This is a genomic window from Kordia sp., from assembly GCF_022447245.1.
In the GTDB taxonomy this organism is placed as follows: domain Bacteria; phylum Bacteroidota; class Bacteroidia; order Flavobacteriales; family Flavobacteriaceae; genus Kordia.
Map to the genome: position 1 here is coordinate 57,672 of NZ_JAKVBC010000011.1, position 57,671 is coordinate 115,342.

General features: G+C 32.1%; 62 protein-coding genes and 1 other RNA gene (2 of these 63 cut by a window edge). 28 read left to right on the forward strand and 35 right to left on the reverse strand.

Annotated features, from left to right (window positions below; genetic code table 11):
- On the reverse strand, window positions 1-533 hold the start of the coding sequence (locus MK119_RS09360) for an alpha-1,4-glucan--maltose-1-phosphate maltosyltransferase (RefSeq protein ID WP_290677451.1). It extends 1,405 nt beyond the left edge of the window; the window shows 533 of its 1,938 coding nt (coding positions 1-533); it begins with the start codon at window positions 531-533; its stop codon lies off the left edge, out of view.
- A 303-nt stretch (window positions 534-836) separates the two neighbouring features.
- On the opposite strand from MK119_RS09360, the gene MK119_RS09365 reads away from it, so the two are divergent.
- The gene (locus MK119_RS09365; protein WP_290677453.1) at window positions 837-1,253 is read left to right on the forward strand and encodes a hypothetical protein; all 417 of its coding nucleotides are present in this window, start codon (window positions 837-839) and stop codon (window positions 1,251-1,253) included.
- Between the two features lie 49 nt (window positions 1,254-1,302).
- Here the strand turns inward: MK119_RS09365 and MK119_RS09370 are convergent, their stop codons facing one another.
- Complete coding sequence (locus tag MK119_RS09370) at window positions 1,303-4,512, reverse strand: T9SS type A sorting domain-containing protein (protein WP_290677457.1); 3,210 nt, start codon at window positions 4,510-4,512, stop codon at window positions 1,303-1,305.
- A 108-nt stretch (window positions 4,513-4,620) separates the two neighbouring features.
- Window positions 4,621-7,125, reverse strand: a complete 2,505-nt coding sequence (locus MK119_RS09375; RefSeq protein ID WP_290677460.1) for a two-component regulator propeller domain-containing protein — start codon at window positions 7,123-7,125, stop codon at window positions 4,621-4,623.
- A gap of 504 nt (window positions 7,126-7,629) precedes the next feature.
- Here MK119_RS09375 and MK119_RS09380 point away from each other — a divergent pair.
- The 8 genes from MK119_RS09380 to MK119_RS09415 all read left to right on the forward strand — a co-directional run bounded on the left by MK119_RS09380 (window position 7,630) and on the right by MK119_RS09415 (window position 13,312).
- Window positions 7,630-8,427, forward strand: a complete 798-nt coding sequence (locus tag MK119_RS09380) for a LamG-like jellyroll fold domain-containing protein (protein ID WP_290677463.1) — start codon at window positions 7,630-7,632, stop codon at window positions 8,425-8,427.
- Window positions 8,428-8,785: 358 nt separating this feature from the next.
- Window positions 8,786-8,944 (forward strand): hypothetical protein, encoded by a 159-nt coding sequence (locus MK119_RS09385; protein WP_290677465.1) that lies wholly within the window; start codon window positions 8,786-8,788, stop codon window positions 8,942-8,944.
- A gap of 183 nt (window positions 8,945-9,127) precedes the next feature.
- Entirely contained in the window at window positions 9,128-9,331 is a 204-nt protein-coding gene (locus MK119_RS09390; protein WP_290677468.1) for a hypothetical protein, read from the forward strand.
- A gap of 458 nt (window positions 9,332-9,789) precedes the next feature.
- Window positions 9,790-9,996 (forward strand): hypothetical protein, encoded by a 207-nt coding sequence (locus MK119_RS09395; RefSeq protein ID WP_290677471.1) that lies wholly within the window; start codon window positions 9,790-9,792, stop codon window positions 9,994-9,996.
- A 3-nt stretch (window positions 9,997-9,999) separates the two neighbouring features.
- On the forward strand, window positions 10,000-10,383 hold the full coding sequence (locus tag MK119_RS09400) for a hypothetical protein (RefSeq protein WP_290677474.1): 384 nt from the start codon (window positions 10,000-10,002) through the stop codon (window positions 10,381-10,383).
- A gap of 233 nt (window positions 10,384-10,616) precedes the next feature.
- On the forward strand, window positions 10,617-11,030 hold the full coding sequence (locus MK119_RS09405) for a hypothetical protein (protein ID WP_290677477.1): 414 nt from the start codon (window positions 10,617-10,619) through the stop codon (window positions 11,028-11,030).
- 167 nt (window positions 11,031-11,197) lie between these two features.
- Window positions 11,198-11,758: a Crp/Fnr family transcriptional regulator gene (locus MK119_RS09410; protein WP_290677480.1), complete on the forward strand. Its 561-nt coding sequence runs from the start codon at window positions 11,198-11,200 to the stop codon at window positions 11,756-11,758.
- A 69-nt stretch (window positions 11,759-11,827) separates the two neighbouring features.
- A complete protein-coding gene (locus tag MK119_RS09415) occupies window positions 11,828-13,312 on the forward strand; it encodes an alpha/beta hydrolase (protein ID WP_290677483.1) in 1,485 nt (494 codons plus the stop codon).
- Window positions 13,313-13,505: 193 nt separating this feature from the next.
- Here MK119_RS09415 and MK119_RS09420 read toward each other — a convergent pair whose 3' ends face one another.
- Together MK119_RS09420 and glgA are read right to left on the reverse strand one after the other, a co-directional pair.
- Window positions 13,506-14,774: a glucose-1-phosphate adenylyltransferase gene (locus MK119_RS09420; RefSeq protein WP_290677486.1), complete on the reverse strand. Its 1,269-nt coding sequence runs from the start codon at window positions 14,772-14,774 to the stop codon at window positions 13,506-13,508.
- Window positions 14,775-14,782: 8 nt separating this feature from the next.
- On the reverse strand, window positions 14,783-15,985 hold the full coding sequence (gene glgA, locus MK119_RS09425) for a glycogen synthase (protein WP_290677489.1): 1,203 nt from the start codon (window positions 15,983-15,985) through the stop codon (window positions 14,783-14,785).
- Window positions 15,986-16,201: 216 nt separating this feature from the next.
- On the opposite strand from glgA, the gene msrB reads away from it, so the two are divergent.
- The 5 genes from msrB to MK119_RS09450 all read left to right on the forward strand — a co-directional run bounded on the left by msrB (window position 16,202) and on the right by MK119_RS09450 (window position 18,527).
- Complete coding sequence (gene msrB / locus MK119_RS09430; RefSeq protein WP_290677492.1) at window positions 16,202-16,690, forward strand: peptide-methionine (R)-S-oxide reductase MsrB; 489 nt, start codon at window positions 16,202-16,204, stop codon at window positions 16,688-16,690.
- 38 nt (window positions 16,691-16,728) lie between these two features.
- Window positions 16,729-16,857 carry a hypothetical protein gene (locus tag MK119_RS09435; protein ID WP_290677495.1) on the forward strand — a complete coding sequence of 43 codons (129 nt, stop codon included), beginning with the start codon at window positions 16,729-16,731 and terminating at the stop codon, window positions 16,855-16,857.
- A 3-nt stretch (window positions 16,858-16,860) separates the two neighbouring features.
- Entirely contained in the window at window positions 16,861-17,304 is a 444-nt protein-coding gene (locus tag MK119_RS09440) for a uracil-DNA glycosylase family protein (protein ID WP_290677498.1), read from the forward strand.
- A 192-nt stretch (window positions 17,305-17,496) separates the two neighbouring features.
- Window positions 17,497-17,967 (forward strand): hypothetical protein, encoded by a 471-nt coding sequence (locus MK119_RS09445; protein ID WP_290677501.1) that lies wholly within the window; start codon window positions 17,497-17,499, stop codon window positions 17,965-17,967.
- The gene (locus tag MK119_RS09450; protein WP_290677504.1) at window positions 17,964-18,527 is read left to right on the forward strand and encodes a DUF1572 domain-containing protein; all 564 of its coding nucleotides are present in this window, start codon (window positions 17,964-17,966) and stop codon (window positions 18,525-18,527) included. Before MK119_RS09445 ends, MK119_RS09450 begins: the two co-directional genes overlap by 4 nt.
- Before the next feature lie 4 nt (window positions 18,528-18,531).
- Here MK119_RS09450 and MK119_RS09455 read toward each other — a convergent pair whose 3' ends face one another.
- The 12 genes from MK119_RS09455 to MK119_RS09510 form a co-directional block, all read right to left on the reverse strand.
- Window positions 18,532-19,491 carry a hypothetical protein gene (locus tag MK119_RS09455; protein WP_290677507.1) on the reverse strand — a complete coding sequence of 320 codons (960 nt, stop codon included), beginning with the start codon at window positions 19,489-19,491 and terminating at the stop codon, window positions 18,532-18,534.
- Between the two features lie 106 nt (window positions 19,492-19,597).
- Complete coding sequence (locus MK119_RS09460; protein ID WP_290677510.1) at window positions 19,598-21,244, reverse strand: serine hydrolase domain-containing protein; 1,647 nt, start codon at window positions 21,242-21,244, stop codon at window positions 19,598-19,600.
- Window positions 21,245-21,331: 87 nt separating this feature from the next.
- Window positions 21,332-22,453 carry a helix-turn-helix domain-containing protein gene (locus tag MK119_RS09465; protein WP_290677513.1) on the reverse strand — a complete coding sequence of 374 codons (1,122 nt, stop codon included), beginning with the start codon at window positions 22,451-22,453 and terminating at the stop codon, window positions 21,332-21,334.
- Between the two features lie 103 nt (window positions 22,454-22,556).
- Entirely contained in the window at window positions 22,557-23,054 is a 498-nt protein-coding gene (locus MK119_RS09470; protein ID WP_290677515.1) for a hypothetical protein, read from the reverse strand.
- A 34-nt stretch (window positions 23,055-23,088) separates the two neighbouring features.
- Window positions 23,089-23,844 carry a hypothetical protein gene (locus tag MK119_RS09475; protein WP_290677518.1) on the reverse strand — a complete coding sequence of 252 codons (756 nt, stop codon included), beginning with the start codon at window positions 23,842-23,844 and terminating at the stop codon, window positions 23,089-23,091.
- Window positions 23,845-24,242: 398 nt separating this feature from the next.
- Window positions 24,243-24,494 carry a hypothetical protein gene (locus MK119_RS09480; RefSeq protein ID WP_290677521.1) on the reverse strand — a complete coding sequence of 84 codons (252 nt, stop codon included), beginning with the start codon at window positions 24,492-24,494 and terminating at the stop codon, window positions 24,243-24,245.
- A 33-nt stretch (window positions 24,495-24,527) separates the two neighbouring features.
- Window positions 24,528-24,770, reverse strand: coding sequence for a hypothetical protein (locus MK119_RS09485; RefSeq protein WP_290677524.1), 243 nt, complete (start codon window positions 24,768-24,770; stop codon window positions 24,528-24,530).
- Between the two features lie 108 nt (window positions 24,771-24,878).
- Entirely contained in the window at window positions 24,879-25,355 is a 477-nt protein-coding gene (locus MK119_RS09490; RefSeq protein ID WP_290677527.1) for a hypothetical protein, read from the reverse strand.
- A 17-nt stretch (window positions 25,356-25,372) separates the two neighbouring features.
- A complete protein-coding gene (locus MK119_RS09495; RefSeq protein WP_290677530.1) occupies window positions 25,373-25,690 on the reverse strand; it encodes a hypothetical protein in 318 nt (105 codons plus the stop codon).
- Between the two features lie 89 nt (window positions 25,691-25,779).
- Window positions 25,780-26,364, reverse strand: coding sequence for a hypothetical protein (locus MK119_RS09500; protein WP_290677533.1), 585 nt, complete (start codon window positions 26,362-26,364; stop codon window positions 25,780-25,782).
- 78 nt (window positions 26,365-26,442) lie between these two features.
- On the reverse strand, window positions 26,443-27,471 hold the full coding sequence (locus tag MK119_RS09505) for a hypothetical protein (protein WP_290677536.1): 1,029 nt from the start codon (window positions 27,469-27,471) through the stop codon (window positions 26,443-26,445).
- A complete protein-coding gene (locus MK119_RS09510) occupies window positions 27,468-28,052 on the reverse strand; it encodes a hypothetical protein (protein WP_290677539.1) in 585 nt (194 codons plus the stop codon). The genes MK119_RS09505 and MK119_RS09510 overlap by 4 nt, the downstream gene beginning before the upstream one ends.
- 402 nt (window positions 28,053-28,454) lie before the next feature.
- On the opposite strand from MK119_RS09510, the gene lpdA reads away from it, so the two are divergent.
- The 5 genes from lpdA (at window position 28,455) to MK119_RS09535 (ending at window position 32,329) form a co-directional block, all read left to right on the forward strand.
- Window positions 28,455-29,846 carry a dihydrolipoyl dehydrogenase gene (gene lpdA, locus MK119_RS09515; protein ID WP_290677542.1) on the forward strand — a complete coding sequence of 464 codons (1,392 nt, stop codon included), beginning with the start codon at window positions 28,455-28,457 and terminating at the stop codon, window positions 29,844-29,846.
- A gap of 53 nt (window positions 29,847-29,899) precedes the next feature.
- On the forward strand, window positions 29,900-30,523 hold the full coding sequence (locus MK119_RS09520; protein ID WP_290677545.1) for a hypothetical protein: 624 nt from the start codon (window positions 29,900-29,902) through the stop codon (window positions 30,521-30,523).
- A gap of 2 nt (window positions 30,524-30,525) precedes the next feature.
- Window positions 30,526-30,831 carry a DUF3817 domain-containing protein gene (locus MK119_RS09525; protein ID WP_290677548.1) on the forward strand — a complete coding sequence of 102 codons (306 nt, stop codon included), beginning with the start codon at window positions 30,526-30,528 and terminating at the stop codon, window positions 30,829-30,831.
- Window positions 30,832-31,921: 1,090 nt separating this feature from the next.
- Window positions 31,922-32,107 (forward strand): hypothetical protein, encoded by a 186-nt coding sequence (locus tag MK119_RS09530; RefSeq protein WP_290677552.1) that lies wholly within the window; start codon window positions 31,922-31,924, stop codon window positions 32,105-32,107.
- Window positions 32,108-32,197: 90 nt separating this feature from the next.
- Window positions 32,198-32,329 (forward strand): hypothetical protein, encoded by a 132-nt coding sequence (locus MK119_RS09535; RefSeq protein ID WP_290677555.1) that lies wholly within the window; start codon window positions 32,198-32,200, stop codon window positions 32,327-32,329.
- A gap of 207 nt (window positions 32,330-32,536) precedes the next feature.
- Here the strand turns inward: MK119_RS09535 and MK119_RS09540 are convergent, their stop codons facing one another.
- The 5 genes from MK119_RS09540 to MK119_RS09560 all read right to left on the reverse strand — a co-directional run bounded on the left by MK119_RS09540 (window position 32,537) and on the right by MK119_RS09560 (window position 35,777).
- The gene (locus MK119_RS09540) at window positions 32,537-33,070 is read right to left on the reverse strand and encodes a porin family protein (RefSeq protein ID WP_290677558.1); all 534 of its coding nucleotides are present in this window, start codon (window positions 33,068-33,070) and stop codon (window positions 32,537-32,539) included.
- A 121-nt stretch (window positions 33,071-33,191) separates the two neighbouring features.
- Window positions 33,192-33,914, reverse strand: coding sequence for a diphthine--ammonia ligase (locus tag MK119_RS09545; protein WP_290677561.1), 723 nt, complete (start codon window positions 33,912-33,914; stop codon window positions 33,192-33,194).
- Window positions 33,915-34,007: 93 nt separating this feature from the next.
- Complete coding sequence (gene aroQ / locus MK119_RS09550) at window positions 34,008-34,424, reverse strand: type II 3-dehydroquinate dehydratase (protein WP_290677563.1); 417 nt, start codon at window positions 34,422-34,424, stop codon at window positions 34,008-34,010.
- An 85-nt stretch (window positions 34,425-34,509) separates the two neighbouring features.
- Complete coding sequence (locus tag MK119_RS09555; RefSeq protein WP_290677565.1) at window positions 34,510-34,836, reverse strand: outer membrane beta-barrel protein; 327 nt, start codon at window positions 34,834-34,836, stop codon at window positions 34,510-34,512.
- 401 nt (window positions 34,837-35,237) lie between these two features.
- Window positions 35,238-35,777, reverse strand: a complete 540-nt coding sequence (locus MK119_RS09560) for a hypothetical protein (RefSeq protein ID WP_290677567.1) — start codon at window positions 35,775-35,777, stop codon at window positions 35,238-35,240.
- 279 nt (window positions 35,778-36,056) lie between these two features.
- Between MK119_RS09560 and xerD the strand changes: the two genes are divergently transcribed.
- Window positions 36,057-36,953, forward strand: coding sequence for a site-specific tyrosine recombinase XerD (gene xerD, locus MK119_RS09565; protein ID WP_290677571.1), 897 nt, complete (start codon window positions 36,057-36,059; stop codon window positions 36,951-36,953).
- A gap of 61 nt (window positions 36,954-37,014) precedes the next feature.
- On the opposite strand, the gene MK119_RS09570 is transcribed toward xerD, so the two are convergent.
- From MK119_RS09570 to MK119_RS09590, 5 genes are all read right to left on the reverse strand, one after another.
- Window positions 37,015-37,185, reverse strand: a complete 171-nt coding sequence (locus MK119_RS09570; protein WP_290677574.1) for a hypothetical protein — start codon at window positions 37,183-37,185, stop codon at window positions 37,015-37,017.
- Window positions 37,186-37,333: 148 nt separating this feature from the next.
- Window positions 37,334-38,905 (reverse strand): ribonuclease Y, encoded by a 1,572-nt coding sequence (rny, locus tag MK119_RS09575; protein ID WP_290677733.1) that lies wholly within the window; start codon window positions 38,903-38,905, stop codon window positions 37,334-37,336.
- Window positions 38,906-39,135: 230 nt separating this feature from the next.
- Window positions 39,136-39,263: non-coding RNA, 6S RNA (gene ssrS / locus MK119_RS09580), on the reverse strand.
- A 53-nt stretch (window positions 39,264-39,316) separates the two neighbouring features.
- Window positions 39,317-39,610 carry a cell division protein ZapA gene (locus MK119_RS09585; protein ID WP_290677577.1) on the reverse strand — a complete coding sequence of 98 codons (294 nt, stop codon included), beginning with the start codon at window positions 39,608-39,610 and terminating at the stop codon, window positions 39,317-39,319.
- A gap of 21 nt (window positions 39,611-39,631) precedes the next feature.
- Window positions 39,632-39,922 (reverse strand): hypothetical protein, encoded by a 291-nt coding sequence (locus MK119_RS09590; RefSeq protein ID WP_290677736.1) that lies wholly within the window; start codon window positions 39,920-39,922, stop codon window positions 39,632-39,634.
- Between the two features lie 186 nt (window positions 39,923-40,108).
- Between MK119_RS09590 and MK119_RS09595 the strand changes: the two genes are divergently transcribed.
- From MK119_RS09595 to MK119_RS09615, 5 genes are all read left to right on the forward strand, one after another.
- On the forward strand, window positions 40,109-40,444 hold the full coding sequence (locus tag MK119_RS09595; RefSeq protein ID WP_290677580.1) for a peptidoglycan DD-metalloendopeptidase family protein: 336 nt from the start codon (window positions 40,109-40,111) through the stop codon (window positions 40,442-40,444).
- A complete protein-coding gene (locus MK119_RS09600; RefSeq protein WP_290677583.1) occupies window positions 40,417-41,808 on the forward strand; it encodes a peptidoglycan DD-metalloendopeptidase family protein in 1,392 nt (463 codons plus the stop codon). The genes MK119_RS09595 and MK119_RS09600 overlap by 28 nt, the downstream gene beginning before the upstream one ends.
- A gap of 59 nt (window positions 41,809-41,867) precedes the next feature.
- Window positions 41,868-44,285: a TonB-dependent receptor gene (locus MK119_RS09605; protein ID WP_290677739.1), complete on the forward strand. Its 2,418-nt coding sequence runs from the start codon at window positions 41,868-41,870 to the stop codon at window positions 44,283-44,285.
- 89 nt (window positions 44,286-44,374) lie between these two features.
- Window positions 44,375-45,022, forward strand: a complete 648-nt coding sequence (locus MK119_RS09610) for a hypothetical protein (protein ID WP_290677586.1) — start codon at window positions 44,375-44,377, stop codon at window positions 45,020-45,022.
- A gap of 206 nt (window positions 45,023-45,228) precedes the next feature.
- The gene (locus tag MK119_RS09615) at window positions 45,229-45,894 is read left to right on the forward strand and encodes a helix-turn-helix domain-containing protein (protein WP_290677589.1); all 666 of its coding nucleotides are present in this window, start codon (window positions 45,229-45,231) and stop codon (window positions 45,892-45,894) included.
- Between the two features lie 22 nt (window positions 45,895-45,916).
- On the opposite strand, the gene MK119_RS09620 is transcribed toward MK119_RS09615, so the two are convergent.
- The 3 genes from MK119_RS09620 to MK119_RS09630 form a co-directional block, all read right to left on the reverse strand.
- Window positions 45,917-46,642, reverse strand: coding sequence for a glycosyltransferase family 2 protein (locus MK119_RS09620; protein WP_290677592.1), 726 nt, complete (start codon window positions 46,640-46,642; stop codon window positions 45,917-45,919).
- The gene (locus MK119_RS09625) at window positions 46,629-48,461 is read right to left on the reverse strand and encodes a glycosyltransferase family 39 protein (RefSeq protein WP_290677595.1); all 1,833 of its coding nucleotides are present in this window, start codon (window positions 48,459-48,461) and stop codon (window positions 46,629-46,631) included. Before MK119_RS09625 ends, MK119_RS09620 begins: the two co-directional genes overlap by 14 nt.
- Before the next feature lie 181 nt (window positions 48,462-48,642).
- Window positions 48,643-49,791: a cysteine desulfurase family protein gene (locus MK119_RS09630; RefSeq protein WP_290677598.1), complete on the reverse strand. Its 1,149-nt coding sequence runs from the start codon at window positions 49,789-49,791 to the stop codon at window positions 48,643-48,645.
- A gap of 148 nt (window positions 49,792-49,939) precedes the next feature.
- Here MK119_RS09630 and MK119_RS09635 point away from each other — a divergent pair, with 148 nt between their 5' ends.
- Window positions 49,940-50,461, forward strand: a complete 522-nt coding sequence (locus MK119_RS09635; protein WP_290677601.1) for a hypothetical protein — start codon at window positions 49,940-49,942, stop codon at window positions 50,459-50,461.
- Window positions 50,462-50,881: 420 nt separating this feature from the next.
- Here MK119_RS09635 and MK119_RS09640 read toward each other — a convergent pair whose 3' ends face one another.
- The 3 genes from MK119_RS09640 to MK119_RS09650 form a co-directional block, all read right to left on the reverse strand.
- Window positions 50,882-51,268: a hypothetical protein gene (locus tag MK119_RS09640; protein WP_290677604.1), complete on the reverse strand. Its 387-nt coding sequence runs from the start codon at window positions 51,266-51,268 to the stop codon at window positions 50,882-50,884.
- A 23-nt stretch (window positions 51,269-51,291) separates the two neighbouring features.
- Window positions 51,292-51,846 carry a Smr/MutS family protein gene (locus tag MK119_RS09645; RefSeq protein WP_290677607.1) on the reverse strand — a complete coding sequence of 185 codons (555 nt, stop codon included), beginning with the start codon at window positions 51,844-51,846 and terminating at the stop codon, window positions 51,292-51,294.
- A 68-nt stretch (window positions 51,847-51,914) separates the two neighbouring features.
- Window positions 51,915-52,922, reverse strand: a complete 1,008-nt coding sequence (locus tag MK119_RS09650) for an AraC family transcriptional regulator (RefSeq protein ID WP_290677610.1) — start codon at window positions 52,920-52,922, stop codon at window positions 51,915-51,917.
- Between the two features lie 329 nt (window positions 52,923-53,251).
- Between MK119_RS09650 and MK119_RS09655 the strand changes: the two genes are divergently transcribed.
- Both MK119_RS09655 and MK119_RS09660 read left to right on the forward strand, forming a co-directional pair.
- Complete coding sequence (locus MK119_RS09655; protein WP_290677613.1) at window positions 53,252-55,252, forward strand: tail fiber domain-containing protein; 2,001 nt, start codon at window positions 53,252-53,254, stop codon at window positions 55,250-55,252.
- 18 nt (window positions 55,253-55,270) lie between these two features.
- Complete coding sequence (locus MK119_RS09660; RefSeq protein WP_290677616.1) at window positions 55,271-57,004, forward strand: T9SS type A sorting domain-containing protein; 1,734 nt, start codon at window positions 55,271-55,273, stop codon at window positions 57,002-57,004.
- A 22-nt stretch (window positions 57,005-57,026) separates the two neighbouring features.
- On the opposite strand, the gene MK119_RS09665 is transcribed toward MK119_RS09660, so the two are convergent.
- Together MK119_RS09665 and MK119_RS09670 are read right to left on the reverse strand one after the other, a co-directional pair.
- Complete coding sequence (locus MK119_RS09665) at window positions 57,027-57,239, reverse strand: hypothetical protein (RefSeq protein WP_290677619.1); 213 nt, start codon at window positions 57,237-57,239, stop codon at window positions 57,027-57,029.
- 126 nt (window positions 57,240-57,365) lie between these two features.
- Window positions 57,366-57,671: the 3' portion of a DUF5362 family protein gene (locus tag MK119_RS09670; RefSeq protein ID WP_290677622.1), read on the reverse strand. Its footprint extends 150 nt past the window's final position; only the last 306 of its 456 coding nucleotides appear in the window; the start codon falls outside the window, past its right edge; its stop codon occupies window positions 57,366-57,368.

A 57,671-nucleotide genomic window follows, 5' to 3' on the forward strand; every position in this document is an offset into this window, starting at 1 on the left:
GTATTGACTAAATGCTTTTCAGGATATCTTAAGAAGATTTCGCACAAGCGTACACTTTTGGCTTCTACAATCGCTTTTTCATATTGTGATGCATCTTGAAATGCTTCTATACATTCACTTAAATACTCTTTTTCCGTTTTGGTTACTTTTTTAAGTAATGGTTTTAATAAATCGGCTCCTTCTAACAATTCTGAACTAATATACTGATTGTCATCAATTTTTCGTTCTGCACCATGTTGCCAATTCAATGCATCATCAACCCAACCTTGAACTTTATAGGTATAGAAACCTTGCTTTTCTACAACAAAAGAAGCTTTCCACTCGTCATTTCCTGTATCTTCCATGCGTACCTCCTTCCAAGTACGTTCCTTTTCATGTTTGTAAACTACAGAAGCCGCAATCACATCATGTCCATCTACTAAGACATGCGCATTGACAGTTACGATTTCGTTTACGATTCGTTTTATAAAAAATTCACCGCCATTTAGTTGTGGAGAAATATGATCAATAACGACACGTTTTTGGTTTTGCATTTTTCGAAATAATTAGCGTTTTAGATTTCGAAATTAGTAAATTTAAAAGCAATTTCCCTACTTCAAAAGCGATTATCTTACTGATTATTAAACTACAACGATTGCGTAACAATTAATAAATGAAACAATAACATTAATTTGGCTTTTTTTGATAGAAATCACCGTTTTCATCAACTTTACTTTAAGTTTCTTTTTAGGCTAAATTGATAATAAATAATCTGCTTTTATCGCTAATAATTTTAAAAAAAGTTTGTGCTGTAATTACTTTTCTATGCCTTAAAGTTCGTATACAAAAACTGAATCATGAAACTTTCCAGAAAACAATTCCAAAAAGCCAGAGATTTTATATTGATGAATGCCCGAATGATTGAACGTCGCTTGTTTGATTTTTATTTTGGCAACGGAAATGCAGAAGGTGTATATCATGCTGTATATGCTTATAGAAATACAGATGGAGGATTTGGTCACGGAATGGAACCTGATACTGCTTCTCCTGAAAGTCAACCGTTGTTTAGTATTATGGCATTGGAAACTTTGGACGAAGTCGGTTATCTTACTCCTGAATTAATTCTAAACGACTTAATGCCATATTTTGAAAGTATTACTACGGACAATGGTGGTATTCCTTGGATGTTTCAACCTAAAGGTGATTATCCTTGTGAAGATCATTTTAAAACTGTAAAAGAATGGGCTGCTTTGAGTACTACAGCCCCTTTGTAATCTATTTTGTTTAATTTAGAACTGTCCGAAAAAGGGTAAGTCTTCTTAATCAATTAATCAATAATTTAAATGTTTCTTGTTTATTTTTAGTTACTATTTTTATATAGTAAATTCCTTTTTTATAATCACTTAAACTTAACTCTATTGTGCTCACATTATAATAATTAGATGTAAAAACTTGCTTTCCTAAAGCATCATACATGTACACTCCTACTTTTTCATGATTCTCAAAAAAATTGATATTTGTAAAAGTATTACTAGGATTTGGGAACAAAGTCAATTGATTAGACATTTCGGTATTTTCTACACTTAGTAAATTACACTCCATTTGATTATTTACATATGTAGCCGTTGCATCTTTGTCTGGCCAGTTAGCATTGCTCCAATTGGCATCATCTACTAAAATACAGTTTGGATTCGAGTTGTTTAATACATTAAAAAATGTCATATTTGTATTGTTGCCATTTTGAATGTTAAGTTCACTCAAATTATTATTTGCTGCACTAAATTGAACTAAATTTTGATTGTTTGAAACATCTAGCGTTGCTATTTGATTGTCATGCACATCTAAAACCCATAAGTTTGGCATATTTGCTGTGTTCAGGGTTGTAAGCATATTTTCTCCTAGATATAAGAAATTAAGTGCTGTAGCCGCATTTAAATCTATAGTAGTTAAGGAATTACTCGTTCCAATAAGTATACGTAAAGATGTTAAACCATTCAAGTTAATTGTATTTACCAAATTATTTCTAAAATCGACATGGAATATGTTAGAATTTGCAAAAAAATCTATTTCTGTAATCAAATTATCTCTGCATTCAAAGTGATATAACAACACATTTTCTCCTAAATAAAAACTATTCAATTGGTTGTTGTTACAATAAAAATGTGTGAGCTGTAAGTTGTTATTTGTGTTTATATTGGTAAGTACATTGTTACTCACATCAAGCGTATTCAAAAATACCAATCCATCAACATCTAAAGTAGCGAGTTGATTGTTATTTGCATAGACCCTTTCTAACATGATATTATTATCTAAATTTACTGTAACAACACTATTATTGTGAAAGTCCAAAATTTCAAGCATCCCAAAATCTTCTATTCCCGTAAGGTCTGTTATATTGTGACCTGAAACATCTAAATATATAAGAAATTCTATTGCTTCTTTGTATACATAATCATCTAGAGGACCATAATCGTACCCTAAATTAATAAGTGCCTGCTCAAAATTATCATCTGGAGCATAAGTAAGTTCTGGAGTAGCACAACTAGTATTAAAATTAGAAGCAGGATCAATATTTGTCCAATTTGTATTACTCCAACTAGGATCATCTACTTGAATGCATGTTAGATTTGGATTAGAACCTGCAAAGAAAAACTGAAAATTTATATTATTTCCATTTTGCACATTGAGCCCTGCTAAATTGTTATTACTACAATATAATTGGTCGAGCAAGATATTATTACTTAAATCTAAGTATATTACATTGTTAGAATGTATAGACAACACTGTTAATTGTGTATTGTTTGATAGATTTAATCCTGCTAATGAATTACTTGGAACCGCGATTCGATAAAGCAAGGTATTTGAAGTAAAATCTAAGTTTGTTATTTGATTATAACCTGCTTCAAACCTTTCTAAAAGAATATTAGTGCTTGTATTTACGGTATTTAATTGATTATAACTTGCATAGAATTCTTTTAGTAAAGTATTGTTTGAAATATCGATCGTTGTTAAAAGATTATCTCCAATTGATAAAATTTCTAAACCTGTATTTGTACTTACGTCAATACTTGATAATTGATTTTCATACGTTACTAAAGTAGTAAGATTTGTAAGGTTACTTGTGTTTATACTAGAGATTTGATTGAACGCGCCTTGAAGTATTTGAAGTTGTGTATTAGCACTGACATCTAAACTTGTCAATTGGTTATAATTACAATATAATTCAGTCAAAAGTGTATTGGCACTCACATCAAGTACTGTCAAATTATTTTCATCAATATCTAAGTAAGTTAGATTGGTATTAGCACTTAAATCCACAGTGTTTAATGAATTTTGCCAGAGGATTAAAGTTTCTAGCTGAGTATTCATACTTACATCTACCGTTGCAATTTGATTGTTTTGACAATTTAAACTTGTCAACATGGCAAAGTCTTCAATTCCTGTTATGTCTTCAATTCCTTTATTACTGATATCTAAGTTGGTAATTCCACTTATATTTGATGTCAGCACATAATCATCTAAAACTCCTGAATCGTAGCCTAAATCAATTAATGCTTGTTCAAAATTATTATCAGGTACATATGTGTATGGATAACTACAATCTGTGTTAAAACTTACAGTTGCATCTACTGCAGTCCAATTAGTTGTGCTATATGTTGCATCATCTACTTCAATACAACTAAGATTTGGAGTTCCAGTTACAAAAAATGTGGTAATGGCGTTATTGTTTCCATTTTTTAGATTCAAGGTTTTTAAATTTGTAACATTCTGGGCATATAACCTTTCTAAGAGTGTATTATTACTTAAATCTAAATGTTCTATTGTGGTAAGATTAGATACATTTAAATTTAGATATAATGTCTCTAACATTAGATTATTACTCAAGTCTAATCCTTCTATTGGATTTCCAATTACATTTAAAAAGAAAAGGGCAGAATTGTTACTTAAATCAATTTCAGCAAGTTGATTTCCATTAATTTGTAATATTTGTAATGCCGTTGCAGTCGATACATCTAGTGTTGTTAAATTATTTCCAGAGCAAGCTAGCTCCAGTAATGCGTTATTATTTACATTAAGACTGGTAATATCATTTGAAAAACAATGTAATTTTGTGAGTGATGTATTTGTACTTACATCTAAACTCAACAAATCATTAAACGTAAGATATACTTCTTCTAAATTTGTCAATCCTGTTATATCAACACTTTCCAAATCACAAAAATCAGCATACAAAAACAATAAATTACTATTACTTGTAAAATCAACTGTTGTTATGGGGTTTCCTGAAATGGTTACAGTTTCTAGTGCTATAAAATCGGCAATACCTGTTAAGTCACTTATATTTTTATTACTTACATCTAAATCAGTAATACCATTTATATTTACAGTGGGGACATTATTATCCAACGTTCCTGAATCATAGCCTAAATCAATTAGGGCTTGTTCAAAATTATCATCAGGGACAAACGTATTTTGGGAAAAAAGTAGGGTTGGTAAAACTGTAATAGCTAAAAGTATTTTTTTTATCATCATGCAAAGTTTAGTAAATTGTGATGCTCAAAAATATTCAGCAACAATGCAAAAACTCAGTTATTCATTGGGTTTGTGACAAAGGATATCAAAATAGTGACGAAAGGAAGTTTACAATTTTATGTTCTTAAGCTCTGCTAAGTACGTTTTTCCTACTCCAATATTTTCTTCATTGATTACTACCCAATTTCTTCCTTTTGCTGACACTTGATCTATTCTAATAATATAAGATTTGTGAATTCTCAAATACTCTAACGGGTCAGGAGTTTTATTTACAAAATCACTTATCTTACAGCGTATAGTAAATGTTTGATCTTTTGTTACGATATCTAAATAATTACCTTGTGATTTTACATATAGTATTTTGTGGGTACCTATTTTAATATCCTGACCATTAGAGCGTACTAAGAGATTTTTTTCATTGCGTTTTAGATATTTTATCATCAAACGAATTAGTTCTCTTGTAACATCTTTATTGTAGGTTAAAACTCTTATTTTAAAGAAAATATATACCAAACCAATACACAACAAAACACAAATAAGATAAAACCAACTTGTTTGCCAAAATGGAGGAATAATGATAAATTCTTTTGTTATAACTTTATCATTACAATTATTAAATAAACAAGCTTTAGCTTCAAAAGTGTATCGTCCTGGTTCTAAAGAAGGAAATGTAATGGTTCTATTTTTAGTTTCTTTCCAACTTTGATCAATCTCTTTCAATCGATATTTATACACTACATCTTCAGAATGTTTAAAGGATATAGCTTGCAAACGAAAGCTAATATCATTTTCCCCATAGGAAAGCCTTAATCGATTGTTGCTATCTTTTCGTTTTCCTTTCACGCTTAATGAGTTTAAACTTATATAGTCTACTCCCATTACTTCTTTTTGTTCAACTATTCTGCTTGGAAAAAAGCAGAGTCCTTTAGCTGTTCCTATCCAAATAGTATCGGACACTATTTCGACATCTTCTATTTCATTACTTACTAAACCATCATCCTTTGTAAGTGTTATAATAGAGCTTGTAGCATCTTTATGAAATATTATTTTGTTTAATCCTGAATTGGTACAAGCCCAAACTACAGAATCATTTTCCACATATACTTCGTTAATTGAATTCGATGTAAGTCCATTCTTTTTTGAAATATTAAAAATCGTATCGCTGTACACTATCACTCCTAAACCTTGTGAAGCTATATAGGCTGTGTTAGTTTTTTCATTAACAGCGATATTGTCTAATCGAACATTAAGCTTTTCTGATTCACTTTTAATTTTGAGTATTGAATCTTGTTTTTTTACAAATAAACCTTCAGAAGTGGCCAATAACATTTTATCTTTAAACCAGACTAAATCTTGAATAGAAGGAACAATATTTACTGGTATTTCAGTACTATCATGAATATTGAATATTACTGATCGATTAAACGCAAATGCCCTTTTGTGTTTAGTAAAAGATAAATTATTAGCATATAATGCTACAAAAACCTCTTTTGTTAATACATCCATTATTTTATTATCCGAGAGTCCATAAACTCTATCTGTATTCATATCATATTCTACCGCAGTAGATGGGAACTTTAATTTTGAGGTGTATAAGTTTTCAATTATATGATGTTTTTTTCTTGCGATATTTCCATTATAAAAACCAATAAATAAGTCGTTATCCTTATTCTTTGTCAATGAAGTTATTTTTGAAGTTGTATAATTTTTAATTCCAATATTCTTAACATAAAATACCCCTGAATTGATCGTCGTAAACCAATAGCCACCTTCATGGTCTATTAAAAAATTTGAAACAGATTTATTGGGTAAGAACGTATTTAACAAGTTGCCTTGAAAATCATATAATTTAGCTCCCCCATGTCGATAGCCAACAAATAAACTCCCTTGCTTTGTTTGTTTAATACCAATGGGACTTTTCTTTGTTTTTATCAAATAATTAGTTTGATTATTCTGTATATAAACTTCATGATTTGCCATGAATACATGTATATGATCATTGACTAAAAAACCATGTATATTATGGGCTGGTAATATTCTTTTTATAGAATGTAAATCTGTGTCCGTAAGAAGGTATTGTGTACTAAAAAAGGTGCCTTTTTCTATACCGAATGTTTTGATGGGTTTTACATCTGTTCCTACATACTTACTATTTAAATTACCATTTTTATCAATAACAATTAACCCATTTACTCTATATCCACCTATATGTAGTTTGCCTTCTGTGATCCTAACACTTTTGATAATACTTGACTTGTAAAGTTGTTTTTTTAAAATATCATTATGTTCATAAGAATAAAACCCATCAAATATTTCATTAAAATAAAACAACTTTTGTGAGTGAAAATCATAACACCAAACCTGTCCATTCTTCTGAGGATAGAATTTCAATATTGTATTTCCAGGTAAGCCATCTTCCACGGTATAATTTTTAAACTCATATCCATTGTAACGTGAAAGACCTTTGTCCGTGGCAAACCATACATATCCTAATTTATCTTGATATACGTCGTATACTTCAGAACTAGGCAATCCATCATCTATAGAAAAATTTTGGTATACATACGATTGTGCTTTGCTTAAAAAACAGTAAAAAATTAGTAGCAATACCAAACAAAAATTTTTGTGAAACAACATATATAAAAATTATATAACAAAAGTATTATTATTAAGAACAACATAAAATAATATAACACTCAAGCTTTTTCCGTTCGTCACTATTTTAAATACGTTTATCACTTTTAGCCGTATTAACTGCGATTGAAGACAAATCAAAACAAGAAATTATACAATATTTGAATTTTATTATCCTTATTATTTTTTCGCATTATTCTTTAAAAAATAATATCATATACTATAAAACACCTCAAACTTCACAATTGTTTCTTTAAAGAAAATTTTTGAGGTGACAAAAATACCTTTTCATCACTAAAATTAATACGTTCATCACATCGCGTTGCGCTTTTATAAAAGGTCATTCATAGTATTTTATTTTTTGTGAGTTATTAGATTTCTTTGAACCATCATTTTGTCTAAAAGTTACAAATCAACCAAACCAAAAAAGCATTCACTTTTAGAAATCATATCATTCACAAAATCAAAACTAAAACTGTAATTATGAAATTGTTCTTTTTTAAAATTTTAATCATAATCATCTTCTATACATTATCGAGTTTTTCTTGCGATGACAATACTGAGAATTCACAAAATGAAATGTTAAATACGATACCACCTGAAGGGCTTTTATTTTCGTTTGAATTCAATGGAAATCTATTTAGTAATCACGGAGAAAATATAAATCATACTAGTCAAGGCGGTATTATGTATACAACTGATAGGTTTGTAAGTAATCATGCAATTATGCTTGATGGAACTGAAGACACGATGCTAATCTTTGAAAATTCAGACGCAATAAATATCGGTTTTAATAATATGTCCTATTCTATTGTCATTTGTTATAAAACGACGACTCCTTTTAGTATATTTACCTCTGCACAACTTATTGAAAAGAGGAATGGAATTGGTAGTGAAGCATATCCATTTTCTTTAATTGTACAAGATTCAAATATTGTTGGTGTTGTTTATGATGGCACTACGAATAATAGTATTGAAACTTCTTTAAACTCAAATGATTCTTGGACACAAGTTCCCTTTCTTTACAATGCTGATACTCAAAAAACATTACTTTACACCAATGCTTCACTGACATCAGAGTTAGATGTAAGAACTTTAAGAAGTATTCACAACAATGCTAATTTTTATATTGGGAACTCAAAAAATGGTATACGTCCCTTCTCAGGAGGAATAGATGATATTTATATCTATGAAAAAGCATTATCTACAGAAGAAATCAGTCAAATTTTTTCACCTACAAATTATGACTATACAAATGTTACTAGTTTATCAATAATTTAATTGCGAAACAGGTATTTCTTCAATTTTACTTTTTAAAAAAACACATACTAGCTTTACATCAGTATTTTGATTCCTATGTCCTTACACTTTATATCAACATCTGTGCTTGTATAACAACAAGTACAAATTCAATTTTCTATTATTAATTTAAAACCAAAAAGTTATGAAACTTAAAACATTGAAAGTATTCCAAATGAACCATCATTTAGAAAGAAAACTATTAGGAGGTACTACAAAAACAGAAAGGAAAACCACTTGAGAAACTCCAATTACAGATCCTTATGTAGGTTCTAAAAATCTTGAAGAAGAAAACATGAATTCAAGTAATTATTAATATTAACTAAAAAAATATAAGAAAATGAAATTCAAAACATTAAAGTTAACTAAAATAGATAACAATTTACAAGAAAGAATCTGTGGAGGAACTACATCTACAGAAAATGAAGCCAATAGAGAAACTCCAATTACTGACCCAAATGAAGAAGCTAGTTTTTTAGAAGAGTTGTATAGCAAATAGATTGAAAAATGAAGTGTGTTAAATTTTCATATTGCTCTCATATATAATCACAGTAATATCTGAAAAGAAACTTTATTTTCATTTCTTCTCTAAGATTATATAGCAAGCTAGAAAGTAATACATTTAAAAATCAGTCTTTGATAAGATTACCTCAAATTCAAATTAATTATCAAATCATAAATTATGAAAAAACAAATTTTAAAATCATTAACATTAAAAAAGAAAACAATTTCAAACTTTGAAATTACTGAAATCAATGGAGGAATTTCTGGTGGACCATGTGGTTCTCACGGTAATTCAATGTGTTGTGCAAAAACATACAACCAAAATTGTAGATATACAGACCGTAGAACATGTACAGGCTCAGTTATACATTGCGCAGAATAAGCTTTAAATACCAATTTTTAATTAATCATGGTTGGAAGAAATTTCAATCATGATTAATATTAAGTTCTGTATCAAACCCTTCGTAACGATATGCATTCCCTTTCCGCATTTGGACAAATGAACGAAACTATCAAGTTGGTTTAATGGATGTTTCAGAATGTCAATGGTCTGACGCTGAAATATTGGACGTTATGCTAGATCGAAAAGACAGCTTGAATCATCCATGGATAAAAGAAGTATTTCATATAACAGATCATATCGTTGCAGAAGACCAAACGGTTATTTAATATTTACATAATTCTTGCTAAATTATTAAAACTCTTTCTTTTTTTCGGAAAACCGCATTGTATGTTTATAATCTTTGTTTTACTTTTAAAAATAAACGGAAATCTTTGAGAATACACATTGCCATTTTTGTTGAAATGTATGCTGAGTAAAAATATAAAATGTAAAAAATCATGAATCTACAAACGAAACAATTATTGCTATATGGTGTGATTTCTGGAATTATTTTCGCCGTAATGATGGCTGGATTCGATTATTTTAATGGAGAAGAATTCAGTGGATTGAAATTTATAATACACGCTTCACTTTTTGGTTTTTTTATGGCTATCACAGATAAATATATATTGAACAAAAAAAAGAAAGGTGTCGAAAAAGAATAACGCATGAATTCAAACTGCACACCTGCACCACAAAATAAGAAAGAATTTATTACTGATGTTGGAAAAATTCTTGTAGCGGAACATGGAAAACAAAAATATTACAAGCCTGAAGAAGTAAAAAAAGCTTCTAAAAAGTCGAAATACTACGATGCTATGCATTGCTGGGCAATGTGTATCTTTTCTTCACATTCTGACTTTGACAGCTGTCATCAAGCTAGAAGAAAAGTGTGCGATTATGTAGCTATGAAAACAGAAATGTTAGATGGGTTGACCACAAGTGCCGCTAATGTTGATTGGTTAGAAATTCCAAACTTAGACATAGACGCTTCTTGGCTAGACTTAGGAGATATTTTTGGAGGAATTCTTGAAGGTATTGGAGACTTTTAGGCGGTATTTTTGATGGGTTTTAAAACAACTATACAAGTTCTCAATACAGAAATATATGTTTTTGAAAACGTATAAAATCATTCGCATTTTTTAGTTTTAAAATGCAAGAAACCTCTTTTTTTATGTTTAAGATTATTCTATATTTATAAAGAATAACGAAGACGTTGCTATAAAAATCAGCTTTTCCTATTTGTATTTTACAAATAACTGACCTAAACCTTAGAGACTAACCTATGAAAACGCATGCTAAAAAAACACCAAAGAATAAAAGCCAATCGGCTGCAAACACAACTTCTCAAAAGCAAAAAGAAAGTAAACCTACTTTTCAGTTTGTTGACAATCGACCTGAGGCAATTACACAAAGAAAACTACAAGACAACATAACTAAAAACTCTTCACAACAACCTGTCCTTCAAATGGCTGGTGGCGGAAATGCGTTTCTAGCTGGACAAGGAGCTTACTGGCATGTACATTACGATCATGTTAAATTTGGCACAAATAACCAAACCCGAGTAGATTTTGGTGGTCGTACAAGAAAACAGATTCGTAAAAAATTAAAAGAAGTAAAAGGTTTGGCTGCTATTTCACCACAAGGAAGACTTACCTATCATCAGTGTATCAACTATATTGATAAACATATTCAATAAAAAGAACATAGGTTTTAGAAGCTTTCTCTTTTTTAGTTGTCTTTAAAAGCTTTTGAATACACTCCTAGTCAATTCATTGGATATTATCTGAGTAATGGAAAAGAAAATCACTAACTTTAAACCTGCCTACCATAGACAATTAAAACAAGCTTTTCGCATAGAAAAAAATGAAAGAAATAATTCAGTCGCACATAGCGTTTTCAGATGAAAGTTATAACCTCTTGATAAACATTGCAACTGAAAGAGAAGTAAGAAAGAATCGATTAATATTCCATCCAAGTAAACCGACAAATAAGATTTTGTTCTTAAAAAAAGGACTTCTTCGGGGATATAAAATTATCGATGGCAAAGAACATACCCATCATTTCTATTTTGCCGATTGGTTTGCAACAGACTTCAACAGTTTTTTAACAAAAGAACCAAGCCAAATCTATATTAAGACAATAGAGGATACTGTTTATCTTGAATTTCAAAAGAAAGACCTTTTGAACCTTTACTACAAATCACATCAATTAGAAGCATTAGGCAGAATCATTGCAGAGAAAGCTTATCTAGCTACTGTAGAGAAGTTAGCGAATATGCAATTATACAACTTGGCTGAAAAATATCAACTATTGATGAAAACAAGTCCTAGTATTATTCAAAGAGTACCCCAAAAGTACATTGCCTCATACTTGGGAGTTTCAGAGCAAAGTTTAAGTAGAATCAAAAAACAAGTCATTTCTTAACAAATGTGAATGTTTAAATCATTTATCAGTATTTACTTTGTAAAGTAGTTCAACCTAATAAAGTTTTGTATGCAGCATATAATCACAACCTTTTTTATTTATAGTTATTTTTTTTCTCTTTCGAATACTATTCCTAAAACAGATTTCACACCAACTTTTACAGAGTCTAAAGAGACTACTCATAACATTCCGAAGGATCAGGACTATGTTTTTGGATATTTAGAAGTGCTTGAGAATAGAGACAAACCTAATGGTAATAAAATAAAATTACCTGTATATATATTTAAAAGTCGAAGTAAAAATCCAAAACCTGACCCGATTTTATATACTGTTGGCGGTCCTGGTTATACTTCTATGCGCGCATCAAAGTATATGAAATACTACAAATACCTTGATGATAGAGATTTTATTTTATTTGAGCAAAGAGGAACACAATATGCTAAGCCAAGTTTAGATTGTCCTGAATGGGCAAAAGCCGTTTACCAATCCAATCTTCCGAATTTTGACGTAACCAAAACCGATAGCCTTTTTCAAAATGCGGTTACAACTTGTAAAGAAAAATTAGAAAAAAGCGGAATTGACTTAAATAGTTACACAACAAACCAAATTGCAGCTGATATCAACGACTTAATAAATGTATTAGGAATTGAAAAGTATAATTTACTTACGCTATCTTACAGTACTAAAATCGGGCAGGTTTTAATGCGCGATTATCCTAATAAAATCAGAAGTGTAGTAATGGATTCTCCACTTCCACTAGAAGTTAATTATGATGAAGAAAGTGTGAACAACCTTTTAGTGTCTTTAGACAAACTACTTGTCGATTGCGAAATCGATCCTGATTGTAATAATGCCTTTCCAAATATTAAAAGCCGCTTCCTCTCATATTTGGAAGAGAAAACAACCAATCCAATTAAAGTAAAAGTGGAAAACCCAGAAAATGGGAAATTAGAAACTTTTTATCTTAAAGGAAAAGACTTGATAAATGTATTCTCTTCAGCTTCTACGGGAAGTGTACCTAATATCCCTTTTGAAATACATAAAATACTCAATAATGATTTGTCATCAGTAAAAAAACAATTACAATATTTATTCCAAAAACCTGGAGATGGAATTGGGAAAGGGATGCGTCTATCGGTATGGTGTGCAGAAGAAAACCCATTTAATTCTCAAGAAAAAATCGCTACAGAAACAAATAAGTATAGAACAGTCAAGGGATTATCTCCAGCGGTTTTTGACAAAGAAATTTGTGAAATTTGGAGCGTTAAAAAGGTAACTGAAGTTGAGAATCAGGCTGTAAGAAGCGATATACCTGTTCTTTTAATAAGTGGAGAGTATGATGAATTAACACCTGTCAAATGGGCTGATTCAATGACTAATAATCTGACAAATTCCTACCATCTGATTTTTAAAGGTTGGAAACACGGCCCAACTACTAATTGGAGTAATCCGTGTGCTATGCAAGCTGCTAATGATTTCTTTAACAATCCAACCAAGAAACCTAATCCAAACTGTTTTGAGCAAATTAAAAGACCACAATTTAAAACGGAATAAATAACTGCTCACAATAACGTTTATTAGCTATACCATAGAAAACAAAAAAATCCCACTCTACAAAGCAGGATTTTAATACTATTTTATAAATGATGTCAAACTGAACTTGATTTAGAATCTCATTAAAATGATTTTTACTTGTGATAAGAAACAGAATCAAGTTCAGAATGACGTTTGTATCAACTTCTGGATTCTATTGAATAATAGTCCCTTTTGGAATCACCGCATCTTTTTTAATCACCACAATGCCATCTTTGATAAAATAGGTATCTGTTTCTTCATCGGCTAAATCAGGCCCACCGTGAATTTTGACATCATCGCCTATGCGACAGTTTTTATCAATGATTGCATTTTTAATATAGCAACGCTCTCCTACACCTACAAGAATATCAATTTTCTTTTCTTCAATTTCTTCCAAGGATTCATAGGTATCGCTTCCCATCATATATGTGTTTACAATAACAGTATCGTTACCAATACGCGAACGAATTCCAATCACAGAACGTTCTATTTTGGATGCCTGAATGATACAACCATCAGAAATAACGGTATTATTCAGCGTAGTTCCTGAGATTTTGGAAGTCGCCAAGATACGTGCGTTGGTATAGATACGCTGCTTTTGATCGTATAAGTTAAATTTCGGAATATCATCTGTCAAACCTAAATTTGCTTCAAAGAACGAATCAATATTTCCAATGTCTGTCCAATAACCTTCGTATTGATAACTTACCGTTTTATGCTTGTCAATGCTTTGCGGAATAATTTCTTTTCCAAAATCGACTGTATCTGGATTGTCCATGAGTTTGATTAACAAGTCTCTGTTAAAAATATAAATTCCCATCGACGCCAAATACAAACGTTTTTCCTTCTTCATTTCCTTACTTACATCCGATTTCCATTCTGGCAATACATCTGCCGCTGGTTTTTCAATAAACGATGTAATCACGTTTTCTTCATTTGTTTTCATGATTCCAAACGAAGTAGCATCTTTTGCATTTACAGGATAGGTTGCAATGGAAATTTCTGCACCCGATTGTTCATGCTTTTTGATCATTTCATTAAAATCCATCTGATATAATTGATCTCCCGAAAGGATGAGCGCATATTCAAAATCATTTTTTAGAAAGTGATGCATGCTTTGTCGTACCGCGTCTGCTGTTCCCTGAAACCATTTGTCACTCGAAATCGTTTGTTCTGCTGCTAGGACATCCACAAAAGCTGAGCTAAAGAAACTAAAGTGGTAGGTATTAGATATGTGCTTATTCAAGGAAGCCGAATTGAACTGCGTCAATACATACATACGTTTGATATCCGAATTGATACAATTGGAAATTGGAATATCAACCAATCTATATTTTCCAGCAATCGGAACTGCTGGTTTTGAACGTGCTTCTGTTAATGGATAGAGTCTTGAACCTTGTCCGCCTCCGAGAATGATACTTAGTACTTTATTGTTAATCATGGTGGTAATTATATGATAGATTTATATAGGTTTTCAGTTTGTTTTGCAATGGCTTTCCAGTCAAAAAAGTCTTCTACGCGTTTTCTGCCTGCGATTTCCATCTGTGCTCGTAATGCTTCGTCATTGACAACTTTGTTGATACCATCAGCTAAATCTTTGGCAAATCTTTCAGGATCTACAGGTTCAAAAGGTGCTGCATTTTGTTGCTCCACTTCTATTAAAATTCCTGTTTCGTTTGGAATCACAACTTCTTTGATTCCACCAACTGCACTGGCTACAACGGCTGTTTTGCAAGCCATCGCTTCTATATTTATGATTCCGAAAGGTTCATAGATAGATGGACAACAGAAAACCGTTGCGTGTGAATACAATTCAATAATTTCTTCTTTCGGCAACATTTCTTCAATCCAAAATACATTGTTGCGTGTTTCTTTCACTGCTGCCACACTTTCTTGCATTTCTTTGGCAATTTCTTCGGTATCTGGCGCACCAGCACACAGCACAATTTGCGTATTTGTATCAATATGTTTGATGGCATTGACCAAATGAATGATTCCTTTTTGACGTGTAATACGTCCCACAAATAACACATACGGTTTTGAAGGATCAATATTGAATTTTTCTAGTGTTGCTGTCGTTTCCGTATATTGATACTGCTGTAGATTGATTCCGTTGTAAATCACCTTTATTTTGTGTTCATTTACATTGAAGTGCGTTTGCACATCTACTTTGGTTTCCTCTGAAACGGCAATAATGGCATCTGCCATTTCGATGGCTGTCTTTTCAATCCAAGAAGACGCATCGTATCCGCGACCTAATTGTTCGCGTTTCCAAGGACGTAACGGTTCTAGTGAATGTGTAGTAATTACTAAAGGCTTGCCGTAACATAGTTTTGCCATAATTCCTGCAAATTGTGCATACCATGTATGACAATGTACTACATCCGCATCAACTCCAGTTGCGTTCATCTGTAAATTTGTTTGCATAGTATTAAAGATGGTTTGCAACTTTTTTTCCGTAGATTCATAATGTTGATGATTTCCTAAAAATCCCGTAACATTCAAATTTTCTGCAGTGATTTTTTGATCGCCAAAACTTCGTACATCAACTTCCATTAATTGCTTTAGTTCATCTGCTAAATATTCAACATGAACTCCTGCTCCTCCGTACACATAAGGCGGAAATTCTTTCGTAAAAAAAAGTACTTTCATAGTTAATTTTTAACTCTTTTTCTTGTTTATTTTTCGGTAACGAGTTTAAAGCTAATTAATTAATATGGAATAATTGCAAAAATTTTGCAACAGTTAACTTAATATTAAAACGAAAACATTTTCGTAATGATTTATTTTTTCTTACGACAGAGTATTTATGTAAAAAACCGTATTTTTAAGGTATAAAATTGGCTTTGAAAATTTAAAAAATTATAGATGAAAAAGATTTTTTTAGTAGCCCTCATGGGCATGTTATTTAGTTGTAATACTTCAGCACAAAAACAGACAGCAGAAAATACCAAAAAGGAAACTTTTAAGGTAACAAAATCGGAAGATGAATGGCGCAAAATTTTAAGTCCAAAAGCATTTTATGTATTAAGAGAAGCTGGAACAGAACGTTCATTTACGAGTCCACTAAATAAAAATTACAAAAAAGGAACGTATCATTGTGCTGGTTGCAATACGCCACTGTTTAAAAGTGAGTATAAATTTGACTCTGGAACAGGTTGGCCAAGTTTTGATCGTGAGATTAAAGGAAATGTATCGTATAGCACAGATTATAATATTGGATATGCACGAACAGAAGAACATTGTGCCACTTGTGGTGGTCATTTAGGACATGTATTTAATGATGGACCAAGACAAACTACAGGGAAAAGACATTGTATCAATGGTGTTGCATTGAAGTTTGTACCTGAGAAATAGCATTTCATGTATTTAGACTTGCTTAGATAATTAGATAGATGGAAAATTTATTAGAAGAGATATTGGGTTGTACTATTTGTAAAGCACATTTGCTACTTGGTGTCAACCCAATTTTAGCTGCACACAAATCGTCAAAGATTATCTTGATTGGGCAAGCACCTGGATGAAAAGTGCACCAAAACGGTATTCCATGGAATGATATGAGTGGAAAACGCTTGCGAAATTGGCTTGGTGTTACTGATGAAGCATTTTATAATGCTAAAAATATTGCCTTGAGTCCGATGGGATTTTGTTATCCAGGAAAAGGAAAGTCTGGCGATTTACCTCCGCGAAAGGAATGTGCAGAAGCGTGGCATGAACAATTGATGTCTAAAATGCAAGAAGCTAAATTGGTCTTACTAGTTGGTCAATACGCACAGAAATATTACTTACAAGAAAAGGCAAAGAAGACACTTACCGAAACGGTTTCTAATTACGAAAGTTATTTACCAAAATACTTCCCGTTACCACATCCTCAACCGAGAAATCGTTTTTGGCTGAGCAAAAACCCTTGGTTTGAAGAAGAAGTACTTCCAAAATTGAAAGCGGAAGTTTCTAGATTGTTAGGCAGTTAGGCTATACTTTAACTTCTCTCTTTGTATGGTGAAAAATTACTTTGGAGTTCAATTTTTAAACGTCATTGCTTCCTCGAAAAGATGAAGTAATCTTTCTGTTCAAATAACAGGTATATTTTAAAACTACCAAACTAACGTATCATTTTAGTCCTTGTAGTTACGTTTCATATTAGTTTTATTATCTTTACTTACATGGAAAAAAGGTATTTTGTTTTAAAAAAAGGGTATTTAAATATTAATGAAAAATTCTTCTATTTTAACGATCATGGGAATTGGCAAACTTGTGAAATTTTAGAGGAAACGGAAACCCCAAAATTGACTTTTTTTTATGCTTCAAATTATATTATCAATGTTATATATACCTGTCTTGTCCTAATTTTTGCTTTTCTGATTACAAAAAATGAGATAAGTTTTTCATTTATTCCGTTATTGGTATTAGCTGTAATTCATCTTTTAAATCGTAAGTATAAATTAAAACATTTTAAAATACCGCTACATAAAATTGAGTATATTATCCTTAGAAATCAAGATTTGACTGTTAAATTTGCTAGCGTTAAAAATCATCCAATAAGCTATACTGTAACGCTTGATGATGAAAGAGAAGCAAAAGATATTCAACTTTTTTTAAAAGAACATATCCAACCTAAACTTAGCATCGCATGAGTTCAGTTTCCGAAAATTATTTAGACAGTACTAAAAAACAATTCGCTTATTATAAAAGTTTGGGCGATAAAACCTTTGCCCAATTAACTGACGAAGAAATTCATTGGCAACAAAACGCAGATAGCAATAGTGTTTCTATAATTGTTAAACATATTGTTGGGAATATGCTGAGTCGTTGGACCAATTTCCTTACGGAAGATGGCGAGAAAACTTGGCGCCATCGCGATACCGAATTTGAAGACACATATACCACAAAGGTAGAAATGATTGCTGCTTGGGAAAAAGGTTGGCAATATTTATTTGATGCGATCAATCCATTACAAGCTGAAGATGTTTCTCGAATTATTTATATCCGAAATCAAGGACATACCGTTTTGGAAGCGATTACACGTCAATTGTGTCATTATCCGTATCATATTGGACAATTGGTCTATATTGGCAAATTGATTCGCTCTGACGAATGGAAATCCTTGTCTATTCCAAAAGGACAATCTTCAACATATAACAAGGAAAAGTTTAGCAAAACAAAAAGTAAAAAGCATTTTACGGATGACTTGTAAAGTTTTACCAATACGTAATTTCTCTTGTTTCTAATAAATATAGTTTGAAATCTTCTTCCAATTCAGGGTTTCTGTTGATGTAAGTTGTTTTTTTGATCCAGTTTCCTTGTGTGTCAAACTCATATTCATAATTGAATACTGTTTTTAATACTCCATTTTCGTAATTACTGACTTTTGTAATATTTTCGTTGGCATCATAATTTGTAGTTCTGTCTAAAAACACTTTCCCACTCAATGGAATAGAATAATATTTTGCTTCAGCTCGTTTTCCATTTTCATACGTAAATTCGTTTCTAAACTTTAAGCTTCCAATGTTTGCTTCATGTTTTATAAGATTTCCTGAATCATCATATACATTTGATTGTATATTTTTGATATTGTCTTTATCAGAAGTTTCTATGATTTTAATGACACGATCTTGATCATCTAAGAAGTTTTCTGTAGTCTTGAAAATAACATTCGTTCCATGTATAATTTTACTTTCAACAATATTTTTTTCTGTATCGTAAACCATATACACCTCATACTGTACTCTTTCATTTTGGAACGTTTTTTTATGTGTTAATTGGTTCTCATCATTGTACGTATTTAACTCTCGTATTTCGGTATTTTCGTTTTCTAAAAAATCTTTTGTTTCAAATTCAGCAACTAATCCTGCTTCGTTGTAACGATATACATTATGTGAATCTAGCTTACCAAAATCATTAAAGAATTGCATTTTATTATAGTTTCCAGCTTCATTAAAAATATAGTATGCTGACGTTTTTAATTCTTGAAATTCCGTTTGCGAATCCCCTAATGGATATGCTTGCTTTAATAAAAATTCTTTTACATTTCCTTGAAGGTTTTCAACTTGTAAATGATTTTGCTCATCTTTATCAGATGCTTTTTGAGAGACTGATTTTTTGTTATGGCAGTTAGTAAAGATCAGTAAAAGACAGATAGTAAATACTATTTTTTTCATAGACATTTTCAAATTTAATAATAATCGGTTTTAATGTAAATATATATGAAATAGGTAGCATTTTTTATCATTTCGTTTCAAAAACAGCACAAAAGTTTACAAAAAGCTACTTTTTTCGCACAAAACGCACATTATGAATACGTCCAGAAGTCACTAATATTTCGTGGATGTTTCCGTTGTTATCTTTTTCAAAGAACAAGTTGTACCCATCTACAAGCATTTCGTTTTCTGTAAGCAATAATCCTTTCATTGTATCTTCTCCCATGATGATTTCATAGTTTTCCTTTTCGATATTTTTGATCGTAAACGAAACATTGGTTTCTGAGTTTTGAAAAGAACCGTTTAATGCCGTAAAATCAAACGTACTTAAATCACTTTCTATTTTGGTCAACGTGAATGGTTTTACACTTGGATAATATGCTGTAATTTGCATGATCCCATCTTCGTTTCTGGTAAATTCTTGTTTGAAAGCTGCATCATTCCACTGATAAAAAATATTATCCGCTTCACGCAATAGTTTAATGTCATTTCTTCCAGAACGTATCATGTATATATTACCTTCGCGTTGTTCGAACTTCATGATATATCCACTTTTGGCACGATAAATCCCTAAAATATCTTCATTGCTTACCTTCGCTCCTATTTTTGCAGGAACAATTGGAAAGGTTTCCTTTGTAGTGGTTTTGTCCAATAAAACATCTGCCATTTGCAAGGTTTGCATCATAGGATCTATTTTTCCGCTGTTAATCATTGTTACGATAGCAAAATCTCCTGAATTAAATCGTGCTGTAATCGCCTTCCATGCGCCTGTTGATCCGCCATGAAAACGATATTTTTCATCTTTATGTTTGCCAAATTCTACACCGTAACCGTAGTTTTCAATATTGGTATTGGCAATTAATTCCTGACTTTTAGCTAAAATTTCCTTGGAAAACACCTTACTGTTTTTAGTTTGCAATAGCTTTTCCCATTGCAATTGATCTTCCAACGTAGAGAATAAATTTCCATCTCCGTGTATATTGCAAGTCCATTCATAAGTTTTCCATGTATTGAAGTTAAAATATGATTTTGCAATCGGCGCTGCAATGTTTTTATAATCATTTACAAAAGAGGTATTGGGCATGCCCAAATCTGCAAACATTTGATTTGTATACTCCACAAATGTTTTTCCAGTAACTTTTTCTATAACCTGTGTCAATAAGATATAGTTTGAATTGCTGTATGAATGTTTTGTACCTACTTTAAAATTGAAGTCTTTTTGCTTTGCTAACAGTTTCATGGCATCTGTGTTGCTAAATTGTTGTTTCCACCATGTATACCCTTGTAAACTCCATAAATCATATACATCACGAATACCGCTAGAATGATTTAGTAAATGTTTTATTTTAATTGGTTCTTGAATGTTTTTATAGAGATTTGGAAGATACTTTCTGAAATCATCTTCTAGACTTAACTTTCTGTTTTCTTCCAACATCAAAATGGCGAAAGCGGTAAATTGTTTTCCATTAGAAGCCATATTAAATCGTGACGATTTTCCAATCTGAATACTATCTTTTAAGTTGGCATATCCTGCATAATTTGTATAGATAATTTTACCATTTCTTACAATTCCAGTAGCAACTCCTGGTGCAGATTTGGGCACATCTTGTGTGGTGATTTTGTCTAATTGCTGAAGTTGTGAATTGGTCAGTTCTTGTCCAATTGTGAGTATCCAAGATAAAAGAAAAGCGATAAGTACCATGTCAGATTTCATAAGAATATGTTTAATGTTTTTTGATGGTACAAATCTTGATTTATTACCAATGTAAAGCGCGCCAAATCGTGATTTGACACTTCTTTTTTAATTTTTTTGACTAAAATATTCTTTTGGTGTTTGTTTCGTTTGCTTTTTAAAAGCTCTGTTAAACGTTGATTTTGAATTAAATCCAGAATCCAATGCAATTCCTAGCAAGGTTTTGGAAGCATTTTCGTTAGATGTAACTTTTTTGATCACTTCTTGCGTTCTGTAGGTATTTACAAAATCATTAAAGTTCATTTTAAAACCTTTGTTAATGATATATGACACCTTTTTTGGATGTGTATTGAGTTTTAAAGCCACATCAAACAAGGTCAAATTTGGATTTGTAAATAACTTCTCAGACTCCATAAAATATTCCAACTGTTTTTGAAATATTTTGTCTTCTTCTGTGATGGAAACTTCTACTTCTTCAGTAACTTTTGAGGAGTCATTTTTTTCTTCCGCTTCCGCGAGAAAATCCATTGTTTCAGAAGATGATAACTGTGGTAAAAAAGGCAAATTCATTTTAATACTATGCATATATCCGCTTAAAGCGATATAGTAGAACAAGATCGAAAACGCAAGATAGTACCAATACTTATTCCCGAAGTTTGCCCATTCTGGATTTAGGATAAAGAATAAAACACGAATGATCAATAATCCAATGAATGCTATTAAAAAACGTTGCATCCATACGTATAAGATGGAATCTGCAAAACTTACCGTTTCATAGGTTTTCTTTTTGTACTCCGCATATAATTTTAAAGAAGCAAATAAATACAACATCATCATTATAAATCCTACTATTTGGTACCAAAGCGCAAAGTCTTTGTCTTGTTCATTTGCATAGAAATAATATTCATCTAAGACGATTTTATCAGTAATCCAAACGATCAAACTGTATATACCATATAGTATGGCTGGCACAAAATGGAGCCAATCTTTCCGTTTAAAAACAAATTCAGTATTTAATGAACTCTTTATATAGAAGTATAATATTGGTGGTACTAAAAACAACTGTTGAAATGGCACAAAAAATAGAATTGCCCGATACGGATCTTCTCCGTACCAACCTGCATATCCCAACATAAAAGGCGTAATATACATTGTACATAAAAAGATAAATGCTGCCAACCATACGCTAGATTTATTTTCGTTTCGAATGCCTTTGTAAAGTAACAGCATTGTAAATATCAATCCATGTAGAAAAAATATGAGTAACGTTGAGCGTTTGAATCCGAAACCGAAGAGCATGTTGTTTGTGGTGGTGGGGTTTAGGTGTTGGGTTTTAGGTTAAATGTTTTCGAACATCTTTTAACCAGTATTGTATTAAAAATAAAATCGCTGGCACTAAAAAGAACGTTAATATTACTGAAGATAAATTTTCATCTTTAGTAGAATACACGAATGCTGAAAATGTGGCAGTAATAATATAAAGAAACTGAAAAACAGTATAAATATACAATCCTTTGCGCTGTTTGAGAAACATAAATGCAGCTCCAACAATAGTTCCTACAGAAGCTATTACATATATGGCGGCTCTGATGCGAATACCGTCATTGCTTGTTGCAGATCCAAATAATTCATATAACAGTGCGCGACCTATACCAAAAAGAGAGCCGCAAATGGTTAAAACAGCTAAGACTACTATGATCGTTGGAGGTTTGGCCTGTGCTTCTTGTGCTATTGTATCTTGAATGTTTGGTATTGGTTGTTTTGTGCCGCACTGAGTGCAGAATTTAACGTCATCTGCTATTGGTTCATTATATGCGATATAGTTTTTCATACAATCTACTTTTTCTAAATATAACTAATATATATTAAAGTAGGTCTGGAAGATTTCGATCATAACGTGTTAGATAATCTAATCTATTGAAACTAAAAATTTCTAAAAGTTGATCTATAGTAATTCTTATATCTAATAAACTGAATGACTGAACACCTCCGCTGATAGTTCCTAAGATTAAATCATAATATCCTTTTTCTCCTGGTACATATATGATGCGAAAATCAACAATATCATGCCAAAATATTCTTGTTCCTTTTACGATCAATCCTTTCGAATCAGTACTAAAACCCACTTTTGCTGGCGTATGTGTTTCTATCACTAATCGTATCACTACAAAAACAAACGCTATAAAAATTAGGAAACCAAACAATAGTTTGTAGGTATTGCTTTCAGTAACAAATATTGCTATGATAGATGCAAATAAAACCATAGAAGAAATGGTAGTCCAAACATTTTCATCCTTAGGTCCTTTTATCTTAATTTTCTGAGTATTTTCCTTGGAATAGTATTTAGAATAGAATGGTCGATTTGGTAATATGTAATGTTCCTTTTTTAAATAAAATAAGTTGTATTTTTTACGTATGTGGTCAAGGATTGCATTGTGAAGATCTATTTCTTGTCCTTCTACTTCTTCAAAATCAATTCGCATAGAAGGGCATTCACTTTCAAAATCGGCAACATTTTTTGTCAACGCACATGTAATTCCTTTTATGTTGTCAAAATCTCTGTACTCACAAATTTTACAATATGCAAGTTGATTTTTTCGTTTATTGGAAATGTGCTTCATCAAAATATTATTAAGAATAGTACTGCGGAAATTCCCCTAAACCACATAGAATTACTTATATTTTCAATTCTCAACAATTGTGTAAACATAAATAGTAATAATGGTCTCCAGAGTATTAAAAACCAAAGATGGAGTGCAAACTCACCTGAATTAGGACGTATTCCTAATGCAATCATAATACCTTCATGATACGCAAAGCAGACTCCAATAACAGTAATGATATATAAAATTCCGAGTAAAGAGATTAGGTTACAAATTTGACGATCTATTTTAAAAAAATTTGATTTTATAGCATTCGTAAGTTTTAAAATAATCAATAGTAAAGAATAGTAAAAAAAGACGGGCATTAATATGCTATCAAAAATGTTTGTACTATTTTCAAAGACAGTATACATATCTTATTTTCTGAATTGAGAGTCAAATAATGCTTTGAGCATTTCTTTTTTATACTTCTTATTATTGTAATTGATATTGACACCAAAAGAATGTCCATTGATCAACTTTGCATACATCAACTGATTCAATACTACGGTTCCATTGGGTGCTTTTAATGTGAATTCAAAACATTCAAAATCCAGTCCATCGATACGTACTATGGTGGTTGCGGTAGTATCTATATCAAGCCCCTTGCTCTTGTATATGTCATACATGTAATATTTTAATTCCGCATTATCTTCTGACCATTAGCCTTCATAGGTTTCTTTATAGTGCTCTGAGTTAGACATAAATGCATTGAATATATTTTTTTGAAAACTAATTAAATCATTTACCTCAGAATCATCGATTTCTACTCCATAAACATCTTTAGCTGCAGCTTTTCCCTTTTGAGTAAATTTATCACTTTGTGCTTTGGTAATAATTTTCCAACCGTTAGGAATTAATATACTCCATCCAATTTCTTTACTTGTGTATACTCCATTACTCACATGTCCTTCATCAATTTACTTGTACGGGTCAACTTCCTTACATGAAAAAACTATTAGTAACATACTTAGGAAGTATAAAACTTGTCTTAACTTCATCATCTTAATCTTTTATTTCGTCAAATAATCTCTGATGTCTTTAGACCAATACAACGCTAAGAAAATCAAGGCTGGTAATGCTACTAACATAGTATAACTTGTAGAATAATACGTTGTTCCTGATGGAATTCTGCTCAATACAAACATGGCAACAAAAATTACTTGACATGCAGAATAAATATACAATCCGTTTTTCTTTTTAGATAACATCATAATGGCTCCAAACATGGTTCCTACACAAGTAGCGGCATATATCCAATAGGTATAACTTCCGCCAAAACCAAAATAAGATTCAACCGTATCATAGAAAAGTGACTTTCCCATAGAAAATAAGGATCCTATGATTGTAAATATTACAAGAATCGTCAGCATGGTTGGTGCTCCTGTTCGTTCTACATATACCACTTCTCTCTCTTGATTGTTGTTTTCGTGAGGCGGAAATTGAATATCGTCTATGTTATTATTTCTCGGTTTTAATGAATTGTTCATAGGTTGTTTTCTGTTTTTTATTCATCGTAATATGTAATATCTCTCAATATAACACTAGTTCTTGTAAAATTGCCAGCTTTGTCAAGGAATGACTTATAATATTTTGTTTTCTTTATCCAATTCCCATTTGTGTCATATTCATACTCAAATTTATCTTCTGTTACAGTTTTTTTGTTGTCAAATGACTTATATATTGGATGATAGTATTCATTAAACTTTTGTATTGAAATATCGTAAGCGTCTCCTGCTTTGTTAACACGATATGTTTTTTGTTGTACCAACATATCTCCTTCATACGTATACTCTTCTTTGTATTGAGTAAAACTAAGATACATAGTTTCTTCAACAAGTCGTTTTTTATCATCGTATACAAATTTACTCAGCGTATCATCTGATTTGGCTTCCTGAATTTTAAGTCGTAAAGCTAGTTTATTATCGTGAACATATATGTTTTTAACGTTTCTTCTAAAGTTGTTTCCTTATGGGATCTTATGGCTCTTTTTACATTGTCGTGTTCGTCATCAAAATACGTCATTGTATATTCCAAAACACTGTCTATAAATACTTCGTATGTTCTAGATCGTTGATCTTTGCTTTCCGCGATACGTAAAAGCATTTCCGTTTCTGTTTTAAATATCTCATCTCCTGGGCTGACAACATGCTTTTTCGTCAACTTATTTTCATCATCATAATCATATACTGTCTTTTTATCTAATTCTCCTTTGTAATCATACACTTCAGAATTTAGTAAAAAACCATCTGCTGAAAACTCTTGTACTTTAGCTAGTATTGCAGGTTCCAATTTGTCACTTGAAGAACTTTCAAAATCTGCATTTTTCATCACTACTTTTTTTACTTTCCCTTGAAATTTAAATGTTTCTAAATCATTTTTAAAATCTTCGTATACAACACCTTCTGCTGGTTTTTGTGTGCAACTCGTCAAAATGATGATTGTTGGAAAATAGTAAAAAAACTTATTCGTTGTAACTGGTTTTAAGAGTGAGATCATCTAATATTTTTATTATTTTTTTGAAATGCAAACATATTTGATTTCATTAAATTGATGAGAATCCTTTTTTTAACGTTCTTAAAATTTCACCAAACCTTCTTTATTATTGATAGGCTTATCTTTTTTGACTTCAAATTCTGCTGTATATTTTAATTTCAATCCTCCACTCGTAATCCCTGTAACACACATTCTCCAAAAGATTTTTACATCTTTGACTTCCATTGTCGCATAACTCAAATTCGATGGATATGGAAATGTGAATGCTGTATTCTTTTTAAACTTAGTCAGTTCTTTTCGAAACGATGCATACAATCTTTGCCTATTTGTACTCGATTTTGTTCCTCTATTATCTACAACTTCTTCAATGACCTCATAATATACATGTTGCTCTTTTAAATTGAACTTTCTTGTTTTTTCAATTGTACAACGAAAGTTTTCTTCGTCTTCATCTGCTAACTCCATTACCAATCTTCCAAAAGCATCTTCAAGATACATGTGGATTACATACGTAATTACAATCAGAAGTACAACGCCCAAAATCGCAAAAGTAAGGTTGAACTCTGGAAGCAAAATGATATAAATCAAAAATAAAATGACTGCAATAATGATAGGTAGCTTATAATTAAGCTTCAATTTGAAATCATATTTTCCTTCCTTCACATTATAAGTATGATAATAATTACTGACTTCAAATTGTTTTTGCGCTCGTAATCGTTTATCAGAAGTAACAAATGATTTCACTGTTGCCAAAAAGTTCAATCCCAATTTTTTAAAATCGCTATCATCTACATGCATCATAACTTCGCAGGTATACGTAAAGCTTGCGTTTTTCCCTTCATAACTTTCTATAAGATCATCTATTTCGAACGAAAATGGAATGAAATTTTCCTCTCCTGCCTTTATAAGTGTTGGCTCTGTAATGACTGGAAATGAGATTACTGTGTTTTTGTAACCACGCATTTTTCCACGCGCTTCAAAATATATCTTGGCAGTAATTTCATCCATCAGAATATCTTCTGAAGATACAATATCCAAATATCCAGTAGATATAGTTCCATCGTTTTCTTCATCTATAAATACTTCTGCTTGTAATGTTGAACTGCTCATTGATAGTTTTCGTATAGTTTGTTAATAATTCCACGGTAATTATCTCCGTATTTTTTTATCATATCTTTTAGTTCGCTTTCGTTGAAAGTTGCCTGCTGTACCTGTGCACCATTTTGCGCCAATAATAACCTATTATCTATAATTTTACGTAATATTTTGGTATCAATTCCTTTGAAGCGAATGACTTTCATTTTTTTCTGTGTCAACACACAAGAAAGTTTTCGCGTGTAATGCGTGGTGTATATAACGACTCGTTTTGTTTTAAATAGTTGTATCCGTTCTTTGAAACTTAAGTGGTGAATACTATCCACCAAAACTACTTCTGCATCGTGTTCTAAAATTTCTTTGACGTTTGAATTTTTATCTAATTGAAAGATTGGATATTTTGACAATTGCTGTTGCAACCAAATCAGATGTGTTGTTTTTCCACGTCCTTGTTTGCCAATAAATTCTATAGCTAATGAATCATTATTTGCTATGTATGAAACCATCTCAGAAATGGAAAATCTCGGAACAATTGTATGATTGATTTCCTGATCTAAAACACCTGCGAATGGATTAAAATGATAGTTTTTTTTCAATAATTAGATTGACTTTTAGTAGTGATTGCTATTTTGTTCTCAAAAGATACAATTATATGTAGCAGTATATACAGAAGTGTTACAAATTACTTCATGATACTCCTTCGTAAGGATATTTTAATAAAGATTTAAAACCGCATCAATCGTTACTTCGAGTGATTTTTTACAGAAAAATTGTATTTCGACTACGCTCAAATTCACAAAAACCAAATTGACGAATAAACAAAAAAAGTCTAAAAGCGAAGCAATCTAACAGCTAACAGCAACAGCGGTCTGAAGCGTAGCGTTTCCAACAAAACTAGTCATGAGCCTATCAAAGCAAAAACAACTACATAAAATTTAAAGTTCGAGTAATATTCCGTAAATTTGCATTTCGAAAAACAGACAACAAAATTTTAAGATATGAGTACATACGATATCATCGTTTTAGGAAGTGGTCCTGGTGGATATGTAACTGCCATTAGAGCTTCTCAATTAGGGTTTAAAACCGCAGTAGTTGAGAAAGAAAATTTAGGTGGTGTTTGCTTAAATTGGGGATGTATTCCAACGAAAGCTTTATTGAAATCAGCACAGGTTTTTGAATACTTGAAACATGCTGGAGATTACGGATTATCAGTGAAAGAATACGATAAGGATTTTGACGCTGTAGTAAAACGTAGTCGTGGTGTAGCTGATGGAATGAGCAAAGGTGTACAGTTCTTAATGAAGAAGAATAAGATTGACGTTATTGAAGGTTTTGGAAAATTAAAAGCTGGAAAGAAACTAGATGTAACAGATAAAGACGGAAAAATAACCGAATATACTGCAAAGCATATTGTGATTGCTACAGGAGCACGTTCGCGCGAATTACCAAGTTTACCACAAGACGGTAAGAAAGTAATTGGATACCGTGAAGCAATGACTTTACCTGAGCAACCAAAGAAAATGATCGTAGTAGGTTCTGGAGCTATTGGAGTGGAGTTTGCATACTTTTATAACTCTATGGGAACTGAAGTTACGATTGTAGAATATATGCCGAAAATCGTTCCTGTAGAAGATGCTGATGTTTCAAAGCAGTTAGAGCGTTCATTCAAGAAAAGCGGAATCAAGATTATGACGTCTGCCGAAGTAACTTCAGTAGATACATCTGGTGATGGTGTAAAAGCTACGGTAAAAACGAAAAAAGGTGAGCAAGTATTAGAAGCTGACATCGTGTTATCTGCAGTTGGGATTAAAACAAATATTGAAAACATCGGATTGGAAGCTGTTGGAATTGCTACTGACAGAGATAAAATCTTAGTAAACGATTATTACCAAACAAATATCCCTGGATATTACGCAATTGGTGATGTAACTCCTGGACAAGCTTTAGCACACGTTGCTTCTGCGGAAGGTATTTTATGTGTAGAGAAAATTGCTGGAATGCATGTTGAAGCTTTAGATTACGGAAACATTCCTGGATGTACGTACTGTTCTCCTGAAGTTGCTTCAGTTGGTTTGACAGAAGTACAAGCAAAAGAGCAAGGATATGATATCAAAGTTGGTAAGTTCCCATTCTCAGCATCTGGAAAAGCAAGTGCTGGAGGAAACAAAGAAGGTTTTGTAAAAGTAATTTTTGATGCTAAGTACGGAGAATGGTTAGGTTGCCACATGATTGGTGCTGGTGTAACTGACATGATCGCCGAAGCCGTATTAGGTAGAAAATTAGAAACCACTGGACACGAAGTATTAAAAGCGGTCCATCCGCATCCAACTATGAGTGAAGCTGTAATGGAAGCCGTTGCAGATGCCTATGATGAAGTCATTCACATTTAATAATATATTTATGAAAAGCTGCTCTTTGAGCGGCTTTTTTTATACGAAATTATATGAAGAATTTGTTTTTTATCCTTTTGGGAATTGTGATGATTTCCTGCGGAAGTAGTAAAAACAAAACGAAACCGAAGTTACCACCAGTTGTGACCTGTGCTGAAAATGCTAAAATTTATGATCAGGATAGCAAATTTGAGCTCAACAAATTAATTACATTAGAAAACTTAGCATATTCAACTACATATACCCGTTTATTCAATCAAACAGATTCTTTAGAAAAGAATGAAATACGACACAAGCTGGCAAAAACCTCTGAACGTTTTTTCAAAAAAATATTTCCTGAAGGAACAAATCTTGATGCTTCAAGATTATTAGCTGAAGATTACAAAACCATTTTGTTTTCCACTAATAGAGTCAGAAAAGGAGTCGCTGACGCTATGTACTTTGAAAACTTAATTATTCCAAATAACAAAAGTAACCTACAACTTTTTGTCTATGTCGTAGGCGGTATCAGAGATAAAAAATTTACCACTAGTTTTAACATTTATGTGTTTAATACTTCTAACAATACAGTATTGTACTACGATTACATAAAAAATATGTGTGATCCAAGAGACGAAGTTATGTTTATGAAAACACTGTATTACGGAATGAACAAATTGAAAAATAGCATTAATTAATTATGATAGATCCGATTCAAAAAGAAACAAAAACACTCAGTATGTTTCGATTGATTGCAATTTTAGAAGGGATTTCCTATATCGCTTTTTTTATTACAATGCCTTTAAAGTATATGATGGAAATTATGATGCCAAATAAGATTGTTGGAATAGCACATGGACTTTTGTTTGTAATCTATGTAATATATGCATATTTAGTTACTGAGGAACAAAAATGGACAATGAAACGTTTTGCCATTTTATTTATTGCTTCCTTGGTTCCTTTTGCAACATTTTATGTAGAAAAGAAATATTTACGTACTAAATAATTAGCAGACTTCAGTTTGATTGTTTATCGTTACAATATCTAAAAATACGTGTACTTAAAAAGGATTATCTCTTTTTAATATTAGTGTTTACATACTACTTTAAAGTTCTTTTTTTCAAGAATTTAGCACTTATTAATTTTAAATTTTTAAGTCATAAAAAAAAGAAATTCAAACAGTTGACATTAAACAAAAGAGCCATTTCAAATCTGAAAGGCGGTGCACAAGCTAAAGATTCAGATTTATGCGATTATTCATTAACCTGCGCAACTTACTGTGGCACCTGTTACAACGTATGTGGTCTATGTACTATTGATCATACATTTACGCCATTAGTGAATTTTCCATGATACTAGTAACAACTACAATACTTTAGTTAAAAGCGGACTTTAGTTCGCTTTTCTGTTTATATGACTTTAAAAGGATTACTATTTTAAAATTGTCATTGTAAAAAAAGAATTCTTTAGGTCTACGTCTAAACAAAAAAGCTATTTTTAACTTTTCTGTATCAAAAATTAAAGGAAGAAGTATTACAACGAACATCCTTGCGATTGCTCAGCTGCATGGGTAACATTTATGTTCTTCATGAACTAAAGGGTATTAACATAAAGTCATTTTAAATATGAAGAAAAAGAGTTTTAAAAGCTTAGCGCTTAACAAAACGCAAGTTTCCAATTTCAACGCCTTACTTAGAAAGTAAATTCCTATATATTCCAGAAATTGCTCAACAGTTATCGTAGATGTATGTTTATCACAACAAACCCATTGTACACAATGCGAACCTCACACAATTGAAACTGTTTGTGATGGAAAATCACACAAACCAACAGGTTGTTGGTATTCATCAGATGATACTTTTAACGTTTGCTGACAAACGTAATTGATAAATGAAGTGAACTTCGGTTCGCTTTTTTATTTCAACATTATTCATATGCTAGGTTCCAAAAACACCTAAACACATCATTTACTTATGTTTACAAAAACAAATTCAGTTATAACTTCATGTCTTAAATTATCCAATTTAAGGTAGCAACCTTTTATTTAATGAAAAAATTCTTCTTCATTTGATACATATTTAACCAAAATTAATATCATGAAAAAAAACATTTTAAACCTAGAAGGAGTAAAAGAAATCAACAAAACAGAACAAGCTGCAATTAATGGAGGCATTACAGGAATGCAATGTTACAATCATAGTGATTGTCAAATTTTGAACTCATTGCCAGGAATGGAACATGAACGTTTCTTCTGTTTTTGGGGATATTGTCAAATAGCGTAAAAACCAAGGTTTATAATTGAATGAGGGTCGGAAGATTGTTCTTCCGACTTTTTTATTGTACGCCTTCCATATTTATTTGTATACTTGCTTATGGACAAAAAACAAAAAAGATGGTTGTGGATCGTTATGGTATTAGCAGTTATTGCTTCTATTGTTTATACTGCTATCAAATGGTTAGTGCCTATTGCAGTAATCGTATATTTTAAAGAGATTTTTATGTAATTTATATAAACGTAAAAAGCCATTCAATCTCACTTGAATGACTTTTCCCTCAACCAACCTAATAACTGATATCCCACCTTCAGCTATGAAAAAATTGCTGTGAAACTTCGTTTTGTTTCACATTCAAATATAGCTTAGATGTGTCTTAATTTGTTCTTAAGTAACTGCTAAAGTTTGATTAAAATTCTTCGAAAAAAGTTAATTTATCTAAAACTTTAACCCTATCCCCAGTCGTAATGTATTTCTACCAAAAGTTTCAGAGTTACCGTTTGTAATTAATTCGTTGGAAAGTCCTAAACCATAACGCCCTTCCACGAAAAAGTGCCTGGAAATATTATACTGTACACCAAGAGAGAACGAAACAGATAAAGGTACGTATAAAGCACCTTCAATGGATTTATTAGCAACTACATCTAGTTTTGGTCCTGCCATAAACGCCAATTTATCATTTAAGTGATATTTAAATAATAATGGAATTTCCAAAAAATTTATATCATCCGTGTACGAATACAGTAATTCATACTGAAAGCTCCATTTTTTACTCAAACTGGTTTCTGCAAAAAATCCAGCGTAGAGTTCTAGTCCTTCATAACCGTTATCAGATGAAGTATTTAAATAACTTTGATTCAATCCAGCTTTAAAGCCAAAAGTTGTCTGTCCTTTTTGTGGATCATTAGATTCTTGTGCATTTACAAAGGAAATGCATAAAATGCATACAATGGTAAGTAAATGTTTTTTCATAATAATTGGATTTTAAATTAATGTTTAAATCTAAAAGCATCAATTGTTAATAAATCACAATTCTATCATAATAGAAGTCTAAATATTTTATAGTAAAAAGTTAATTTTTAAGAGATTTTGTCTATTTCGGAATCAAATCACAGTACCAAAAAGCGCGATCCCAACTAGAATTGTCTGAGCCACAAGTATTTTCCTCCTTTTTAGATGGTACATAGCTTTTTAACACTTTTTCGCCAATAGTAAAGTCAATTGGAGATGAAAAAATAGGTCCGTCAAAAGTAAATGTATGAAATTCTCCATTTTCACCACACGGATCTACAGTGTCGGGTAAGTCGTTGATAAAATCTTCATCCAAAATTCTCCCAACAAACGATTCATCTAATAATTTTGCGTTGACACAAACTGTAATTGCTTTAAAACCTAATGAAATAAATTCTTTTAATAAAGCTTTGGTGTCTTGTTTCCACAATGGAAAAACGCCTGTAATACCGAGTTCTTGCAATTTTTCTTCACGATATTTTCGTAAATCTTCCAGAAAGATATCTCCAAAAATTCCATATTGAAAATCTTTTTCTATCAACTTTTGAGTTGCTTTTCGCATAGCTTCGTCATAATCTGACATCGTGACTTCGGCAGGAAAGTATATTTTTTCTAAAGGCAATTGCAGGCGTTCCACTTGCGCATCTAACAAAGCTTCTCGCAAACCGTGCATAGAAACACGTTCATAATCTTTATTTACAGTAGTCACTAATTGTGTTACGCTATACTCTTTTTGCTGTAAAATATGATATAAAGCCAGTGAAGAATCTTTTCCTGTACTCCAATTAAAGTATGCTTTTTTCAATTGTGAATTTTTATTTTATTTTTTGATCAGATGGAATTTGTAAACAAACACTTTAGTAAATGAAGATAGAAAGCTATCGTTCATTTCATAAAATTATGCTAAGAAACTCTGAATTGCTAATTGATAACTTTGCATGCCAAAACCTAAAATGACACCTTTGGCATTGGGCGAAACATATGATTGATGTCGAAATGACTCTCTTCCAAATGTATTAGAAATGTGTACTTCTACCACGGGCGTTACTATACCTTTAATAGCATCACCAATTCCTATTGATGTGTGTGTATAGGCGCCTGCGTTTAAGATGATTCCATCGTAATCGAAACCTACTTCATGTAGTTTATTGATCAATTCGCCTTCTACATTTGATTGGTAATAACTTAAGTTTACTGTTGAAAATTGTGATTGAAGAGTTTCAAAATAATCTTCAAACGTAGCACTTCCATAAATTTCGGGCTCACGCTTTCCCAGTAGATTTAAATTTGGTCCATTGATAATAATGATATTCATAGGAATTGTTTTGGTAAAAATACGAATTTCAATGCACAAAAAAAGAAGCATAAAGCTTCCTTTTTATGATTTGTATCTGTTGACTCTATTTTCTTAAAAAATAACCTATAGACAGCTGTACAACACCATATCTATTTTCGTCTAAAAAACCAGTTACATCATTTATATTGGTGAGTCCTGCATTGTAACGCAATCCAAAACTTAGTCCATTTGAAAATTTGTACGCTATGCCAAAATTCACTTCAAAATCTATACTTTTTAAACGATCTTTTACATCAATATTTTGCACTTCATTTTCCTGTTCTGCAGAAAGTAAAAAACCTATTTGTGGTCCTAATTCTATGCTTAATCCTTTTAAAACATAATATTTTGCCATTATAGGAATATTTAAAAAATTATAACGAGCTTCCAACTTGTCATCTGCTAAAGGAAAATTATCGAATATAAATATTGCGTTTTGTTTTGCGCCTTGTTATGAATACATGATTTCTGGTTGAATTGAAAATGAATTTGTTAATGCTAATTCTCCCATAGCGCCTAAATGAAATCCATGACGCATTTGAAATCCGTTAGCATTGTCTCCTTGTATACCTGCTAAATTATATCCGCCTTAAAATCCAAAAGAAAAATTTTGTGCGTTACTAAAATACCCAATAAGTAGTACGAAAGCTAATATGCCTTTTTTCATTAGTAATATATCGTTTTTAAGTAGTTGTTAATGTATAACGAATGTATTAATAATTCATGAAAGTTTTAAGCATAAAAAAGGGAAACAAAATTGTTTCCCTTTTCTTCTATAACGATGTTCTTTTATTATAGGAAAATGTTGAATCCAATATTGATTCCGAATACATTAAGGTCTCCGTCACCAGCATCGTCATTCAATCCAAGTCCGTAACGTAATCCTGGTTCAATGCTTACATTGTCAGCTACAAACCAAGCGTAACCTGCTTGAATTCCTAACCATAATGGAGAAACATTATTTCCAGTTGATCCATTTAAGTCTAATGCTACAGGAAATTGACTAGCTACATAGTACTTACCTCCAACTTTCCAGTTGAATCTACCATCTTCTCCACTTACTCCAGAGTCAAAATAACCAACACCCGCTTTTACAGCTAAATCATTCATTACAAAGTATCCACCTTCAGCACCTACTCCCCAAGAAGTATTTCCGTCGATAGAACGTAAAGAGAAAGCTGTGTTTGATGTTGATGCTTCTCCAAAACCTGTGTTGATTTCAACTAACCATTTTCCTTCAGTTGTCTGCCCTGTTGCTTTGTCTTTATCTTGCGCACTTGCTGTAAAAGCAAACCCAAAAACAGCTACAGCTGCTAAAATAATTTTTTTCATATTAAGTTGTTTATTAATTAATTCAAAACAAATATATATACGATATTGCAAATTACAAAAGGGGAAAAATCCCCTTTTTTAGCGCTTATTACTGCGATTGACAGCATTTTACTAAAGTAAAAACTCTAAAAAATCAACATCAATTACTTAATACTAAAAGTGTTATATTTTTAGTCAAAACCTCTTTTTTATGTATGTCACATATTGATACTTGTCCGTAAAACTCTTCAATTTTAATATTTCTTTAACTATTTTCCATGTTTCTTACTACATTTGAACATGAAATGGACGCATACACTTGAAGATTTTAAACACTTCTTAAAGATTGAACGTGGTTTGTCTGACAATACAATCGTTAACTATTCCCATGATTTAGAAAAGCTGATTCGATACATTGAGCATAATGAAATTAAGCATTCTCCTCTGTCTATTGATGAAGAAGCGGTACAACAATTCATTTACGAAATTGCCAAAGTATTAAATGCTCGATCACAAACGCGTATTATTTCTGGTTTAAAAAGTTTCTTTAATTATTTGGTGTTTGAAGATTATCGAAAAGATAATCCTATGGAAATGATTGAAGCTCCAAAAATCGGGAGAAAGTTACCTGATACCTTAGCGCTTGAAGATATTGAGAAGTTAATCGCTGCTATTGATTTGAGTTCAGCAGAAGGACATCGCAATAAAGCCATTATAGAAACCTTATACGGTTGCGGTTTACGCGTCAGCGAATTGGTAAATTTAAAGTTATCTGATTTATTTTTTGATGAAGGCTTTATCCGTGTGACAGGAAAAGGAGATAAACAACGCTTTGTACCTATAGGTCCTATCACGCAAAAATACATTAATATTTATGTAAACGAATCACGCCCCTTTGTAAAAGAAGTGCCAGCGTTTAGTGATACTGTTTTTTTAAATAGACGCGGAAAACAATTGACACGTGTAATGATTTTTACCATCATTAAGCGTTTGGTAGCAAAAATAGGACTGAAAAAGAATGTTTCCCCACATACCTTTCGACATTCATTTGCAACGCATTTATTGGAAAACGGAGCCGATTTACGCGCTATTCAGTTGATGTTAGGACACGAAAGTATTACTACTACTGAAATTTACATGCATGTTGATCGTAAGCATTTGGCAGCTATCATGGAAGAATTTCACCCTAGAAGATAAAAAAAGCAGAAATCTTTTCTTAAGACTTCTGCTTTTTCCTCTTTTTGTAGTATTACTGATTTCAACAAGACTTCCAACAATCTTTTACGGATCTTTTTTCTCCTATAAAAATACTGTTGCAGTAACACATAAAAGAAGATGCTATGGAGGCGTCTTTTCCTCCATTGGCTTGCACTTGCTGTATTTTAGTAAGTGCATCAACGCCAGTTAGATTTAAGATTTTCTTTAACATGCTAGGTTCTTATTTTGGTTATACCTAAAGATATTCATAAAAAAATCGAACCGCCAAAGGTTTGCCATAAACAATAAACGTGAATACCGTAGTTTCAAAAAACCATGGTATTCACGTTTTGTGAGTATATTTTTAAAAATTTGACTATTTACTTGGCAATATTCACAGCTCTTGTTTCACGAATTACAGTAATTTTCACTTGTCCTGGATACGTCATATCCGTTTGGATTTTTTGTGAAATATTGAATGACAATTCTGCTGCTTTTGCATCGTCTACTTTTTCACTTTCAACAATGACACGTAATTCTCTACCAGCTTGTATTGCGTAGGCTTTCTTTACTCCTGTAAATCCGAAGGCAATATCTTCTAGGTCTTTTAAACGTTGAATATAACTGTCTAATACTTGACGGCGTGCGCCTGGTCTTGCTCCAGAAATTGCATCACATACCTGAACGATTGGCGATAGTAATGAATTCATTTCAATTTCGTCGTGGTGTGCTCCAATAGCGTTGCATACTTCTGCTTTCTCACCATATTTTTCAGCCCATTGCATTCCTAAGATTGCGTGTGGCACTTCTGTTTCTGTATCAGGCACTTTTCCAATATCGTGTAGTAATCCTGCTCTTTTTGCCAGTTTCGGATTCAATCCTAATTCAGCTGCCATCACACCACAAAGCTTTGCTACTTCACGCGAGTGTTGCAATAAGTTTTGTCCATATGAAGAACGATATTTCATACGACCAACCGTTTTAATCAATTCTGGATGTAATCCGTGAATTCCTAAATCGATTACCGTACGCTTCCCTACTTCAATAATTTCTTCATCGATTTGCTTACGAGTTTTCTTTACTACCTCTTCGATACGTGCAGGGTGAATACGTCCGTCCGTGACTAATCTGTGTAATGATAAACGTGCAATTTCTCTACGAACCGAATCAAAGCATGATAAAATGATTGCTTCTGGTGTATCATCCACAATAATTTCAACTCCAGTTGCCGCTTCTAAAGCTCTAATATTTCGTCCTTCTCTACCAATAATACGACCTTTTACATCATCTGATTCTATATTGAATACAGAAACGCAATTTTCTACGGCTTCTTCTGTACCGATACGTTGAATGGTATTGATGATTACTTTCTTTGCTTCTTGTTGTGCTGTCAATTTTGCTTCTTCCAATTTTCCTTGGATATAGCTCATTGCATCGCTTTTGGCTTCTTCTTTTAACGATTCTACCAACTGCTCTTTAGCTTCATCTGCAGACAATCCGGAGATTACTTCTAATTGTTCTACTTGACTTTTGTGTAAACGATCAATTTCTGATTTCTTCTTATCGATGAAATCTAATCTGTAATTGTAATCTTTTACTTTTGATTCTAACTCTTGGTTGAGTTTTTTATTCTTTGATAATTCACTAGAAATTTGAGACTCTTTATCACGTGTACGCTTCTCTGCATCTGCCATTTTCTTATCTTTTGATAAGATAAATTTTTCGTGTTCAGCTTTAAGTTCTAGGAATTTTTCTTTGGCTTGAAGAATCTTGTCTTTCTTCACATTTTCAGCATCAGCTTTGGCTTCTTTTAGCAAGGAAGAAGCTTCTTTTTTTGCTTCTTCTATCATTTTTGAAGCTTGTTTTTTCTCCAAACTTTTAGCTATGACAAAGCCTATGATTATACCAATCGCGCCAACGGCGACTGCAATTATGATTGTTGTGCTATCCATCATCTATCGATCTTGATTATGTATTTAGTTATTAAGGCTTGCGCCTTAGTTTTCCATTTTTCAATGGAGTTGGTTCAACTTTACGTTGGTTTCCCAAACAAAAGTGTGATTTGTTAGGTTTTAATTGAATTTTCAGGGTTTTATGTATGTCATATGCATTCTATTCTGACACACTACAGATATTGAAATTTACATCAAAAAAAAAGCCTACATTGATTAGAGTTTTGTATAAACTCCAAAAAACAAGTTTAGAGCTAACAGATTGATCAAGGATCTGTCCAAATACAAACGTGAATTTGTACTGACAGCTTGCTTTTACAACCATGACTCACTCTTTTTAATTAAATTAACGTTGAGTTTATCAAAAATAAAAACCAATGTAGGCAGTAACCTATTTATATTTTAAAGAACTTATGAACTAAGCTGCGCTTTCAGTAAATCGTCGAGCGCTTTTAGCTTCTCTTCTAATGCTGTTTGATTTGCGTCTTTATCTATAGCTTTTTGTTCTACTTGAGCTGCAAATTGTAAAGCACACATTGCCAAAACATCTTGCTTATCTCTTACAGCGTAGCTTTGCTCAAATTGTTTAATCATTGCTTCTATTCTTTTAGCCGCTTTCCGCAATCCTTCTTCTTGGCCTGCCGAAATGGTTAAAGGATAGACTCTATCCGCAATAGAAAGCTTTATTTTGAGCTTGTTATCCATAGTTGTAAAGAACTGTCTTATTTATTCAGCCAATTGTGCAATACAATGGTCAATTTGCCGAATTAATGTATTTATTTTAAGCTTAGCTTCTTTTTTGTTGTTATCACTGCCAAGCATTGAATTTGCAATTTTTAACGTGTTATACTTTTCTTCCCATTGAGAGATTTCTTGGTGTAAACGTTGTGTTTCTTCCTTTGAATTCGCTAATTCCTGATGCAATTGTTGATTTTTTTGCTCCAAAACTTCAAGTCTGTGAAGCATTTTACTCACTCTATTCTCAAGAGAATCAACGATTTTCAAAGTACTGCTCATTACATTTTTATTCAATGCGTATGGATACAAATTTAACATTCATAAAATTAGTTCGCAAGGGTTTTGACTATTATTTAAAGTAATACTTTAAGATTCCTACTTTTTTTTGGTGCAGTTTTTGAATTTAAACATTCCAAATTAACTAAGTATTAGCTATTTTAGCTTTTCGAAACGCATTTTTGATTTATGTACAGACTATTTTATATTTTTTTATTTTTCTTTTCCTTAGGCTTTTCACAAAACAAAATTATCAACACCGATTTTAGATCGCCACTTGATATTCCTATTATTTTATCGGGAACTTTTGGTGAATTGAGAAGCAATCATTTTCATTCTGGAATCGACATTAAAACAAAACAGAAAGAAGGTTTTGAAGTTTTTGCGATTGGCGATGGCCATATTTCTCGTATTAAAATTCAACATTGGGGATTTGGTAACGCATTGTATATTACACATTCAAATGCATATACGTCTGTGTATGCACATTTAAAAAATTGTCTCCAAAGCTTGAAGCATATTTAAAAAAACAACAATACAACAAAGAAAGTTATGCCATTCAACTGTATCCAAAACCTACGGAATTGGTTGTAAAGAAAGGAGAAGTGATTGCTTATTCTGGAAATAGTGGTTCTTCTGGCGGACCGCATTTGCACTTTGAAATTCGCGATGCAGCTTCCAAACCAATGAATCCGATGCTATTTGGAATTGAAGTGAAAGATTCACACAATCCTACTGTAAATGGTGTATACGCGTATGCACTCTCTAAAGATGCTCAGGTAAATGCTTCTAATAAAATTGTACAGTTACAATTGAAAAAAGGAAAAGAGAAAAATTCGTATACTGCATCCAAAATATATGCTTCTGGAGAAATTGGCTTAGGAATCAACTCGTATGACCGACAAGATTTAGCATTTAATAAAAATGGTGTATATAAAGTGGAAACTTATGTAAATGGAGCAAAGAATTTTAGTTATACCTTTAATAAGTTCTCTTTTGGAGAATCAAGATATATCAATACATTGATTGATTATGCTCGTTTTAAAACACTAAAACAACGTGTACAACGCTGTTTTGTAACGCCTGCTAATCAACTAAGTATCTATGACAATGAGATTGACAACGGACGTATTCTTATCGAAGAAGGAAAAGAATATACGGTGGTTTTAAAAGTGAAAGATTTTAAGGACAATGTTACTACGATTACGGTTCCAATTGTCGGTAAAAAACAAAAAATCACACAAAAGCGAAAAGAGAATATCACCAAACATTTGGTAACACGTAACGCAGAACATTCCTTCAAAGAAGGTGATGTTAGCATATATATTCCTAAAAGTACTTTTTATGAAGATTTTTATTTCGATTTATCAAAAGATAAAAAAGGACGTTACAACATTCATAATGATAAAGTCCCTGCACACAAAAACTTCACAATTTCGTTTGATGTTTCCAAGTATTCCGCAAAAGAGCGCAAACAGTTATTTATTGCAAGTCTGAATCGAAAGAAGAAACCTTCATACAGTAAAACAAAAAAGAAAGGTACAAAGTTTACCACAAGCACTAAAAGTTTAGGTACTTATTTCCTTTCTAAAGATTCTGTTCCACCAAAAGTGAAACCGATCAATTTTTCAAAAGATAAATGGATTTCCAGCAAAAAATACTTAAAGGTAAAAGTTAGTGACGATCTTTCTGGCGTTCGCAGTTTTCGTGGAACCATTAACGGAAAGTGGATTTTATTTGAATATGATCCTAAAAAAGGCATGCTTACCTACGATTTTAACGATATTAAATTTGCTGAAGCAAAACATAATTTAAAGTTGATCGTTACCGATAATGTTGGAAATAATACTACTTTTACCAGCACATTTTATAGAAAAACTAAAAACTGATACTATTGAAACCCAAACGTTGTATACTTTTCTTGAGTTTTTTACTGTTCGCAAGCGTTATGTTGGCGCAAACAGGAACCGTTAGAGGAGTTATTTTAGATGATAATAAACAACCGATTGACGCGGTAAATATTAAAGCTTCTACAGGAACAGGAACACAAACCAATAAGAATGGTTTTTTTAAAATTACAATTCCTGCTAATGAAAAGGTTACCTTAACATTTACACATATTGCTCACAAACCCATTATTATAACAGTTGCGCTGAAAAACGGTGAAGATTATGATTTCTTTCCCGTAATGTCTACTACTGCTGAACAAATTGGTGAGATTGTTTTAGACTCGCGTAAACGAAAAGCCGTACAAGGTATCGAAACGCTTTCTGCCGAGACAGTTCGTTTGATTCCTGGGGCAACTCCTGGTGTGGAAAATTTATTGAAATCGCTTCCTGGTGTCAGTGGTAATAATGAGTTAAGTACTCAGTATTCAGTTCGTGGTGGAAACTATGATGAAAACTTGGTGTATGTAAATGAAATTGAAGTATATCGTCCGTTTTTGATTCGTTCAGGACAACAAGAAGGTTTGAGTTTTGTGAATACTGATTTGGTTCAGAATGTAGATTTTTCTGCAGGTGGATTTCAAGCCAAATTTGGTGACAAATTATCTTCTGTTTTAGATATTACTTATAAAAGACCATCTCGCTTTGGTGGAAGAGTCAATTTGAGTCTCCTTGGAGGAAGCGCTTCTATTGAAACCGCAAGCAATGATAGTAAGTTTACAACGATTTCTGGAATTCGTTACCGTGATAATAGTTTATTAGTAAATAGTAAACAAACTGAAACGAATTTTAGACCGCGATTTACAGATTTTCAAACTTATATGACCTATAAGTTTTCAGATAAGTTCCATTTGAGCTTTTTAGGAAATGTTTCTTTTAATGACTACGATTATCAACCATTAACACGTCAAACGAATTTTGGAACATTACAAGACCCTATTGCCTTGTTGATTTTTTATCAAGGGCAAGAAGAAGATCGTTTCCGTACGTATTTTGGAGCGTTTAAAGCAAATTATTTCTTGAATGATGATGTTACGTTGAAATTTATCGCTTCTACCTATCATACTACAGAACAAGAACATTTTGACATTTTTGCACAGTATCGATTAGGAGAAGTAAACACGAATATTGGTGATGAAAATCTAGGAGATGTTGAATTTAGTGAAGGAATTGGTTCGCAATTGAATCATGGGCGAAATGATTTAGATGCCTTAATTGTAAATGTAGAGCATAAAGGAACCTATGAAATTGAAGAAAACGAAAATCAAGTAGATTGGGGATTGAAATATACACGTGAAGATATTCGTGACCGGTTGATTGAATGGGAAGTAATAGATTCTGCAGGTTTTTCAATTCGTCCTCCACGACCTGATTTTATAAACAATCAGCCGTATGATGCTTTTGAAGGTCCATTAGAACCTTTCCAATCAATTCGTGCTCGTAACAATACACAAATCGATCGTATTTCAGGATATGCACAATGGAGTAAGCAGTCTATGATTGGTGAACATGAGTTGTATACCAATATTGGTGTTCGTGCACATAGTTGGACAGTAAATGGTGACGGAATCCAAAGCAAAACACAAGCTGTGGTAAGCCCAAGAGCACAAATTGCTCTTAAACCAAAATGGGAACAAGATATGTTGTTCCGTTTATCAGGAGGCTTTTATCATCAACCACCTTTTTACAGAGAATTGCGTGGACCAGATGGCGTAGTAAATCCGAATGTAAAGGCACAACAATCTATTCATGTTGTTTTAGGAAATGATTATAGTTTTAAGTTATGGGACAGACCATTTAAGTTAACTACAGAAGCTTATTATAAAAACTTATCTGATGTAAATGCGTATACAATTGAAAACGTACGTATTCGATACAGAGCGGATAATAATGCCAAAGCTTTTGCTTATGGATTGGATATGCGTTTGAATGGAGAGTTTGTACCTGGAACTGAAAGTTGGGTAAGTTTTGGGTATTTAAAAACAGAAGAAAACATCAATAATCGTGGTTTTATCAGAAGACCAACGGATCAACGTTTAAAATTTGCAGTTTTATTTCAAGATTATATGCGTAAGATTCCAAATTTGAAATTATACCTTAATTTAACATACAATACAGGATTACCTGGTGGATCGCCAAGTTATTCTGATCCATATTTATTCCAAAGTGTGTTACCAGATTATAAGCGTGCTGACGTAGGATTCTCGTATGTTTTAGTTGATAAAGACAGACAATTTGAAAGTGGTTGGCTATCTGCATTCAAAGAATTGAATGTTGGTTTTGAGATTTTCAACGTGTTTGATGCACAAAACTCGATTACAAATACTTGGGTCCGAGATGTATATACCAAGCGTCAATTTGGAATACCGAATTTCTTAACGGGTCGTGTGTTTAATGTTAAAATGGGGATGCGATTCTAGGTATAGGGATTAGGTATTGGGTTTTAGGTGTTGGGTGTTAGTGCTCATTCATTACCAAGATATCATTGTAATTTGAAAAAGAATTGATTGTGAAAAAGATTGTTATTGTATTACTATTATGTTGTTTTGGGATTCAACAAAGCAATGGACAGAAAAAGATTTATGTAAGTGATAAGTTTGAAACACTTTCAAAAGATCACAAAATCATTGCAATTCTTCCTTTTCAAACGACTCTAAATCTGAAGTCAAAAGATAAAACTTATACCAAAGCACAAATTCAAGAATTGGAAGAACGCGAAGGTGTTGCTGTACAAGGAGCCTTGGAAAGTTACTTTTTGAATAGAAAACGTAAGAAGAAGTTAAAAATTGAATTCCAAGATATCAATACAACCAATCGTCTGCTACGAAAAGCTGATGTTACTGCCGAAGATATGGATATCTATTCACCGCAAGAATTGTGTAAGATTTTAAAAGTAGATGCTGTTATTAGTGGTTCATTAACCTCTCGCCTAGTACTTTCAAAAGATATCGATACTTCATTCGATTTGATTACCTATTTAAAAGGAAAGTCTGATTACGGGAAAATCATTATTAAATTAAGTGATAAAACTACGGGGAAATTATTGTGGCGTTACGAGAAAACCATCAACCGTAAATCTGGAAAAAACACGCAAAATATCATTAGTAGAATGATGCGAAAAGCTAGTAGAAAGTTTCCGTATGAGGAGAAGCGATAAACTGCTACTTCATCCGAAATAAGAACTTCTTTTAAAGGACTCCTTTTCATTCTTTAGCAGCTGCACTAAATATAGTAAAAATTAAAATAACCGAAATTCCTATATTTGAGCGTTGAAATCACTTGACGTAAAGATGTCGTTATTATGACGTAATCAGTAATTATGATTCCTATATACATTTGCTGAAACCAAAAACATCATTCAAAATGGAAACAAAAGATTTAGCAAAAAGAGTAAAAGAATTAAGAGCTTTACGAGGAATGTCTCAAGAATATTTGGCAGAAGAATCACGCGTAAGCTTACGTACCATCCAAAGAATTGAAAACAACGAATCTGTACCAACTGGCGAAACCATTAAAAGAATTGCCAATGCTTTAGATGTGCAATTATCGGAACTTACAGGTACCAGTTATATTCTTGAAACAAATGATTTAAAAGCAACTATTATCTATCTTAAAAAGCAACTTTCTAAAACCAATAAAAAAGCAGAAATCAAAACTTTTGAAAAGTTTATATCATTGTTAGAAAAATTAAAGGAAAGAGAATTAAGTAGCGAACAAAAAGAAGGTATTGAAAGTTATATTCAGTATTTGGAACTTGAAAAAATTCCATCGTTTAGTAACGACCTATACAAGCAGAAATTGACAAAATTCAAAAAGTATCTAAAAAACAACTTAGGCTTTTTACCTGCTAATTTTTATACAACTTGGATTGCAAGTTTTGCTATTTCATTTGCAATTGCTTTTGCTGTGCAGAAAAATATAGACCTATATATCAAAATTGGTATTATTTCGGCTGCTATACTACTGATTGGAATTGGAATACTAATCGATTTAAAAATGAAACGGCAAAAACGTTCTTTCAATTTTTGATTGCAACTAATCACATTTGGACTTAATTCATTCGGAACAAGCCATATTTTAAAATACAATAGATCGCTCGGACACCATCTTTCCAACCGATTTTTTTCCCTTCGTTATAACGTCTGCTTTCATACGAAATAGAGACTTCTTGTAAACGAATTCCTTTGATTCTTGAAATTTTTGCAGTAATCTCTGGTTCTAAGCCAAAACGTTTTTCCGTTATACGAATAGATTGCACCATTTGAGTATTGAGCAACTTGTAACAGGTTTCCATGTCTGTAAGTTTCAAACCTGAAAACAAATTTGAGAGAAACGTTAAAAACTTATTTGCATTGTAATGCCAAAAATAAGACGTGCGTTTCTCTTGCTTGTTTAGAAAACGGGAACCATAGACAATATCTGCGACATCATCCAAAATAGGTTGTAAAAGTAGATTGTATTCTTCTGGATTGTATTCTAAATCTGCATCTTGAATAATCAAATATTCACCTGTAGCTTTAAAAATTCCTGTTGCTATAGAAGCGCCTTTTCCTTGGTTTTTTCCATGTTCAAAGAATTGTATGTCTAAGGAAGGATTTTCATTCATAAACGCATGTACCAACTCTTTTGAATCATCTTGCGAGCCATCATCTACAATAACAAACTCTTTTTTGATATTTTCAATCAACTGTACAGCTTTGATTCTGTCTAAAATGAAGCGAACTGTAGCAGCTTCATTATACACAGGAATAATGATAGAGAGTTTAGTTAGCTTCATTGATCTCTTCTATTTTTTTATTGTTCCTGTAGATACTTTTTTCAATGATGGTTCCATTTCTATCTTTTTTCACCACTTCTCCATTCAACTTTCCATTTTCCCAAATACCTTTTAAGCTTTCACCATTGTTAAAAAATACAGCTCCTTCACCATGTCTGACATCATTTTTCCATTGCCCAATATATTTTTGTCCATCTTCCCAAACATAAGTTCCCAAACCATTTCGTTTTTCATTTTTCCAATCGCCCCAATAGCCTAATTCTGGCGTAAATTTCATTAAATAGGTATTTGGATTTGGCAACTGTAAGACTGTTTTAAATTTATTCGGATACCGATCTATTACCGGCACTAAATATTTACTTGTAGATGAATATCCTAATTGTTCAACTACTACATAAGCTACTTTTTTTTGTTTTAAATATTCTATTTGCGCTTCTTTATCAAGTGTTTTTTGATAACTAGTTACATTCTTTTTTGAAAAGAGATAAAATAATCCTTCTTTTCGCACTACTGTAATTGCATCTTTATCAGCATTCTTATTGATCCATTCTGCCAAAGCGAAATAGTTTTTATAATTATCCGCATATTCTAAAGTTGCTTTTTCGTTCAATTTAGAAATAGAGGCATCACCATAGATAATAGCCCAAATACTTAGTATTAGTACGCTTATTGAAATTAATACAACCTTTGATTGCTTTTTTAATAGGATTGCTTGAAACAATATTACAACTTCTATCAGACTAAAAATTAGCAGAAAAATACACAACGGAATAAGTGGTACAAAAAAACGCGTTCCATCCCATACACTTGGCCATATCATGAGCAAACCGAAAAACGCTAACATGTAAAAAAATATAAAAGTTCTGAAGTTTTTTAATCTATAAACTCCAAACATAATTCCTCCTAAAATTAAAATTCCTAATAACCACTCTGTCATAAAAGAAGTAGTATCTGAGTACATAATTTTTTTGACAGAAACCAAGCCTGAAGGAATTTCTTTAGTTATGTAACGTTCAATATTTATAAAAACTCGGTGGCATATATCTATAAAATCTGCTTGTCCAAGTTCAGGTTGATATGGGTTTTTTAACGATAATTGTGATACATACGTGTTTCCAACCGCGTTCATGTTTCTTATCATCCATGGCAGATAAAATAGGATAAATCCACCTGCCAAAGTAAGGGCATAACGCCAGTGTTTTTTGGAACCTAAATAACAAATTATACTTATCAATAATGCCAATCCAACAGAACGTATATAGAATGAAAATACCACACAAATCAACAGTAAGAAGAAATGTCTGTTTTTTAAAATAGGTTTTGAAAAATCTATTTTTGAGAAGAGCCATATACACAATAAAGAGAAAAATAGAAACGGAATTTCACTCATCATTATGGTAGAATAACTTAAAATATGATAATTCAATAATGTAATGATACTTGTCGCAAAAGCTATGTGATCGTTTTGGGAGAGTCGTTTTACAATAAAGAACAAAAGTAAAATAGCGCCTAACAGAAATACTCCATTTAGTATTTTAACGGCTACAATGTCACTTGAAAATAGTTTAACTATACCAGCAATAAGTACTGGATAACCCGGTGGATAATGATAATGTGCTTCTTTTTGAAAATGTTGAATATTGGTATATCCTTCTCCTTTAGCAAGTGCATTTCCTAAAATGTAGTAATTAGCATTATCGCCTCCCAAACTCACTTTTTCATCAAAAATAGTACTGTAAATCGCAAAAAAAGCAATGATCAACGTAAGAACGTATATAATTCTAATGCGTTGTGGATGAGATGCAAAGGATTTGATCATATTGGTTTTGACGTTTCAAACGCATTGTCTTGATTGGTGCTTCAATATAAAGATATTATTAAAATTAACCGTGAGAGTTAGCCTTAAATATGAATACAAAAAAAAGCGAAGCCATTTCTGAACTCGCTTTTCTTTTAGTTTTTTATGAGGAGCTGAATCAAGTTTCGATTGACGTTTTATTTTAGGAGTTTGCGTATTCGTGCAATGTTTGCACTACGTAGTCAATTTCTTCTTTAGTATTGAATTTTGAGAAAGAAAAACGCAATGAAGGCTTTTCTAAATCTTCATCACTCAAAATAGCTCTTAATACATGTGAACCTTTGCTACTACCGGATTGACAAGCACTTCCTTTAGAGCAAGCAATTCCTTTTAAGTCCATATGAAATAACAACATCAAGGCTTTTTGCTGGTCAAATGGCAAACATACGTTCACCAAAGTATAAGTACTTTTAGTAGTTTCGTGACAGTTTCCATTGAATTTTACTTCTGGCAATACTTTCTTAAGTGCTGACATGAAGTAAGACTTCAATTCTTCTACATAACTCTTTTCTTCTTCCAAGTTGTCATAAGCCAAGCGAAATGCTTCTTCTAAACCTACAACATTGTGCACAGCTTCCGTTCCTGCGCGGAATCCACGTTCTTGTGATCCTCCAAAAATTAAAGGTTTTAATCCTGAATCTTTTCTAATGAATGCAAAACCAATTCCTTTTGGTCCGTGAAATTTATGTGCTGCAGCAGCCATAAAATCTACGGAAGTTTTTTGTACATCCCATTCAAAATGTCCGATAGACTGTACTGTATCTGAATGAAACAAAGCACCATATTCTTTACAAATAGCAGCTACTTTATCTACATCTAAAAGATTTCCTATTTCATTATTTACATGCATTAAACTCACTAATTTTTTAGAGCTATCTGCTTTTAGTAATGCTTCTAAATCTTCATAATCTGGTGTTCCGCACGATTGTAATTTTACATAGGCTACTTTTATATCGCTTTCTACACGCAATTGTTCTACCGTATGTAAAACGGCATGATGCTCAATTGGGGAAGTAATAATTGTAGTTACACCTAAATCTCTTACCGAACAACGTAGCGCCATATTATCAGCTTCCGTTCCTCCTGAAGTAAAAATAATTTCTTGCGGAGAAGCGTTTAAATATTTAGCAATGGTTTTACGTGCCGTTTCAATAAGCGTCTTAGAGGAACGCCCAAAACTATGTGTTGAGGATGGGTTTCCAAAATTTTCTTCTAGCGATTTCTTGATACGATCTACAACCTCTGGTCGAATTTGTGTCGTTGCTGCGCTATCAAAATATACGTTTTTCATTTAGTTATGTTTGTAAATTGGGTTGGTTGGCTTAAAAGATCAACAAAAATAGGGGAAATAAAATTATTAACAAGAAGTTTGGATATAAATAGAGTTTTCTTAATACATTTGTTTACGAATTTGATAGAAAATATAATTGTACCTTTTTATGAAAAAAATAGTGCTGCTTTTTGTACTCGCGTTTACATTTTTTAGTTGTGATGATGGAGATTTAACTTTGGAAGAAATTGATTTAACAACTGGTTCTACTGTTGATGCGTGTTCAGATCAATCGGGAGTTACATTATTGTTTAAAATTAATGGTGCAGAAACATTAATTCTGGAAGTTCCAAATGATATAATTATCAATGAAGTTACCGAAGATTCAGACACGCCACGAACTGCCACTCTAAGTGGTGATGCTTCTAGTTTCTACCGCAGCTTTGAAAGCAATATTAGTAATAGTTATTTTTGCGATCAATTGCCTTCTGACACTCCCATTACTTTAGAATATACCGCACAATCAGGAAGTGTGGAAGTCATTACCGTAGAAGCTTTTAATGAAGAAAATGTTTTAATAGGATATGATCATACAATCCTCTTAACCAATGTTGTATACACAGGAACTAACGGACAAGATATTCGTTATGGAGAATTTCCGTATGGAACTTTTAGAACGGCTTTACCGTAACTATTAAGTCAGAATTCTTATATTTTCCAATAAACCTAAAAATTGAGAAACCTCAACATCTGTTTTACAACTAATGATATTTCTGTTTTTTCCATTCGTCAATACCAACGCATAGCGTTTTTTACCAAATACCTTCTTTGTTTTGAGTCTTTTGATTTTATGAACAGGTATTTCTTTAGTAAATGATTGCTTAAAACAGAATAATAACATCGCTACTATAGAAATAACTGCTATATCTATCTACAGGTAATCAAGTTGTCTATATGTAGAGATTAATCGTTTTGTTAATTGAGTAATGGCATTAAAAAGATTCAAAACCATAGCGAAATACACTAACATATGCTGGTATTTAAGTCCATCATTTATTTATAGTGACTGATTATTTTCGTTGTATTTGACACTCATTTTTATTTTTAAACATTAGTCAATTTTCACCCCATTTTCATTTAGATACTTATGCTTTTCTTGTATACTTTGAACATTCGTATTTAAATCTAAAAAGACATTATCATATAATTCTCGTGGAATTTTTAATTTTTGGGCTTTCATTGCAAATTCTTTTGATTTTTCATTGATCTGCTTCCTAAGTTTATCAAGCTTAGGACCAATAAATTTCTGAATTTTAATTGGAGCTACACCTGCCTTTAATAACCTGACACCTTTATTATAAAAATGTATAGAAGAATCCATGAGTTGTTCTATTTCAGCTTTAAAATCATCAATTTTTGCTTGTTTACCAGTTTTGGATTCTGTACATGAGAACTGTACAATACATGCTAGTAATAGGATGAAAATATTTTTTTTCACAGTGATAGGTAACAATTTAATAATCATTTAGGATTCTGGTAAATATACACTTCTGTTGCTCCCGAACCATATTTTTGATAGTTGGCATCATAGTATTTTACATTGTCGTAACGACCAAACAAGTATTCCAACTCTTGTCGCAATACACCAGCACCAACTCCGTGAATAAAAACTACTTTCGGAATGCGTTTTCTAATGGCAAATTCCAGTTGCCGTTTTGCAGTGTCAGTCTGCAAAGTAAGCATATCATAATTGCTCATGCCTTTGTTCGATTTAGTAAGTTGATGTATGTGCAAATCGACTTCCAAAATTGTTTCTATACGTTCTTTTCTAGTTTTTTCTATAGTTCGTTTTGGCTTTTTTGCGGCTTCTTTTTCTTGTAATGCGTTGTATATTTTTTGATTGGACAATTCGCGTGAAATTTCATCCAAAGATACTTTTACCAATTCAGAGGCTTCAAAATTTAATGGAAAACCTTCATTTGTCTCTATGGTAACTGTATTACCGTTAACAGCTTGCACAACTCCTGCAATGACATCATCAATTGCCTCTACCTTATCTCCTACTTGAAAACTCATGATTCTTACTTTAGAATTGCCTTTGTATCAGCAATAATTTATTTACAAAAATAACACGAGAAAGTACATTATCCAACCATTACGTCCTCATCTACTTTCTGTTTTTTTCGATAAACAGATGGAGTCATGCCTGCAATATTTTTAAACGCATTGTTAAAGGCTGATTTTGATTTAAAACCTACTTTTTCACTTATGGCTTCAATAGTGTAATTTTTATATTGATTTGATACTAAAAGTTTCTTAGATTTTTCTACTCTAAAAGAATTTACGTAAGATGAAAAGTTTTGTCCAAATTCAGAATTCAAAATTTGAGAGACATATTTACTATTAGAATTTACCATTTTCGAAAATTCATAAATGGTTAATGTATTATTTAAATAAGCCTCTTCTACTTCCATTGCGATTGAAATGTCATTAATAAGGGTTTCGTTTTTTTGCACTTTTTGCATCTTTTTTTTGCCCACAGGGTCTTGCTGATTTACTTTAGAATTCTCTTCAAGTGCGAGTAGTTTTGCCTTCTTTTGTCGCATTCCACGTATACCTACAAATAACAAATAACTCATTAGGAAAACAATGAATGGTATATACTTAACTTTTCCTGAAATACTATTTATAACATAAGTTGACAAAATAAAAATGATGTATCCTATTACAAAATGTAGAATCCAGCGAATGCTAATACCATCGTAATAGGAATAAATTTCTTTGGAACGTTTTGTATAATACGAGTACGCTTTAAATATACTGTAGATGTAGTAAATATTAATCAATGGAAATATAAATAATATTGCTACATAATTACTGTAATTCATAACTACGACTGAAACTTCAAAACTAAAGCTTTCTTGATCTTGACTAAATGTAAGGTAGAAAAAACACAATGTGTTGATAACAAATAAAATTAAAGGAAGGAAAAAATGAATTATAGGTTTCTCTTTTGCTTTATAATTCAAATCAGATAGGCTAAGTACATATAAATAAATGATTGGCGGTACTGCTAATAGCCCTACATAAAACATCAATGATAAATAGTTAATTAGAGAAATCAAAAATTGATTTTCAAAATCATCTGCCACAAAAACCATTGTTAGTAACAACAAAATAAATATTCCAAAATAACTGCCCAATAATAGGGAAGATTTTGTTTTTTTTTGTATATTTTGTATGTTAAATCTTATAAAAAAGTAACTCGCAATACAAATGGGTATGATTAAAAGGGCTCTAAACATTTTTTAAGTAATATGTTAATAAATTAAATATTTTATGTATAAAGTCAAAAAAAATAACAAAAAAATAACAAAAAATGTAGCGATTCACGGAATCAATGTATATTAAACCGAAATCAGTACATCGTTATTTTAGGTTCAAAACTATATTCGCAGCATAATTTTTTTCCCAACAAACAATGAAATCTCTATTTACAAAACTAGCCTTTTTTATTTTTACTTTTTCATTGCATGCACAAGTTGGAATAGGAACAACTTCCCCTGATGCAAGTGCTGCTTTAGACATTTCTGCTACGGACGCTGGAATACTCATCCCTAGAATGACACAATCTCAACGAGATGGAATTTCAAGTCCCGCAACTGGTTTATTAATTTATCAATCAGACAACATTACTGGCTTTTATTATTTTAATGGAAGCACATGGGTTTCTCTCAGTGGTGGCGGAACTGACAATGACTGGACAATCGCAGGAAACGATATATACAACGCAAATTCTGGAAATATTGGTATCGGAAATGCTGCGCCTTCTGCGAAATTTCATTTAACAGGAACAACAATCCCTGGCAGTTCTGGCGGATCTATCGATTTACTAAATGAAGACTTCTCATCTTATAGTGTCAACCAAAATTATACTCCTGATGCAGATTGCTCCACAAATGGTTGGGAAGTTACAAGCACCGGAGATTCAAATAGTAATTGTGCAAACTGTACAGGTGACTTTTTATTTATTGATACAGAAAATTTCAATTGCGCTCAAAATGCTACTGCTATTATTACTTTTTCTAGTGCTCCTGCCACAACATCTGTTACTATAAATTTTGACTACAGATTCAATAGCTATACAAGTGACTCATTCAGAGCATATTTGTATAACGACACAACATCTTCACAAGTTGGTGCAGATTTAGTCAATGCAACAACGGATGTAAATACATCATACTCAAATACAGCTACAGTAAATGCCGGAGATACTTACTCTTTACGATTTGAATACATTGGAGATTTTGATTACGGTGCTACTGTAGACAACATAATAGTTAGTGAAACAGCCCCTGCCACCTCAGGCACATATATTTTAAGGCTAGAGGATGGTCAACAGCAAAACGGATACATTCTTACCTCTGACGCTAATGGCAATGCAACTTGGATGGCCCCATCCGGAGGTGGAGCAGATGACCAAACAATTGATTTGTTTAATTTATCTGGAAATGTCCTAAGTCTATCTTTGGAGAACGACGGACAAGCACCGCTTACTGTTGACTTATCAAGCTTGAGTGGCGGCGGGGGAAGTTATTCCTTCGAAAACGGACTTACAGAGAGTAGTGGTACAGTCCGTTTAGGAGGGACTCTAACACAAAATACCACTATTGATTTAAATACCAATGATTTTGCTTTAGATGGTGATTCTAAACGAATGATGACAGCTAGCTCTGATGTTGATTTTGTCTCTTTTGGAAATAGTACAGCAAACCCTGATACAGATTTTGACAATCAAACCTTTACAATCGATGGTGATTCTTATACCTTAGATGTTGTTTTAGGATATCATAGAGGTGCTAGTGGTGGCAGTAGCTTTAAAATGGGATCTGTGGAATATATGGTTGATGGTGGCGCCGAATTATTTTTAGACGGAGCAAGTGCTTTGAGCCCTTTTTATGACGCCTTTTCATTTGCTGATTTAGGAACAACAGATAATATAACCAACTTTAGTGGTACAAGTACCGGAGAATGGGAAGATATTTATGTTCAAAATACCGTGACTGTTTCCGATAGAAAAACAAAAGATAACATCTCAGAGTTAAACTATGGTTTAAAAGAAATTCTAGCATTACAACCGGTTTCTTTTGATTATAAGAAACAAATAGAAAAACAAAACAAATACAACGTTCCTTCACATTTACGAAAAAAGAAATTGGGATTTGTAGCACAAGAAGTCTTAGAAATCCTACCCGAAGTTGTAAAAACTCATGATTGGAAAGTAACAAATGAAGCTTCTAAAACTGTCGCTCTTAAAGAAAATAATATTTACGGAATTATGTATGCTGATATTGTTCCTGTACTTGTAAATGCAATACAAGAGCAGCAAAAAACAATTGAGCAACAACAAGACGATTATGAAACTTTAAAACGCAGAATAGAAAAACTGGAGGAAGATTTTAAAAAGCTTTCTAAGAGGTAATAATTATAACTGATAGCAATGAAAACAAAAGTATTAATATTTCTACTACTGCTGCATTACAGTTTTAGTTTTGGTCAATTACATATTGAAAACAACAATACACTCTATGTACAAAATCAAGTCGTTTTTGTAGAAAATAATGTAGATATTGAAAGTGGAAGTGCTATATCTTTGCGAGATGAAGCCCAACTTATACAGGGAAATTCAGGAACCTCTACAAACTTAGGATCTGGATATTTATCAGTTTTTCAAGAAGGAATAAATTCTCCTTATCATTATAATTATTGGTGCGCTCCTGTAGGAGACTTTAGTACAAATAGTTCAGGAAATCAGAATTTTAGCGTAAACATGATGAGAGATGAATTTGGTACTTCTGCCCTATTTACCAATTCGTATGAAGGAGTAAGTTCTCCGCTTACCATTTCTAGTCAATGGCTATACACTTACGACAATGGAACCGTTTATGCTGATTGGGATGCAATTAACGAAAGTACCAACATAAACCCAGGAGTAGGTTTTACCATGAAAGGCACAAATGCGGTAACTAACCAACGATATGAGTATAGAGGAAAACCTAATAACGGAACAATCAACCTAAGTGTGTTAGCCAATCAAAATAGACTTATTGGAAATCCGTATCCTTCTGCTTTAGATGCTGATCAATTCATTTTGGACAATGCCGCTACGATAACAGGAGAACTATTTTTCTGGGATCAATGGGGAACTGGTTCTCATTACCTAAGTGATTATGAAGGTAATTATGCAACTTATACATCCTCTGGATTAGGCATGGGAACTGGCATTGCTGCAACTACACCTACAACAGATTACGGAGCTGGCGGAATCAACTCAACAAATACAGATATAAAAACTCCAAAACGCTACATCCCTATAGCACAAGGATTCATGGTTGAAGGGAATGCTACAGGAGGAACTGTGGTAATACAAAATTCTCAAAGACCAAAATTACCTGAAACTTTCCAGAGTGATTATAAAGAAAATGCAGGTGATTCAGATTTCTTTAGTCCTTCAAACAATATAAATTATTATTTAGGAAAAGCTTTTCGCTTTCCTACCTTCATATTTAAAATCAGTGTAGAAGATACTTATGATCGTAGATTAATGTTAGTACTGCGTGATGATGCAAATTCTAGTGCTGAATATGGTAAAGACGCAAAAGCCTCTGAAACACTTACTTCTGATGTTACTTGGCTGATAGAGAATGAATCGTTCATTATCCAATCTGATAAATTTAGTATTGATAAGAAATTGCCCTTAGTATTTGATATTGGGATTTTGAACGATTTTTCATTCTCGCTTGAAGCGACAGAATTCACTGACAATCTAGATATTCGAGTATTTTTACATGACAAGGAAACTGGACAATATTATGAATTTACATCTTTTGATGATAAATTTGATTTTACTCTTCCTGCTGGACGCATAAGTGAGCGTTTTGAAATCACTTTTTCTGAGGAAGTTTTATCTGTAGATGATACTAAGATTCAAAGTCTCACTATCTTTCAAAATAACGCCTCACAGATACTTAACATACTAAACCCAAACCGTATGGAATTAAAATCAGTGACTATGCACGATATTTTAGGAAAAAAACTTTGGACAAAGAAAATTTCTGGCAACCAAGAAACGATCAGTATGGACACAAGTACACTGAGTGATGGTATATATATAGTTTCTGTGCTCAGTCAAGAAAATCAAGTACTAACAAAAAAAGTTACGGTTACAAATTAACTCTTTTGAGTATTAGTGTAGTTTACTCTTCTTCTAATTCTTCTTGTTGTGAATATTTTTCTCGGTTAAAATATTCTTGATTTTGATATTCTTTATGTGGATTTGACATTAGACGAGAAGTCACTTTATACAAACCAAACATCATTATGCAAACAGCAATGACCGTAACTACTATTTGTGTTTCACCTTTTATGTCTTCTCGAAAGAGCAATACTCCTCCACCGAGAAATACCATAATGAAATAAATTGCTGTTTTGTATTTAGAAATCACTCTATATTAATTTTTGGGTACAAAAATAGTAACTTTCTTTGGAAGCAAATTCATTTTGTGGTAAAACTAATGTGTATCCTTGAAAACAAGTTAGCTATTGCTGAGTAGCACTAAGAATAAAATTGTTAGAATAGCAGCTGCAATCACACAAAAAATAGCCAAAGTAAGAAACTTGAAGTATAGTTTTAGCTTTGAGAATGCTTTGGTCAAATCGTCCGTATCTTTTTCTAATAATGCCGTTTTCATTCGTCTTGAAAAACTGTATAAATATAATGCAGGAAAGAAACTTACAACAGCAATGAGCATATATATAATGGAATATGCATACGGAGGTAATTCACTCAAATTTGATAAAACCGTTGCGGCATCATTGAAGAATATTAGTGAAAAAATACC

Bases quoted from the DNA above. Each gene is read 5' to 3' on its own strand.
- MK119_RS09365 (WP_290677453.1), top strand. From the start codon at position 837: ATGAAACTTTCCAGAAAACAATTCCAAAAAGCCAGAGATTTTATATTG.
- MK119_RS09370 (WP_290677457.1), bottom strand. From the start codon at position 4,512: ATGATGATAAAAAAAATACTTTTAGCTATTACAGTTTTACCAACCCTA.
- MK119_RS09380 (WP_290677463.1), top strand. From the start codon at position 7,630: ATGAAATTGTTCTTTTTTAAAATTTTAATCATAATCATCTTCTATACA.
- MK119_RS09385 (WP_290677465.1), top strand. From the start codon at position 8,786: ATGAAATTCAAAACATTAAAGTTAACTAAAATAGATAACAATTTACAA.
- MK119_RS09390 (WP_290677468.1), top strand. From the start codon at position 9,128: ATGAAAAAACAAATTTTAAAATCATTAACATTAAAAAAGAAAACAATT.
- MK119_RS09395 (WP_290677471.1), top strand. From the start codon at position 9,790: ATGAATCTACAAACGAAACAATTATTGCTATATGGTGTGATTTCTGGA.
- MK119_RS09400 (WP_290677474.1), top strand. From the start codon at position 10,000: ATGAATTCAAACTGCACACCTGCACCACAAAATAAGAAAGAATTTATT.
- MK119_RS09405 (WP_290677477.1), top strand. From the start codon at position 10,617: ATGAAAACGCATGCTAAAAAAACACCAAAGAATAAAAGCCAATCGGCT.
- MK119_RS09410 (WP_290677480.1), top strand. From the start codon at position 11,198: ATGAAAGAAATAATTCAGTCGCACATAGCGTTTTCAGATGAAAGTTAT.
- MK119_RS09415 (WP_290677483.1), top strand. From the start codon at position 11,828: ATGCAGCATATAATCACAACCTTTTTTATTTATAGTTATTTTTTTTCT.
- MK119_RS09420 (WP_290677486.1), bottom strand. From the start codon at position 14,774: ATGATTAACAATAAAGTACTAAGTATCATTCTCGGAGGCGGACAAGGT.
- glgA (WP_290677489.1), bottom strand. From the start codon at position 15,985: ATGAAAGTACTTTTTTTTACGAAAGAATTTCCGCCTTATGTGTACGGA.
- msrB (WP_290677492.1), top strand. From the start codon at position 16,202: ATGAAAAAGATTTTTTTAGTAGCCCTCATGGGCATGTTATTTAGTTGT.
- MK119_RS09435 (WP_290677495.1), top strand. From the start codon at position 16,729: ATGGAAAATTTATTAGAAGAGATATTGGGTTGTACTATTTGTAAAGCA.
- MK119_RS09445 (WP_290677501.1), top strand. From the start codon at position 17,497: ATGGAAAAAAGGTATTTTGTTTTAAAAAAAGGGTATTTAAATATTAAT.
- MK119_RS09450 (WP_290677504.1), top strand. From the start codon at position 17,964: ATGAGTTCAGTTTCCGAAAATTATTTAGACAGTACTAAAAAACAATTC.
- MK119_RS09455 (WP_290677507.1), bottom strand. From the start codon at position 19,491: ATGAAAAAAATAGTATTTACTATCTGTCTTTTACTGATCTTTACTAAC.
- MK119_RS09460 (WP_290677510.1), bottom strand. From the start codon at position 21,244: ATGAAATCTGACATGGTACTTATCGCTTTTCTTTTATCTTGGATACTC.
- MK119_RS09465 (WP_290677513.1), bottom strand. From the start codon at position 22,453: ATGCTGTTACTTTACAAAGGCATTCGAAACGAAAATAAATCTAGCGTA.
- MK119_RS09470 (WP_290677515.1), bottom strand. From the start codon at position 23,054: ATGAAAAACTATATCGCATATAATGAACCAATAGCAGATGACGTTAAA.
- MK119_RS09475 (WP_290677518.1), bottom strand. From the start codon at position 23,844: ATGAAGCACATTTCCAATAAACGAAAAAATCAACTTGCATATTGTAAA.
- MK119_RS09480 (WP_290677521.1), bottom strand. From the start codon at position 24,494: ATGTATGACATATACAAGAGCAAGGGGCTTGATATAGATACTACCGCA.
- MK119_RS09490 (WP_290677527.1), bottom strand. From the start codon at position 25,355: ATGAACAATTCATTAAAACCGAGAAATAATAACATAGACGATATTCAA.
- MK119_RS09495 (WP_290677530.1), bottom strand. From the start codon at position 25,690: ATGTATCTTAGTTTTACTCAATACAAAGAAGAGTATACGTATGAAGGA.
- MK119_RS09500 (WP_290677533.1), bottom strand. From the start codon at position 26,364: ATGATCTCACTCTTAAAACCAGTTACAACGAATAAGTTTTTTTACTAT.
- MK119_RS09505 (WP_290677536.1), bottom strand. From the start codon at position 27,471: ATGAGCAGTTCAACATTACAAGCAGAAGTATTTATAGATGAAGAAAAC.
- lpdA (WP_290677542.1), top strand. From the start codon at position 28,455: ATGAGTACATACGATATCATCGTTTTAGGAAGTGGTCCTGGTGGATAT.
- MK119_RS09520 (WP_290677545.1), top strand. From the start codon at position 29,900: ATGAAGAATTTGTTTTTTATCCTTTTGGGAATTGTGATGATTTCCTGC.
- MK119_RS09525 (WP_290677548.1), top strand. From the start codon at position 30,526: ATGATAGATCCGATTCAAAAAGAAACAAAAACACTCAGTATGTTTCGA.
- MK119_RS09530 (WP_290677552.1), top strand. From the start codon at position 31,922: ATGAAAAAAAACATTTTAAACCTAGAAGGAGTAAAAGAAATCAACAAA.
- MK119_RS09535 (WP_290677555.1), top strand. From the start codon at position 32,198: ATGGACAAAAAACAAAAAAGATGGTTGTGGATCGTTATGGTATTAGCA.
- MK119_RS09540 (WP_290677558.1), bottom strand. From the start codon at position 33,070: ATGAAAAAACATTTACTTACCATTGTATGCATTTTATGCATTTCCTTT.
- aroQ (WP_290677563.1), bottom strand. From the start codon at position 34,424: ATGAATATCATTATTATCAATGGACCAAATTTAAATCTACTGGGAAAG.
- MK119_RS09560 (WP_290677567.1), bottom strand. From the start codon at position 35,777: ATGAAAAAAATTATTTTAGCAGCTGTAGCTGTTTTTGGGTTTGCTTTT.
- xerD (WP_290677571.1), top strand. From the start codon at position 36,057: ATGAAATGGACGCATACACTTGAAGATTTTAAACACTTCTTAAAGATT.
- MK119_RS09570 (WP_290677574.1), bottom strand. From the start codon at position 37,185: ATGTTAAAGAAAATCTTAAATCTAACTGGCGTTGATGCACTTACTAAA.
- rny (WP_290677733.1), bottom strand. From the start codon at position 38,905: ATGGATAGCACAACAATCATAATTGCAGTCGCCGTTGGCGCGATTGGT.
- MK119_RS09585 (WP_290677577.1), bottom strand. From the start codon at position 39,610: ATGGATAACAAGCTCAAAATAAAGCTTTCTATTGCGGATAGAGTCTAT.
- MK119_RS09590 (WP_290677736.1), bottom strand. From the start codon at position 39,922: ATGAGCAGTACTTTGAAAATCGTTGATTCTCTTGAGAATAGAGTGAGT.
- MK119_RS09595 (WP_290677580.1), top strand. From the start codon at position 40,109: ATGTACAGACTATTTTATATTTTTTTATTTTTCTTTTCCTTAGGCTTT.
- MK119_RS09605 (WP_290677739.1), top strand. From the start codon at position 41,868: ATGTTGGCGCAAACAGGAACCGTTAGAGGAGTTATTTTAGATGATAAT.
- MK119_RS09615 (WP_290677589.1), top strand. From the start codon at position 45,229: ATGGAAACAAAAGATTTAGCAAAAAGAGTAAAAGAATTAAGAGCTTTA.
- MK119_RS09620 (WP_290677592.1), bottom strand. From the start codon at position 46,642: ATGAAGCTAACTAAACTCTCTATCATTATTCCTGTGTATAATGAAGCT.
- MK119_RS09625 (WP_290677595.1), bottom strand. From the start codon at position 48,461: ATGATCAAATCCTTTGCATCTCATCCACAACGCATTAGAATTATATAC.
- MK119_RS09630 (WP_290677598.1), bottom strand. From the start codon at position 49,791: ATGAAAAACGTATATTTTGATAGCGCAGCAACGACACAAATTCGACCA.
- MK119_RS09635 (WP_290677601.1), top strand. From the start codon at position 49,940: ATGAAAAAAATAGTGCTGCTTTTTGTACTCGCGTTTACATTTTTTAGT.
- MK119_RS09645 (WP_290677607.1), bottom strand. From the start codon at position 51,846: ATGAGTTTTCAAGTAGGAGATAAGGTAGAGGCAATTGATGATGTCATT.
- MK119_RS09655 (WP_290677613.1), top strand. From the start codon at position 53,252: ATGAAATCTCTATTTACAAAACTAGCCTTTTTTATTTTTACTTTTTCA.
- MK119_RS09660 (WP_290677616.1), top strand. From the start codon at position 55,271: ATGAAAACAAAAGTATTAATATTTCTACTACTGCTGCATTACAGTTTT.
- MK119_RS09665 (WP_290677619.1), bottom strand. From the start codon at position 57,239: ATGGTATTTCTCGGTGGAGGAGTATTGCTCTTTCGAGAAGACATAAAA.